Annotated in this window: 54 protein-coding genes (1 of these 54 running past the window's edge); 37 read left to right on the top strand and 17 right to left on the bottom strand. The window is 43.5% G+C overall.

What is annotated here, in order from left to right; all coding sequences use genetic code 11:
* The 8 genes from ACHZBG_RS16675 to ACHZBG_RS16640 form a co-directional block, all read left to right on the top strand.
* Positions 1 to 143, top strand: the final stretch of a protein-coding gene (locus tag ACHZBG_RS16675) for a zinc-binding alcohol dehydrogenase family protein (protein WP_320130594.1). The gene continues 877 nt to the left of window position 1, outside the view; 143 of the gene's 1,020 nt are visible here — the last part of the coding sequence; its start codon lies beyond the left edge, outside the window; the stop codon is at positions 141 to 143.
* Between the two features lie 367 nt (positions 144 to 510).
* Positions 511 to 1,656, top strand: a complete 1,146-nt coding sequence (locus ACHZBG_RS16670) for a DUF3798 domain-containing protein (RefSeq protein ID WP_320130593.1) — start codon at positions 511 to 513, stop codon at positions 1,654 to 1,656.
* Positions 1,657 to 1,747: 91 nt separating this feature from the next.
* Positions 1,748 to 3,337: a sugar ABC transporter ATP-binding protein gene (locus ACHZBG_RS16665; RefSeq protein ID WP_320130592.1), complete on the top strand. Its 1,590-nt coding sequence runs from the start codon at positions 1,748 to 1,750 to the stop codon at positions 3,335 to 3,337.
* Positions 3,330 to 4,385, top strand: coding sequence for an ABC transporter permease (locus ACHZBG_RS16660; protein ID WP_320130591.1), 1,056 nt, complete (start codon positions 3,330 to 3,332; stop codon positions 4,383 to 4,385). Before ACHZBG_RS16665 ends, ACHZBG_RS16660 begins: the two co-directional genes overlap by 8 nt.
* A 2-nt stretch (positions 4,386 to 4,387) precedes the next feature.
* Positions 4,388 to 5,638 (top strand): ABC transporter permease, encoded by a 1,251-nt coding sequence (locus ACHZBG_RS16655; protein ID WP_320130590.1) that lies wholly within the window; start codon positions 4,388 to 4,390, stop codon positions 5,636 to 5,638.
* A gap of 21 nt (positions 5,639 to 5,659) precedes the next feature.
* Positions 5,660 to 7,123, top strand: a complete 1,464-nt coding sequence (gene pepD / locus ACHZBG_RS16650; protein WP_320130589.1) for a beta-Ala-His dipeptidase — start codon at positions 5,660 to 5,662, stop codon at positions 7,121 to 7,123.
* Between the two features lie 129 nt (positions 7,124 to 7,252).
* The gene (locus ACHZBG_RS16645) at positions 7,253 to 8,443 is read left to right on the top strand and encodes an IS256 family transposase (protein WP_320130588.1); all 1,191 of its coding nucleotides are present in this window, start codon (positions 7,253 to 7,255) and stop codon (positions 8,441 to 8,443) included.
* Positions 8,444 to 8,748: 305 nt separating this feature from the next.
* Positions 8,749 to 10,212 (top strand): tagaturonate reductase, encoded by a 1,464-nt coding sequence (locus ACHZBG_RS16640; protein ID WP_320130587.1) that lies wholly within the window; start codon positions 8,749 to 8,751, stop codon positions 10,210 to 10,212.
* On the opposite strand, the gene ACHZBG_RS16635 is transcribed toward ACHZBG_RS16640, so the two are convergent.
* Positions 10,157 to 10,621 (bottom strand): DUF4190 domain-containing protein, encoded by a 465-nt coding sequence (locus ACHZBG_RS16635; RefSeq protein ID WP_320130586.1) that lies wholly within the window; start codon positions 10,619 to 10,621, stop codon positions 10,157 to 10,159. The genes ACHZBG_RS16640 and ACHZBG_RS16635 overlap by 56 nt on opposite strands.
* A gap of 107 nt (positions 10,622 to 10,728) precedes the next feature.
* Entirely contained in the window at positions 10,729 to 12,015 is a 1,287-nt protein-coding gene (locus tag ACHZBG_RS16630) for an NCS2 family permease (RefSeq protein ID WP_320130585.1), read from the bottom strand.
* 315 nt (positions 12,016 to 12,330) lie between these two features.
* Between ACHZBG_RS16630 and ade the strand changes: the two genes are divergently transcribed.
* On the top strand, positions 12,331 to 14,070 hold the full coding sequence (gene ade, locus ACHZBG_RS16625; protein ID WP_320130584.1) for an adenine deaminase: 1,740 nt from the start codon (positions 12,331 to 12,333) through the stop codon (positions 14,068 to 14,070).
* Between the two features lie 8 nt (positions 14,071 to 14,078).
* On the opposite strand, the gene ACHZBG_RS16620 is transcribed toward ade, so the two are convergent.
* The 3 genes from ACHZBG_RS16620 to ACHZBG_RS16610 are packed head-to-tail and all read right to left on the bottom strand — an operon-like array spanning position 14,079 to position 16,954.
* Positions 14,079 to 14,834, bottom strand: a complete 756-nt coding sequence (locus tag ACHZBG_RS16620) for an ABC transporter ATP-binding protein (RefSeq protein WP_320130583.1) — start codon at positions 14,832 to 14,834, stop codon at positions 14,079 to 14,081.
* Positions 14,831 to 15,850, bottom strand: a complete 1,020-nt coding sequence (locus ACHZBG_RS16615) for an iron ABC transporter permease (RefSeq protein ID WP_320130582.1) — start codon at positions 15,848 to 15,850, stop codon at positions 14,831 to 14,833. The genes ACHZBG_RS16620 and ACHZBG_RS16615 overlap by 4 nt, the downstream gene beginning before the upstream one ends.
* Positions 15,851 to 15,856: 6 nt before the next feature.
* Positions 15,857 to 16,954 carry an ABC transporter substrate-binding protein gene (locus tag ACHZBG_RS16610; protein ID WP_320130581.1) on the bottom strand — a complete coding sequence of 366 codons (1,098 nt, stop codon included), beginning with the start codon at positions 16,952 to 16,954 and terminating at the stop codon, positions 15,857 to 15,859.
* 159 nt (positions 16,955 to 17,113) lie between these two features.
* Between ACHZBG_RS16610 and ACHZBG_RS16605 the strand changes: the two genes are divergently transcribed.
* The 5 genes from ACHZBG_RS16605 to ACHZBG_RS16585 are packed head-to-tail and all read left to right on the top strand — an operon-like array spanning position 17,114 to position 21,822.
* Complete coding sequence (locus ACHZBG_RS16605; protein WP_320130580.1) at positions 17,114 to 18,424, top strand: glutamate-5-semialdehyde dehydrogenase; 1,311 nt, start codon at positions 17,114 to 17,116, stop codon at positions 18,422 to 18,424.
* Positions 18,421 to 19,545 carry a glutamate 5-kinase gene (proB, locus tag ACHZBG_RS16600; protein WP_320130579.1) on the top strand — a complete coding sequence of 375 codons (1,125 nt, stop codon included), beginning with the start codon at positions 18,421 to 18,423 and terminating at the stop codon, positions 19,543 to 19,545. Before ACHZBG_RS16605 ends, proB begins: the two co-directional genes overlap by 4 nt.
* Positions 19,535 to 20,464: a hypothetical protein gene (locus tag ACHZBG_RS16595; RefSeq protein ID WP_320130578.1), complete on the top strand. Its 930-nt coding sequence runs from the start codon at positions 19,535 to 19,537 to the stop codon at positions 20,462 to 20,464. The genes proB and ACHZBG_RS16595 overlap by 11 nt, the downstream gene beginning before the upstream one ends.
* A complete protein-coding gene (locus tag ACHZBG_RS16590) occupies positions 20,434 to 21,213 on the top strand; it encodes an N-acetylmuramoyl-L-alanine amidase (RefSeq protein WP_320130577.1) in 780 nt (259 codons plus the stop codon). Before ACHZBG_RS16595 ends, ACHZBG_RS16590 begins: the two co-directional genes overlap by 31 nt.
* A gap of 9 nt (positions 21,214 to 21,222) precedes the next feature.
* Complete coding sequence (locus ACHZBG_RS16585; RefSeq protein ID WP_320130576.1) at positions 21,223 to 21,822, top strand: GyrI-like domain-containing protein; 600 nt, start codon at positions 21,223 to 21,225, stop codon at positions 21,820 to 21,822.
* Positions 21,823 to 21,893: 71 nt separating this feature from the next.
* Here the strand turns inward: ACHZBG_RS16585 and ACHZBG_RS16580 are convergent, their stop codons facing one another.
* Genes ACHZBG_RS16580 through ACHZBG_RS16565 form a run of 4 tightly spaced genes read right to left on the bottom strand, consistent with a single transcriptional unit; the run spans position 21,894 to position 26,006 of the window.
* The gene (locus tag ACHZBG_RS16580) at positions 21,894 to 23,363 is read right to left on the bottom strand and encodes a nicotinate phosphoribosyltransferase (RefSeq protein ID WP_320130575.1); all 1,470 of its coding nucleotides are present in this window, start codon (positions 23,361 to 23,363) and stop codon (positions 21,894 to 21,896) included.
* Positions 23,364 to 23,373: 10 nt separating this feature from the next.
* Positions 23,374 to 24,654 carry a serine--tRNA ligase gene (serS, locus tag ACHZBG_RS16575; RefSeq protein ID WP_320130574.1) on the bottom strand — a complete coding sequence of 427 codons (1,281 nt, stop codon included), beginning with the start codon at positions 24,652 to 24,654 and terminating at the stop codon, positions 23,374 to 23,376.
* A gap of 45 nt (positions 24,655 to 24,699) precedes the next feature.
* Entirely contained in the window at positions 24,700 to 25,503 is an 804-nt protein-coding gene (gene proC / locus ACHZBG_RS16570) for a pyrroline-5-carboxylate reductase (protein ID WP_320130573.1), read from the bottom strand.
* A complete protein-coding gene (locus ACHZBG_RS16565) occupies positions 25,500 to 26,006 on the bottom strand; it encodes a tRNA (cytidine(34)-2'-O)-methyltransferase (protein ID WP_320130572.1) in 507 nt (168 codons plus the stop codon). Before ACHZBG_RS16565 ends, proC begins: the two co-directional genes overlap by 4 nt.
* Positions 26,007 to 26,147: 141 nt before the next feature.
* On the opposite strand from ACHZBG_RS16565, the gene ACHZBG_RS16560 reads away from it, so the two are divergent.
* The 4 genes from ACHZBG_RS16560 (at position 26,148) to ACHZBG_RS16545 (ending at position 30,946) form a co-directional block, all read left to right on the top strand.
* Positions 26,148 to 26,972, top strand: a complete 825-nt coding sequence (locus ACHZBG_RS16560) for an undecaprenyl-diphosphate phosphatase (protein ID WP_320130571.1) — start codon at positions 26,148 to 26,150, stop codon at positions 26,970 to 26,972.
* Between the two features lies 1 nt (position 26,973).
* The gene (locus tag ACHZBG_RS16555; protein ID WP_320130570.1) at positions 26,974 to 28,119 is read left to right on the top strand and encodes an MFS transporter; all 1,146 of its coding nucleotides are present in this window, start codon (positions 26,974 to 26,976) and stop codon (positions 28,117 to 28,119) included.
* Positions 28,120 to 28,406: 287 nt separating this feature from the next.
* A complete protein-coding gene (locus ACHZBG_RS16550; RefSeq protein ID WP_320130569.1) occupies positions 28,407 to 30,092 on the top strand; it encodes a 2-oxoacid:acceptor oxidoreductase subunit alpha in 1,686 nt (561 codons plus the stop codon).
* The gene (locus ACHZBG_RS16545) at positions 30,089 to 30,946 is read left to right on the top strand and encodes a thiamine pyrophosphate-dependent enzyme (protein ID WP_320130568.1); all 858 of its coding nucleotides are present in this window, start codon (positions 30,089 to 30,091) and stop codon (positions 30,944 to 30,946) included. The genes ACHZBG_RS16550 and ACHZBG_RS16545 overlap by 4 nt, the downstream gene beginning before the upstream one ends.
* A gap of 82 nt (positions 30,947 to 31,028) precedes the next feature.
* Here ACHZBG_RS16545 and ACHZBG_RS16540 read toward each other — a convergent pair whose 3' ends face one another.
* Positions 31,029 to 31,700: a GntR family transcriptional regulator gene (locus tag ACHZBG_RS16540; RefSeq protein WP_320130567.1), complete on the bottom strand. Its 672-nt coding sequence runs from the start codon at positions 31,698 to 31,700 to the stop codon at positions 31,029 to 31,031.
* 240 nt (positions 31,701 to 31,940) lie between these two features.
* On the opposite strand from ACHZBG_RS16540, the gene ACHZBG_RS16535 reads away from it, so the two are divergent.
* The 6 genes from ACHZBG_RS16535 (at position 31,941) to ACHZBG_RS16510 (ending at position 37,686) form a co-directional block, all read left to right on the top strand.
* A complete protein-coding gene (locus ACHZBG_RS16535; RefSeq protein WP_320130566.1) occupies positions 31,941 to 32,972 on the top strand; it encodes a zinc-binding alcohol dehydrogenase family protein in 1,032 nt (343 codons plus the stop codon).
* Positions 32,973 to 32,983: 11 nt separating this feature from the next.
* Positions 32,984 to 34,000 carry a C4-dicarboxylate TRAP transporter substrate-binding protein gene (locus ACHZBG_RS16530; RefSeq protein ID WP_320130565.1) on the top strand — a complete coding sequence of 339 codons (1,017 nt, stop codon included), beginning with the start codon at positions 32,984 to 32,986 and terminating at the stop codon, positions 33,998 to 34,000.
* A gap of 67 nt (positions 34,001 to 34,067) precedes the next feature.
* Positions 34,068 to 34,565, top strand: coding sequence for a TRAP transporter small permease (locus ACHZBG_RS16525; RefSeq protein ID WP_320130564.1), 498 nt, complete (start codon positions 34,068 to 34,070; stop codon positions 34,563 to 34,565).
* Positions 34,562 to 35,845 (top strand): TRAP transporter large permease, encoded by a 1,284-nt coding sequence (locus ACHZBG_RS16520; protein WP_320130563.1) that lies wholly within the window; start codon positions 34,562 to 34,564, stop codon positions 35,843 to 35,845. The genes ACHZBG_RS16525 and ACHZBG_RS16520 overlap by 4 nt, the downstream gene beginning before the upstream one ends.
* Before the next feature lie 21 nt (positions 35,846 to 35,866).
* Positions 35,867 to 36,955, top strand: coding sequence for a mandelate racemase/muconate lactonizing enzyme family protein (locus ACHZBG_RS16515; RefSeq protein ID WP_320130562.1), 1,089 nt, complete (start codon positions 35,867 to 35,869; stop codon positions 36,953 to 36,955).
* Between the two features lie 5 nt (positions 36,956 to 36,960).
* Positions 36,961 to 37,686, top strand: coding sequence for an SDR family oxidoreductase (locus tag ACHZBG_RS16510; RefSeq protein ID WP_320130561.1), 726 nt, complete (start codon positions 36,961 to 36,963; stop codon positions 37,684 to 37,686).
* Between the two features lie 292 nt (positions 37,687 to 37,978).
* On the opposite strand, the gene dinB is transcribed toward ACHZBG_RS16510, so the two are convergent.
* The 3 genes from dinB to ACHZBG_RS16495 are packed head-to-tail and all read right to left on the bottom strand — an operon-like array spanning position 37,979 to position 41,810.
* Positions 37,979 to 39,157: a DNA polymerase IV gene (dinB, locus tag ACHZBG_RS16505; RefSeq protein ID WP_320130560.1), complete on the bottom strand. Its 1,179-nt coding sequence runs from the start codon at positions 39,155 to 39,157 to the stop codon at positions 37,979 to 37,981.
* Positions 39,158 to 39,162: 5 nt separating this feature from the next.
* Positions 39,163 to 40,317 (bottom strand): D-alanine--D-alanine ligase, encoded by a 1,155-nt coding sequence (locus ACHZBG_RS16500; protein WP_320130559.1) that lies wholly within the window; start codon positions 40,315 to 40,317, stop codon positions 39,163 to 39,165.
* On the bottom strand, positions 40,308 to 41,810 hold the full coding sequence (locus ACHZBG_RS16495) for a UDP-N-acetylmuramyl-tripeptide synthetase (RefSeq protein WP_320130558.1): 1,503 nt from the start codon (positions 41,808 to 41,810) through the stop codon (positions 40,308 to 40,310). The genes ACHZBG_RS16500 and ACHZBG_RS16495 overlap by 10 nt, the downstream gene beginning before the upstream one ends.
* An 83-nt stretch (positions 41,811 to 41,893) precedes the next feature.
* Between ACHZBG_RS16495 and ACHZBG_RS16490 the strand changes: the two genes are divergently transcribed.
* The 13 genes from ACHZBG_RS16490 to miaA all read left to right on the top strand — a co-directional run bounded on the left by ACHZBG_RS16490 (position 41,894) and on the right by miaA (position 54,554).
* Positions 41,894 to 42,142, top strand: coding sequence for a TIGR03905 family TSCPD domain-containing protein (locus ACHZBG_RS16490; RefSeq protein WP_320130557.1), 249 nt, complete (start codon positions 41,894 to 41,896; stop codon positions 42,140 to 42,142).
* Positions 42,139 to 43,212, top strand: a complete 1,074-nt coding sequence (locus ACHZBG_RS16485) for a hypothetical protein (RefSeq protein ID WP_320130556.1) — start codon at positions 42,139 to 42,141, stop codon at positions 43,210 to 43,212. Before ACHZBG_RS16490 ends, ACHZBG_RS16485 begins: the two co-directional genes overlap by 4 nt.
* 147 nt (positions 43,213 to 43,359) lie before the next feature.
* On the top strand, positions 43,360 to 44,535 hold the full coding sequence (locus ACHZBG_RS16480; RefSeq protein ID WP_320130555.1) for an iron-containing alcohol dehydrogenase: 1,176 nt from the start codon (positions 43,360 to 43,362) through the stop codon (positions 44,533 to 44,535).
* A 1,125-nt stretch (positions 44,536 to 45,660) separates the two neighbouring features.
* Positions 45,661 to 46,365 carry a type I-C CRISPR-associated protein Cas5c gene (gene cas5c / locus ACHZBG_RS16475; protein WP_320130554.1) on the top strand — a complete coding sequence of 235 codons (705 nt, stop codon included), beginning with the start codon at positions 45,661 to 45,663 and terminating at the stop codon, positions 46,363 to 46,365.
* The gene (cas8c, locus tag ACHZBG_RS16470; RefSeq protein ID WP_320130553.1) at positions 46,362 to 48,152 is read left to right on the top strand and encodes a type I-C CRISPR-associated protein Cas8c/Csd1; all 1,791 of its coding nucleotides are present in this window, start codon (positions 46,362 to 46,364) and stop codon (positions 48,150 to 48,152) included. The genes cas5c and cas8c overlap by 4 nt, the downstream gene beginning before the upstream one ends.
* The gene (gene cas7c, locus ACHZBG_RS16465) at positions 48,130 to 49,005 is read left to right on the top strand and encodes a type I-C CRISPR-associated protein Cas7/Csd2 (protein WP_320130552.1); all 876 of its coding nucleotides are present in this window, start codon (positions 48,130 to 48,132) and stop codon (positions 49,003 to 49,005) included. Before cas8c ends, cas7c begins: the two co-directional genes overlap by 23 nt.
* Positions 49,006 to 49,617: 612 nt before the next feature.
* A complete protein-coding gene (locus tag ACHZBG_RS16460; RefSeq protein WP_320130551.1) occupies positions 49,618 to 49,791 on the top strand; it encodes a hypothetical protein in 174 nt (57 codons plus the stop codon).
* Between the two features lie 96 nt (positions 49,792 to 49,887).
* The gene (murC, locus tag ACHZBG_RS16455) at positions 49,888 to 51,345 is read left to right on the top strand and encodes a glutamate ligase domain-containing protein (RefSeq protein ID WP_320130550.1); all 1,458 of its coding nucleotides are present in this window, start codon (positions 49,888 to 49,890) and stop codon (positions 51,343 to 51,345) included.
* Positions 51,345 to 52,214 carry a YicC/YloC family endoribonuclease gene (locus ACHZBG_RS16450; RefSeq protein WP_320130549.1) on the top strand — a complete coding sequence of 290 codons (870 nt, stop codon included), beginning with the start codon at positions 51,345 to 51,347 and terminating at the stop codon, positions 52,212 to 52,214. The genes murC and ACHZBG_RS16450 overlap by 1 nt, the downstream gene beginning before the upstream one ends.
* Before the next feature lie 9 nt (positions 52,215 to 52,223).
* Positions 52,224 to 52,745, top strand: coding sequence for a (d)CMP kinase (gene cmk, locus ACHZBG_RS16445; protein ID WP_320130548.1), 522 nt, complete (start codon positions 52,224 to 52,226; stop codon positions 52,743 to 52,745).
* A gap of 106 nt (positions 52,746 to 52,851) precedes the next feature.
* Positions 52,852 to 53,340 (top strand): hypothetical protein, encoded by a 489-nt coding sequence (locus ACHZBG_RS16440; RefSeq protein WP_320130547.1) that lies wholly within the window; start codon positions 52,852 to 52,854, stop codon positions 53,338 to 53,340.
* 79 nt (positions 53,341 to 53,419) lie between these two features.
* A complete protein-coding gene (locus tag ACHZBG_RS16435; protein WP_320130546.1) occupies positions 53,420 to 53,623 on the top strand; it encodes a hypothetical protein in 204 nt (67 codons plus the stop codon).
* The gene (miaA, locus tag ACHZBG_RS16430) at positions 53,586 to 54,554 is read left to right on the top strand and encodes a tRNA (adenosine(37)-N6)-dimethylallyltransferase MiaA (RefSeq protein ID WP_320130545.1); all 969 of its coding nucleotides are present in this window, start codon (positions 53,586 to 53,588) and stop codon (positions 54,552 to 54,554) included. The genes ACHZBG_RS16435 and miaA overlap by 38 nt, the downstream gene beginning before the upstream one ends.
* Here miaA and ACHZBG_RS16425 read toward each other — a convergent pair.
* The 4 genes from ACHZBG_RS16425 to ACHZBG_RS16410 form a co-directional block, all read right to left on the bottom strand.
* Positions 54,502 to 56,016, bottom strand: coding sequence for a hypothetical protein (locus tag ACHZBG_RS16425; RefSeq protein ID WP_320130544.1), 1,515 nt, complete (start codon positions 56,014 to 56,016; stop codon positions 54,502 to 54,504). The two genes, miaA and ACHZBG_RS16425, sit on opposite strands and share 53 nt — an antisense overlap.
* Before the next feature lie 2 nt (positions 56,017 to 56,018).
* On the bottom strand, positions 56,019 to 56,855 hold the full coding sequence (gene amrB, locus ACHZBG_RS16420) for an AmmeMemoRadiSam system protein B (RefSeq protein ID WP_394699421.1): 837 nt from the start codon (positions 56,853 to 56,855) through the stop codon (positions 56,019 to 56,021).
* Positions 56,856 to 56,864: 9 nt separating this feature from the next.
* The gene (locus ACHZBG_RS16415; protein ID WP_394699420.1) at positions 56,865 to 57,167 is read right to left on the bottom strand and encodes a hypothetical protein; all 303 of its coding nucleotides are present in this window, start codon (positions 57,165 to 57,167) and stop codon (positions 56,865 to 56,867) included.
* A partial coding sequence (locus ACHZBG_RS16410) for an NFACT family protein (protein WP_394699419.1) occupies positions 57,083 to 57,671 on the bottom strand: 589 nt, incomplete at its 5' end. The genes ACHZBG_RS16415 and ACHZBG_RS16410, both read right to left, overlap by 85 nt.

Below are 57,671 nucleotides of genomic sequence, written 5' to 3'. Positions count from 1 at the left end.
TGATTGATTTGGTAAAAAATTCTGAAGTGTCATTGGAAAAAATCATTACAAACATATATAAATCAGAAGACGCCGACCAAGCATTTAATGATTTTGATAAAAATAAAGGTGACATGTTAAAAGTAATCCTTGATTTTACATAAGATTTTGGGTTTTTTCGATTGAGAAAGATAGGGGTTCCTGAAAATTACTTGTATTTGTTACATGAAAAAGTGATTCTATCATGATTTGTATGGCAACATCAGCAATGATAGAGATAGCTGATATAATGGGAAAATCTTTGCAATATGAAAATATTATTTTAATTTTGTTATCCTTTAGTAGTTTTTTTATAAAGTCGATCTGGAGAAATTCGGCATTGAGCGAACAAAATAATAATATTGCAAATGAAAAAAAGTTCTTGACAAATGGAAATATTCAAATAATCATTATGTTGTATACAACAAGGCATTTATTTTATGATAGTCGCTGTAAACTACTTTGTTTTAGAAATCTTTGAAGGAGAGAAAAATGAAAAAAATTCTGAGTGTGATTGTTGTCAGTCTTTTGGTCTTGTGCTCTGGTTTTGCACAAGGCTCCAAGGCTTCATCTGGAACGAACGGTAAGGCAATGCCTTATAAAATCGGAATTATGACTGCAACTGTTTCTCAAGCTGAGGAAGAGTTTCGTGTTGCTCAGGCTATGAAAGTAAAATATGGTGATATGATTATTCATCAAACTTTTCCTGACAAGGCAGCCAGTGAACAAGAGACTACAATTTCCATTGCATTATCAATGGCTTCCGATCCTATGGTAAAGGCAATTATTTTCAATACTGCAAATGAAGGTACTGCCGCAGCGATGGACAAGGTCAGGCAAAAAAGACCTGATATCCTCCTGTTGGCAGGTGTTCCCAATGAAGCACCTGATGTAATTTGTGCTTCTGCTGATTTGGTTTTTCATCCAGATGTAGCGAATATGGGCTTGCAGGTAGCTGAAGCCGCTTATAAAATGGGTGCGAAGACCCTGGTTCATTATTCTTTCCCTCGTCACATGGCCCAACCTTTGAATATTGCTCGAAGGGGAAACATGAAGGCTGCCTGTGAGAAGTACGGGATTGCTTTTATAGACGGAACTTCTCCTGATCCGATGAGCGATGCAGGAATTGCAGGAACCCAGCAGTTCATTCTTGAGGACGTACCCAGAAAAGTTGAACAATACGGTGAAGATACTGCTTTCTTCGGTACGAACGCCGGACAGCAAGAACCTATGTGTAAGGCAGTCTATGAATCGCATGCCCTGTATCCAATGCCGGACAATCCGAGTGTTTTCTATGCCTTTCCCGGAGCTCTTGGCATTGAAGTTCCCGAGAATGAAAAAGGTAATGTTGCATTCATGAAGGATGCTATCAGTGCAAAACTTGCATTGAAAAATATGAATGGACGAATGGGCGCCTGGAGTGCTCCTATGCATACCATGTTTATCAACTGTGCTGTTCAATATGCTATGGAATACTGTGACGGTGTTTTTACTAATAGGGCAGATTATGATGAATTCACCAAGATTTTCTCTGCTTTTGCTGGTGGTGATGTAAGTGTAAGAAAATATGTAGACATCAATACCAATAAGCAATATGACAATTTCTTTGTGGTTCTCGGAAAATTCATAACGTTCTAATAAAACCATTGAATCGGGGGGTGTTTGAAAACCTAGCTTTGAACAACCCCCACCTTATTTTTTTGCTAGTTTGTATTGCCGAAGAAGGAAAATGATGCCAAAAAATCCATTGCTCCAGTTTAAAAATATAAAAAAAACATTTTCAGGAAATGAAGTTCTTTCTGGAATTAACTTTTCTATTTCCTCAGGAGAAATAGTTGCTCTTGCAGGAGAAAATGGAGCAGGGAAATCTACCTTGATGAACATCCTTTTCGGGATGGATGTCATCCGTTCTACCGGAGGTTATGAGGGAACGATTACCTTGGATGGAAATGTGATTGATATTAAATCACCGAAAGACGCAATGGCTTATGGTATTGGCATGGTTCATCAGGAATTTATGTTGATTCCCGGATTTTCAATCGGGAAAAATATAAAATTGAACCGTGAAGAGATAAAAACCACTCCGATTAGTAAAGTTTTTGGCAAGGATTATGAACTGATCGATAAAGAGAAAATCAATCGGAGTTCTCTCCAATCATTGGAAAAATTGGGGATGGATGTCGATCCAGAAACTTTGGTACGCAATGTTTCTGTCGGATATAAGCAATTTATTGAAATAGCCCGAGAAATAAATAAGACAAATTTAAAATTACTGGTACTGGACGAGCCTACGGCAGTACTGACGGAAACGGAAGCTGTCCGATTCATCGAATGCATCAAAAAAATCGCCAAAGAGGATATTGCAATTATTTTTATCAGCCATAGGTTGGAAGAGATAATGAATTTATCTGATAGGACGGTCATCTTGCGCGATGGCTCTTTGGTTTTTGATAAGCCTACGGCAAAAACAACAAAGAAGGAAATTGCGGAGACCATGGTAGGCAGGAACCTCAATGCTGAGGGAATACTAAATAAAAACCGTTCTTTCAATGAAAAGGATACGATTCTGGAATTCGTTGATTTTGGGGTAATGATGCCCGGTGAGATGACCAAGAAGGTAAACCTGAATGTGCGTAGGGGAGAAATACTCGGTATAGGGGGCTTGGCAGGACAAGGAAAAGCCAGCATTTCCAACGGAGTCTTCGGAATGTATCCAACAAGTGGAGTGGTCAATTTCAACGGGAAAGAATTGTCGAACCAGACGATTGGAGGAGCCCTGACAAAAAAAATTGCCTTTGTCTCTGAGGATAGGAAAGGCGTCGGTCTCTTATTGGATCAAAGTATTGCAATGAATATAGTATTTACCCAGATGCAGCTCAACCATGTATGTTTGAGAAAAATTGGTTTTTTCTCCATTTATGACGGGAAGGAAGCAAATAGAATTGCGAATGAAATGATAAAAAAACTGGATATCCGATGCACAGGTCCCACACAATTGGTTGGAGCCCTCTCTGGGGGCAATCAACAAAAGGTCTGTATTGCACGGGCCCTTTTGACCGATCCAGAGGTATTGTTTGTATCAGAACCCACAAGGGGTATAGATATTGGTGCAAAGCAAATTTTGTTGGATTATCTGGTAGAAATAAATAAAGAGAAAGGTATTACCATTGTAATGACTTCTTCTGAATTGAATGAACTCCGTTCTGTATGTGATCGAGTTGCAATTATAACTGATGGTGCTGTTCAAGGTATATTGCCTCCTGATGCATTGGATGTCGATTTTGCATTGCTTATGTCAGGGGAAAAAATAGATGCATAATAAAAATATAGAAAAAATGACAGGGGTAATCAAAAACTTCGGACTTCCCCGGATCATCATCCTTTGTTTCTTGTTGTTGCTGAATATTCTGATGGCTATAAAGGATATTCCAGTAGGACTTACAATTTCTCAATGCTTGGTCCGTATTGGCATAAATCTGATTTTATCTTTGGCCATGATGCCCGGAATCATGGCTGGTACAGGTATGAATTTTGCGTTGCCTATTGGTATTGAATGTGGTTTGCTCGCAGGTATGATTAGCTTGCAATATAATATTGTGGGATTTTCAGGATTGTTTTTCGCAATTATCTGTTCAATTCCCATGAGTATAATCGCTGGTTATTGTTATAGTTTGCTGCTGAATAGAGTGCGGGGAAATGAGATGATGGTATCTACCTATACCGGATTCTCAATTGTTGCCCTCATGTGCTTGGTTTGGCTTGTCTTGCCTTTTGATAATCCAGGAATTGTCTGGCCCATGGGCAAGGGAATCAGGACAACCATTACTCTTGACGCTTGGTATGATAGGATCTTGAATAATCTATGGTCCTTTTCGATATTTGGAATTGAAATTCCTACTGGTCTGTTATTGTTTGCCGCCTTCTTTTGTGTGCTGATGTGGGTGTTCAAAAAAAGCAGGCTTGGATTGATGATGATTGGTGCAGGTTCAAATCCTAAATATGCGATCGCAAATGGTGTGGATGTAAATAGGATGCGTACTCTCAGCGTAATTCTATCAACCGTTCTTGGTGGCATTGGTATAATAATATATGCACAGGGCTTTAGTTTCTATCAGCTGTATAATGCCCCTTTGATGATGGCTTTCCCCGCAGTTGCAGCTGTATTGATAGGTGGAGCCACTACGAATAAGATTTCAATCTTTAATGTAGTGCTCGGTACTATAATGTTCCAAAGTCTTCTGGCAATAGCAGTTCCTGTAGCAAACAGTTTGATACCTGAAGGGAATATATCGGAAGTAGTCCGTACTATAGTTAGCAACGGTATTATTTTATATGCTCTTTCTCAAATGAAGAATAAGGATCGATAGAAATGAATACCAATAAAACAAAAATAATGAGCCTGATTTCTAATAATTTGGTATTAATACTGTTCAGTGTTATTTGTATTGCGGAAGTAATCTTGGCAAAACAAACCGCTGCCTATTTGGTCGGAGAGATTGTAACCCGGTTGTTTCGTAATTCGATTTTGATATTGTCCCTGTTAATACCTGTCTGGGCAGGAATGGGTTTGAATTTCAGTATCGTTCTTGGGGCCATGGCAGCCGAGATTGGCTTGATATTCGCAAAAAACTTTTTTATAACCGGAGTTTTGGGAATTTTCGTAAGCTTTGGAATCAGTATTCCCTTGGCTATCCTATTTGGTTATTTAACCGGACGTTTGTTTAATTTGACAAAAGGTCAGGAAATGATAACTGGTATGATCCTTGGTTTTTTTGCCAAAGGTCTCTTTGATCTGGTTTTCATGTTCTTATGTGGTCCTGTGATACCTATCAAGAATAAAACTTTGCTTCTAACCAATGGCATTGGATTGACTACTCCCATTTCCCTGGATGTCTCCAGTAAAAGTGCAATAAATAACATTTGGTTGATGCCCTTGAATGAATTCATTTTGATTGCAATAATTTTAGTTGATATCTACCTGCTTGTAAGGATTATCCTGGCAAAGAAAAAGGTTCTAGGAAAATTTGAATGGCAGAAACAGGGATTATTCTTCTTCAGTTTGGCTGTCACAGTTTTATATTTCTTGTTTCTTGCTTTTTCAAGAAAGTTTTTCATGGTATTGAATTTTACGGATATTCCAGTGGTTACAGGATTGATAATATTGGCCGTATGTCTCTACATTACGTATTTCTCGAAAACTAAAATTGGTAGTGATATCAATGCTGTTGGACAAAATAGATATGTCGCTGCGTCAATGGGAATAAATGTAGATAAGATAAGGATCAAGGCCGTCGTAATCAGTACTGTGCTGGCAGCCTTGGGCCAAATAATATTCATTCAGGAGATTGGCAATTTTGCGACATATAATGCACATGAAAATGTTGGGACCTTTGCTATAGCTGCTTTGTTGGTTGGAGGTGCTTCAATCAATAAGGCGACCATACGACAAGCTTTTTTGGGTGCATTATTGTTTCATACTATGTTTATCATCTCTCCGATTGCCGGAATGAAACTTTTTGGAAATGCACAGATGGGTGAATATTTCAGGGTTTTTGCATGTTACGCTGTTATCACCATAGCTCTGGTAATGCATTCGGTCAGTAATAAGAAAGCATCATAATAAATAATGAGGATGGGATATATGTATTCAAAATATTTAGAAGGGTTGCAGCCAAGACGTGTTTTTGAGATTTTTGACCAACTCTGCTATATTCCGCACGGTTCATGGAATGAAAAGGCCATCAGTGACTATGCAAAAGAATTTTGCCTAAACCTTGGATTGGAAACATATCAAGATGAGTTTCATAACTTGATAATTAAAAAGCCTGCTACAAAGGGCTATGAAAATGTTCCCATTGTTGTATTGCAAGCACATTTGGATATGGTTTGCCAGAGAAAACCAGATAGTACTCATGATTTTGAAAGGGATCCCATTGAAGTCTTGCGCAAGGGCGATTCTATCTATGCGAAGGATACGACCTTGGGTGCTGATGATGGAACGGGAGTTGCTTTTGCCTTGAGCGTCTTGGAGTCTACAAACTTGAAACATCCTCAACTGGAGGTTGTCTTGACGTCCAATGAAGAAGCAGGGATGACGGGGATCAAGAATCTTGACTTTGATAGGATCAAGGGTAGGGTGATATTGAATCTTGATTGCAGTGATGAAGGGATTGTGGTCGGTTGTGCCGGAACCCTTGTTTCTTGTACTTCCTTTTCTTTTGAACGAATCCCCCTTGTGTTGGACCGCGGAGTTTGTTCCATTACGGTATCTGGATTGCAAGGAGGTCATGCAGGTCTTATGGCAATACAGGAAGGTGGAAATGCCAATGCCCTCCTTGCAAGAGTGCTTTCCAGGATCTTTGAAGTTATTCCCTTTGGTTTGGTTTCTTTCGATGGAGGGTTGTTGGATAATGCCATCACCAGGGCAAGTACTTGTGTGGTTTCCCTGCCAAACCAAAAAATTCCTGAATGCATTCAGCTTATTTCAGAATATGAAAAGCTTTTACAAAAGGAATATGCAATGAAGGACGATGGAATAACTCTTTCTACCGAGGAATTGGTTTCTTGTGAAGAATCTCCGATGAGTGATGAGGATACCGAGAAATTCCTTAGTCTGATAAATGTTTTTCCGAATGGATTGTTATCCACGAGTAAGGATGTGAAGAATCTTGCAGAGCTTAGTGCCAATATGGGTGTGGTTCATACAAAATCTGGTACTATTGAAATTCATACAATGTGTCGGGCACGTTATGATAGCGGAAAACAACATTACCTTATCAAAGTGAAGCAATTGGCAAAACTTGCAAATGCAACGGTGACCGTTCTGTCAGAGGCGCCTGAGTGGGAATATAAACCGGCAAGTCGATTGAGCAATTTGATCAATGAAATTTATAACCAGGAATATGGAAAGGACATTTTAGTAGAGATTTCTCATGGTGGAAATGAATGCGGAAATTTCTTTAGGCATTTTCCTGATGCTGATATAGTTTGTTCAGGTACGAAAATCACTGGAGCCCATACAACGGAAGAGACTGTTGCCGTAAGTGTTATCCAGAAAGAATGGAAAATGCTTTGCCGAACTCTGGAAGGTATGTTGAATTATTAATTCTCTCCATTTGTATGATTCTGGGCATGTAGTTGGTAGTGTAAAATCAAGTTTGCAATTTGGAGTTGAAAAAGGTCACTGGGAGTTCCATACTGTTTGATAACGACACCAACAGGAGGGACTTACCCAATGACCGAGACCAATGATAGCACGTTTTTTGCAATGAAACTACTGGAATTCGAGGATGCAGAGGATCCTTTGCTGGCAATGATCCAGTGGATGACCAATCAGATGATGGAACTTGAGGTGGAGCAGAAGTGCAACGCATCCAAGGGTACCCACGAGAAGGAACGGCAGGCCTATCGCAGCGGATACCGCCCCCGTCGTTTCGATACCAGGCTTGGGACACTGTACATGCTGGTCCCGAAGCTCCGCAACGGGGGGTATGTCCCCTTTTTCGTGACCGAGAAGAAACGGAGTGAACAGGCACTGATCAATGTCATCCAGGAAGCCTGGACCAACGGGGTCTCCACCAGGAAGATAGATCGCCTTGCCAAGGCCATCGGGATCGAGGGCATCAGTGCCACTCAGGTAAGCAACATCACCGGTGAGCTGGACAGCCAGGTGACGGAGTTCCGCAACAGGCCACGGGAAGAGGAATACCCGGTGCTCTGGGTGGATGCGCTCTATGAGAAAATCAGGGACGACGGCAAGGTGATCAATGCCGCAGTATTGGTGGTCAGGGCAGTCGATTTGCACGGTGTGGTGCATATGATCGCCGTGGAGCCCATGTATGGGGAATCAGAGGCCTCTTATTCACAGCTGTTCGACAAGCTCAGGGAACGTGGCCTGCAAAAGGTATGGCTGGTTGTCTCCGACGCCCATCCCGGGTTGCAGGCGGCAATCCGCAAGTGTTTCCTCGGGGCCTCCTGGCAACGGTGCAAGGTGCATTTCATGCGCAACATCCTCGCCCACGTCGGACAGAAGGCGAAGGAGGACTTCGCCAGGCAGCTGAAGCAGATATGGCAGCAGCCGGACAAGCAGCATGCCATTTCCTATGCCAGGGCGATCGAGGCCGAATACGGGGACACGTTCCCCCAGGCCATCGAATGCCTGATGGGAGGGCTTGAGGATTCGCTGCAGTTCTACGACTACCCGTTGCTGGATTCCCGGAAGATCGCATCCAACAATGGCACGGAGAGGGCCAATGCCGAGATCCGCAGGAGAAGCCGTGTGGTGGGGGTCTTCCCCAGTGCCGGGTCCTACCTGAGGTTGTTGGTCTGCTATCTGATGGAATATGAGGACGACAACCAGAGCAACAGGTGTTACCTGAAAGCAGAGGCAATAGAGGAACAGCGGCGGCTGAGACACGCGGCATGATCATCAGATGGAGGAACTTTCAAGCCCCTTCGATTTTGAAATTGCAAACTAAACTTGACGCGACCCATGTAGTTTGTCAGAAGAATGATTTTTAAGCGAGTGAATTACTGTAATCATTGTCTATTGCCGATCATTGTGATATAGGAAAAAATCCATGGATATACCTCCAGAAAGAAAGGACCCTATTGAAAAGGATATGATCAAAGTCTATTCTATTCCAATCGGTAATGTTTGTCTTATGATCTTAGGCAACAATGTTACGCATGGATTTTATGATATTGATTAAGTTTTAGAAAGGAAAATACATGAAAAAGATTAATGAAGTAGTGGAAAAGAAAAACGGAAAGTATCCTGAAAAGGTGCTTCAGTTTGGAGAAGGGAATTTTCTTAGGGCCTTTGTTGATTGGATGATCGATGAGGCAAATGACGAAGGTCTCTTTGGTGGTAGTATCGTACTTTGCCAGCCTATTGCCCAGGGAATGGTTGCAAGGCTCAATGCTCAGGACAACGTGTATACCTTGGTCATGAGGGGCTTGGAGAAGGGAAAGAAGACTGAGAACGTAAAGGTCATTACTTCTGTCTCCAGGGGTGTCAATCCGTATGAGGAGTATGATTCCTATATTGCCCTTGCCAAGAGCAAGGACTTGAAAGTTATCGTTTCCAATACCACGGAGGCAGGCATTTCCTATGGTGAAGGCGATAAGCTTGATGATAGGCCTCCTACGTCCTACCCTGCAAAGATTTGTTCCTTCTTGTATACCCGTTACAAGCATTTCAACGGGGATCCTGCCCTGGGTATCCTTCTGCTTCCTGTCGAACTTATCGAAGACAACGGTCCTGTATTGAAAAGGATCGTATACCAATATGCAAAGGAATGGAATCTTGGTGATGGCTTTACCAAATGGCTCGATTCTTCCTGTACCTTTGCCAATACCTTGGTTGACCGCATTGTTACCGGGTATCCCAGAAATGAAGCCGCGGAATATGAAGAGAAATTTGGTTACAAGGATGACATGATCGACACCAGTGAGGTTTTCAATCTTTGGGTCATCGAGGCAAACAAGAAATATAGTGATATGTTCCCGATTGCCAAGACCCAGGCCAATGTCATCTGGACCGATGACGTGAAACCCTACAAGATGCGTAAGGTCAGGATCCTTAATGGTGCCCATACCTCTACTGTTCTTGCCGCCTATCTCAGTGGCTATGAATATGTAGGTCAATTTGTAAAGGATGAGGACTTTGAGGCTTATCTCAAGGATCTGATTTTCAGCGAGGTAATTCCTACAATCAAATTGCCGAAGGATGAGCTTGCCCAGTTTGCCAGTGCCGTGTTCGAGCGTTTCGGAAACCCGTTTATCAACCATCGGTTGCTTGATATTTCCCTTAACTCGGTTTCAAAGTTCGTGGCAAGATGTCTGCCTAGTCTGGAAGACTATTTATCTATCGAGAAAAAGCTTCCTTCCCACCTTACATTCTCCCTTGCTGCTCTCATCAAGTTCTATGATGTGAAGCACAATGAAGAAGGGTATTATGGAATAAGGGAAAATGGCGACACCTATTCTGTCAAGGACAATGCGGAGAACCTTGCATTCTTTGAGGAAGCCTGGAAAGAAAAGGATTTGGCCAAACTTGTTCGCAATGTGCTGTCAAGCAAGACCTTGTGGCAGAGAGATCTTACCGAAATTGAAGGATTATATAAAGAAGTTCTTGTCAACTTGGAATCCATCCAGAAAAATGGCGTAAGGGTAACGATAAAGAACCTATAAGAATCATTCTGGAAACAATGAAGGGAACTGTCGCAGGAGAGAAACTTGCGAGGGTTCCCTTTTTTCTACTACAAATACATGAAAAACGCGGGCCAGAACATTGCATGCGCCATACTTGCGAAGAGTCCGAAGAAAGCAATGAAAATGCAATGAATGCAATGAATATGAGAGAACTCAGTACCAGTCCTATGATGCTCATGGTAAACCCCGCCTTGGCTTGGGGATCATATCTTCGATTCTTGTTTCCTTGGACAATTCCTATGATACCCATGACAGTCCCTGCCAATGAAGCAATCCCTGAAAGACCACATACAAGAGAAAGGATTCCCATTATAAGGGCGATGAGGCTACTATTATCTTGTCTTTGCCCATATTGTGGTTGTTCTGAATACGGTTGATCATTATCCATGATAGTTCCTCCACGGCACAAATATACTAAGGAATAAGGAAGAATTCAAACTGAAAAAAATAAGGACCCACCGCAGTGAATCCTTAATGAACAGAATCAAAAATTAGTTATAGAGCACCAAAAATAATCTTTATAACGAAAAGGCCAAAGACAACCCAGGTCATTGGGGTGATTTCTTTGTTCTTCTTGCTAAAGAGTTTCATGAGTACATAGGAAATGATACCAAACATGATACCATCGGCAATGCTATAGGCAACTACCATGAAGATGATACACAGGAAACTCGGAAGAGCTTCGGTGATATCTCCCCATTCAATATCCTTGACAGGAGTCATCATCAAGACACCGACGATGATCAAGGCAGGAGCAGTTGCTGCACTTGGAATTGATTCAAACAAGGGTGCAAAGAACAACGATACCAAAAAGAGAATGGCAACGGTCAAGGAAGTCAAACCAGTACGGCCGCCTTCAACGACACCAGCGGATGATTCAACGAAGGTGGTGACCGTAGAAGTTCCGAGAACAGCACCAACGGTGGTTCCGATTGCATCAGCGAACAAAGCTTCCTTACAGTTTGGAATTGATCCATCAGGTTGAATCATATCAGCTTTGGTAGCACAACCGATGAGGGTTCCTACGGTGTCGAACATATCGACAAACAGGAAGGTGAATACGACGACTACGAAATCGAGGGATGCAATCTGGGAGAAATCAAACGGGAAGAAATAAGGTGTAGGAGGAACATAGGACCCACCGGCATATTGTGTAATTCCAAAGGGAATACCAATGATCGTGGTGGCGATGATACCAATCAAGAGAGCTCCATTTACCTTGAATGCCATAAGAACACCAGTGATTATCAGTCCGAGCATTGCCAAGCCTGCAGGACCGGTAAACCAAGTGGGACTCAGTCCGACCAAGGTGGATCCTCCAATGATGATACCGGCATTCTGCATACCGATAAAAGCAATGAAAAGTCCTATCCCAACCCCTATGGCCTTCTTTAGGTTTGCCGGAATGCTGTTTACGATAGCTTCCCTGATGTTGACGGCGGTCAAGATAAGGAAGATGATACCTTCAACAAATACGGCTGTCAAAGCGAATTGCCAGCTGTATCCCATTCCCATTACTACGGTGTAGGTCAAAAAAGCGTTCAGGCCCATTCCCGGAGCAAGGGCAAACGGAAGGTTTGCCAAAAGGGACATGACCAAAGTAGCGATCGCCGATGCAATTGCCGTAGCGGCGAATACCTTTGAGAAGTCCATTCCAGCTTGGGAAAGGATTCCTGGGTTGACAGCAAGAATGTAGGCCATTGTCAGGAAGGTTGTGACGCCCGCCATGATTTCCGTCTTGACATTTGTGTGTCTTTCTTTGAGCTTAAAAAATTTTTCCATCTATGCACTCCTTGCAGATGATGATTTATATGCATTATTCTAATACAACAGTTGGCTCAAGTACAGAAAAATTTTTGTATTTATCATTAACCAAATATGTGTTAAAAAAATATATAATAAATGAAAAAAAAATGTTTATTTCTGCTATATATATCAGAATATTAAAAAGTAATTCCTTTGAATTATCTGAAATTGTTGCAAGTCATTCATTTTTGAATGATAGGAACCAGATTTATTTGTTTTTTGCTTGAACTATTTCTTCCTGATGATACACTACACTAAAGTGTTGCGGTTTGTTGCCGTTGTGGAGGTCTTATGCGTGATAAAGCTAGTTTGAAAAATGTAATAGATGTAGCTTCAGGACGAGTCGAAGCTGATTTCTGTATTTCCGGATCTTTGGTCCTTGACGTATATAATAAGGAATGGTTTGAAACTGATGTACTGATAAGCCAAGGAGTGATCTGCGGATTCTGCGAAAAAGGAGAGGGGACGGCCAAGCAAATAGTCGTGGCAAAGGGAAAATATTTGGTGCCGGGTTTTATTGACAGTCATGTCCACATAGAATCCTCCCACTGCAGTCCTGCAGAATTTTCAAATCTGGTGGTTCCCTGCGGCACTACGACCGTAATTGCCGATCCTCATGAAATATGCAATGTCTGTGGTCTTGCTGGCCTGGACTATATGCTTGAAGATTCCAAGAATACTGCCCTACAGGCTTTTTTCATGGTTCCTTCCTGTGTTCCTGCGACACCTTTTGAACATAGCGGAGCCATCCTGCTTGCTCCTGAACTGGCAAAAGGGTTGCGTAATGAACGGGTTCTTGGGTTGGGGGAAATGATGGATTATCCAGGAGTAATCGCAGCTTCTCCGATGATTTTGGATAAAATATGGGAAGCCAAGTTGGCTGGAAAACTGATAGACGGCCATAGCCCGGCTATCGAAGGAAAGGATCTTGATGCCTATAGCGCTGCATCGATTCATACTGATCATGAATGTGAGACCCCTGAAGAGTTGAAACAACGTGTAAGAAGGGGTATGTATGTCATGCTTCGCCAAGGTTCTGCCTGTTGCAATGTATTGGGATTGCTAAAAGGGGTAACTTCGGATAACAGTCGACGTTGCCTTTTCTGCACTGATGATCGGCAACCCAAAAGTATCCTCAAGGAAGGTCATATCAATAATAACGTACGTCTTGCCGTGGAAGGTGGGCTTGATCCCATCGAGGCACTTTGCATGGCAACCATCAACAGTGCAGAGTGCTACCACTTGTATGACCGTGGAGCCATTGCCCCTGGTTTGCGTGCTGATTTTTTGCTTTATGATGACCTCAAGGACTTCTCGATGCCTCAGGTATATGTCGGAGGTGTGTTGGTTGCAGAAAGAGGAAAGATTATCACGGAGCAAAGACCAAGCGATGCCAGTATGGTCTCTGGCAAGATGCAGGTGAAGAATTTTTCAGTTGATCGCCTTGTGTTGCCCTTGAAGGCGGATTGGGTAAGAGTAATAGATATAATCAGTGGCGGGGTAGTAACCGGAGCCGGTGAAGCCTATGTGACGGTCAAAGACGGAAAATGGCGGCACGATGCCAAACAGGATATTCTTAAACTTGCTGTCATTGAAAGGCATCATGGAACAGGAAATGTTGCAGTGGCACTCCTTAGGGGATATGGACTGAAAGGTGGTGCAATTGCCACTTCAGTGGCTCATGACTCCCACAATATCATCGTTTGTGGAGATAATGATGAGGATATGGTTCTGGCTGTCAATCATTTGGTTGCCCTTGGTGGCGGCATGGTTCTCGTAAAAAAAGGGAAGATCCTTTCTGATCTCCCTCTTCCTATAGCGGGGCTCATGACAGGACTCAAGGGAAAGGCCGTCGCTGCCAGGCTGGAAGAATTGCACTCGCTTGCCCATGAAGAATTATCGGTAAATGATACGGTTGATCCTTTCATGACTCTTTGTTTCATGTCTCTTCCTGTCATTCCTACCTATAAGCTTACTGATATGGGATTGTTCGATGTCAGGAAATTTGACTTTGTGCCATTGGAATTATAAAAGATTCATCAGTAAACAAAAGTTTTCCCTTCGATTGAATAGACTGTAAGGGGAGTATCATAAAGGGTGGTCAACAGTTCCGAGGTGGCCACCCTTTCCTTTTGACCGAAGGTAAGCAGACTTCCCTTGCGAAGCATGGCTACATGGGTGGCCAGCTCAAGGGCAAGATTTGCATCATGGGTGGAGAAGACCAAGGTTTTTCCTTTTTCGTGCAAATTCCATAGGATTGCCATTACCTTCCGTCGATTCGCAGGATCCAGGGCGCTGGTTGGTTCATCCAACAACAATATCCTGCTTTGCTGGGCTATGGAACGCGCCAGTAGCAGTAGCTGATGTTCTCCTCCTGAAAGAGCAGTAATCGAACGTTTTGCAAAGTCCTGCAATCCTACTGTTTCAAGGGCATTGAAAGCAATTTCTATATCTTCGAATCCTGGGGAACCCAGTTCTGAAAGGTAAGGTGCCCGTCCGAACAGGGTATAATCAAGTACCGTAAACGAGAAATTATAATTCTCGCTCTGGGGGACCAATGCAAGGGTTCTTCCTAATTCTTTTCTACCATAGTCGCAAATATCCTTGCCAAAGATTGTTATTCCCTGGGCTTTTTTCCAGGATAGCATCATATCCATGAGGGTGCTTTTCCCTGCACCATTGGAACCAAGCAGGGCTACGGTACTTCCTTCTTCGATTTCGAGGGAAAAATCCTTGATTGCCTCGGTGCCTGAGGAATAGGTATATGAAACATGGTCCAAAGAGATTGCTGTCATGCCTTACCCTCCTGGTTTTTCAACGAGAGGATGATAATAAAGGTGATTGCACCTATGAAACTGGTCAAAAGGCCGATAGGAATCTCTGTTGCAAGGAGACTGCGTCCTACCGTATCACAAAGCAGCAGGAATATTGCGCCCATGAGGGTAGCTCCGGGCAAGGCCACCTTGCTATCGGAACCAAAGAGTTTTCTGGCAAGATGGGGCATTATAAGTCCCACCCAACCGATGAGACCGGTAATGGATATGGTAAGGGTTGTCCCGATGGTAGCCACCAAGAGTAGAATAATCCTGTCCCTATTGGGATTCAGCCCAACTGAATAAGCGGTTTTTTCCTGAAGTGAAAGTAAATTGAGCTTCCATCGGAATCGAAGGATGACCAAGATGCAGACAAGTACAATAGGCATTATGGTAATAATCTGTTTCCAGTTGCAATTCCAAAGGCCGCCCATCATCCAAAAAGTGATATCCTGAAGATCCTTGGTTGGTTCAGCAACCAATTTGACAACTCCCAAAGCCGAGGAGAAAATGGCCGAGACTGCAATGCCTGAAAGAACCAATCGAAGCAACCATCCCCCGAAACGAAACTTCTTTGCAAGAAAATAGGAAAGTAGAAGAGCCGTCAAACCAAATACTGTGGCACTGACTTGTACCAAGGCTGAACTGCCATTTCCAATTACCATGATCAGCGCAGCACCAAAGGCAGAACCTTGGCTGACGCCTAAAAACCCGGGTTCAACGAGAGGATTTGAAAAGAGCATCTGGAAGGTAAATCCTGCGGCACTGAGAATTGCACCAGCAAGAAGTGCCAGTATTATTCTGGGAAGTCTGACATTGAGAATGATGTTTTGCATCAAAAGATCAGTAGACAGATTCTTGGGAAATGAGATGCCTCCCTTAGGATAACGTCCTGCAAAAAGAAACAACACTGACAAGAGAACAAGGAGAATGCAAAGGCACGACAAGATGAACCTGTTGTGCCTTTGTTCCTTTTTATAGGTTGCAGTGGAATTCATATAACCTTAATTGAGAGCAATGGAATTGCGATAGGCTGTGAGCAAGGAATCAAGAATTCCTTGATTGGCAATTCCGTAGAAATCCTTGTAAAAGGAAACGAGTTCCTGCTCCATTTTCATGTTTTTGAAAAGCTGGGGATGGAGATCCTTTGCCATCCATTGCATTCCCAGTATCCAGGTGGAGACTGGTTGCATGTAGCTCATTAAATCAGCAGGAGTCTCTTTCACCTCATGGTTTTTTACTGCCTTGAGATTCTTCCAGATAGGAGAATCATATATTGTCTTGATATATTCTTCTGTTGGGGTCTTGTAACTGGCAATATAAATCTTATCTGGATTCCAGGCGGCAATTTGTTCAAAGGAAACTGTGCTCCAACCATTGGCGGCCGTATTGGCTCCCTTCCAGACCGGGGTTCCCCCAACATTTTCGACCATCCAGGTTTGCATCCAGTCATCAGGTGCAATCTTGAAGGAAGTAACGTTATCGGAAGTAGCTCCTTGCAAAAGTAAAACCCTGGGTTTCTGCTCAGAAGAAAGGTTCTCCAAGGGTTTTGCCAAGGCATCGAGACGTTGCTGGTACATGCTGAGAATCTGATCTGCCCTGGCTGTATTTTTCAAGAGTTTCCCTAGCTGGGGAATCTCAGTTTTCCAGTCATCATAGGTTTCCAGATTCATTGTGAAGTTTGGAATGCCGAGTTGATCCAGTTGTTTGCAAATCTTATTGTAGTTGGAGGCTTTGGTCAGTACCAATTGGGGTTTCTGTGCTGCAATTTCCTCAGCACTTGCATTGGGGCTTAATCTTGGTTTTCCGTCAAGAGAGGGTCTGATAAGGGAGAAAAAATCTCCCAATCCCTGATCGGTGCTGGGAAGGGAAAGGTCCATTTGGTCAATTTCAGGGAACAGGAAAAGAGCATTTGCCGGCATGATGACAGCTTTGCCGGCAAGCATGACCTTGGTTGGTTTTTCTGATAGGGAAATGGTTCTTCCGTTGGCATCGGTTGCCGTGTAATACCCACTTGTATTCATCTGCTGCTCAGCCTTTCCTTGGGCAAACAGTAGAGTTGGTAAAAGGACGAGCAAGAGAACGCATATTTTTTTCTTCATGGTACTAAGAAGCTCCTTGTAGTTTGTTGCGAATGGTTGCAGTTTACCATTGTATATTGATTAATGCAATCGAATTTCCTGATGAAGGGTGAGCATTTTCACCTTGATACCTTCCCTTATTCAGGGTACTGTATATACAAAACGTGAAGGGGCCACACAATGGAAGACCATATCGTTCAGGATTCTATATATATATTAAAACAAAGTTCTACACGCCTTTGTAAAAGTTCAAGGGAACAACGTGATAGCTTATTGCTTGCTATTGCCCAAGGATTGCTCAATGATTGGTCTGATATTTCCCAAGCCAATCTGCTCGATCTTGAGATTGCCAGAAAAGAAGGCCAGCAAGAAGCCTTGGTGAAGCGTCTGGTGTTTGACGAGGAGAAGCGAAATGGCGTCATTGAGGGCCTCAAACAGGTAGCTGCGTTGGAGGATCCCATCGGAAAAATCCTGGAACGTCGTTTGCTTGATACCTCCCTGCTTCTGGAAAAAGTGAGTTTTCCTATAGGGGTCATCGGAATGATTTTTGAGGCTCGACCCGATGCCTTGGTGCAGATTGTGAGTCTTTGTCTCAAGAGTGGTAATGGAATCATCCTTAAAGGTGGAAAGGAGGCGGTGCATACAAATGTTGCTCTTGCTGCCTCAATACAGAAGAGTGCGCTTTCATCCCCTTTGGGCAAGGATTGGTTGTTGTTGCTTACCAGCCATAGCGAAGTGGATACCATGCTTGGAATGAACGGACAGATTGATCTTCTTATTCCCAGGGGTTCCAATGCTTTTGTCCGATACGTCATGGAACATACTTCCATACCGGTATTGGGACACGCAGCCGGAATTTGCCATATGTATGTTGACAAGGATGCTGATCTTGCAATGGCCGTAGATTGTGCCTTTGATGCCAAGACCCAATATCCGGCAGCTTGCAATTCCATTGAGACACTTCTTGTCCATAAGCAAGTGGCAGCTACTTTCATTCCTTTGGTTGCAAAAAAAATGGAAGAAAAGAAGGTAATCCTGCATGGAGATTCTTTTACCCAGTCCCTCATAGATTGCATTGCGTATGCCCAAGGAGATTACGACAAGGAATATTTGGCATTGGAAATGAATATAAAGGTGGTCGAGAGCTTTCGTGAAGCCTTGGACCACATTGCTGAACATGGTTCTCATCACACCGATGCAATCATCACGGAAAACAAGACCGTGGCGAAGGAATTCCAGCTTGAGGTCGATTCTGCAGATGTGTTTGTCAATTGTTCCACCAGATTTTCCGATGGTTTTCGGTTCGGTCTTGGTGCGGAAGTGGGTATAAGTACTGCCAAGATTCATGCCAGGGGCCCCGTTGGACTTTCTGGGTTGATGAGCAGTAAATGGCTTTTACAGGGTAACGGACAAGTCGTCTCCTCGTATAGCGGCCCTCATGCAAAACCTTTCCTCCATATTGACTTGGATAAAGGAGAGAATGCAAAATGACCAGGGATTTTTCTCATGTCCAACGAGTTGTCGTGAAGGTTGGCACCAACTTACTTTCAACCTCTGAGGGCATAGACGAACAATGTATTGAAGATATCGTAAAACAGATTGCTGCCTTGATGAAAAATAAGTTTCAAGTACTATTGGTTTCTTCCGGGGCAATAGGGATGGGGGCCAAGGAGCTGCATCTCAAGGATGCCGTCAAACAGGTGGCGATGCGCCAAGCTTGTGCTTCCATCGGGCAACCCATATTGATGAGCAGTTATCGAAAGGCCTTCAAGAAACATGGTCTTGTCTGTTCCCAGATATTGCTTACCCGAAAGGATCTGAACAACCGCCATACCTATGTAAATCTGAGAAACAGTATCTCAACATTGCTGGAATTGGGAGTCGTTCCGATTTTCAATGAAAACGATGTTGTCAGTACCGCTGAAATCGGTTCTGCTTTTGGTGACAATGACAGGATGAGTGCCATGGTGGCTAGCAAGGTGGATGCAGACCTTTTGGTTATTCTCACGGATATTTCCGGAGTATATACCGCTGATCCAAAGAAAAATCCTGATGCAAAACTGCTCAGTGAAATAGAATTACTCGATGAAGAGATCTTTTCATATGCAGGGGGAGCCGGGAGTACTTTTTCCACGGGAGGTATGAAGACCAAGTTGTTGGCAGCAAAAATTGCCTCCGTAGGCGGTTGTGGATCCATAATTGCCAGTGGGTATGAAAAGGATAGCTTGGTTCGTCTTTTGGAAGGCGAGAATTTCGGGAGTTATATTCATCCCCTTAAGCGGCTTGGACAACGGGAACGTTGGATTCTGAATAATTCACATCTTGGTTCGATCTTGGTGGATGATGGGGCCAAGAAAGCTTTATATGCGCATAAGAGCTTGTTACCTAAGGGAATTGTAAAAGTCAGCGGAGTTTTTGGGGAAGGTGATGTTGTCCAGGTTTGCACTCAGGATGGAGCTCCCTTTGCAAAGGCTGTACCCTACTACAATAGTACTGATATTGCACTTCTGGCTGGGCATAACAGCACTGATATCGAGGCAATACTTGGTTCAGGGCATAAGGACGTAATTTTCCGTCCGGAGGATTTGGTGTTTTTGGATAATGCTGAATAACTATAGGATTTATCGAAGGCGAAGGGATCTTGGATCAAGGATTACCCAATTGCATTGCACTGAACAGCTTGCAGTCGGCATTCTTGATACTGGTAGCCCCCAACAGTTGAATGAGGCCTTGGATTGGTATCTTGCAGAAATGAATTGCAGCGTTCATGTGGTTACCCAGGAAGATCGCATCGACGTGAACGCGATGCAGGAAGCCTATAGTGAAGTGACCTTTTTGGTCTTTACCTCGATGACCTTTTCGGGTGAACGCATCAATGCCGTGGCAAATGAATGCCATACGAATTTTTTCCTGATTGTTCGTAGTGATCAGCTTCTTGTTCGCTTTGATGGCAATGCGTTATTATCCTTGATGGTAAAACCGGAACATCCTGCAACTTTGGCAGCTGTAATTGCAAATGCGAATAAAGAGGTAGTTCCTTGTGTCAGGGCCCCTCATATGAATGGGAGGAAAATTGAACCAATTTCCTATTTCCCACTGTTTGACGGGACAGGGAGTCTCGATACCCTCTATCCTGTAATGTCCATTGGTTTTTATGACAGGGCTTTATTTCAACGAATGCGTGGATTTGATGAACAAATTCATAGTGAATATTGGCAGGCCCTGGACTGGGGTATCCGCTGTTATCTCTATGGGTATTCAATTCAGATTTCCTCCGCCTTGATGGTCCAGTTTTCCGAGCGTGAATCGGTTATTGAAGATAGGACTGAAACCGAAGGCTTTTTACGTTGTTATACTAAGGCTTTATCCGTGAGCCAAATTAAGGGAAAGAACATTGCCCATAGGTATAAAGGCTTTTTTGATAAGAGTGTATATAGGGAAGATGTCAAGAAACGTATGATTTGGTTGCAGAAAACTGATTTTCCTACGCTTTGTGAGCAATGGGTCTATCCTCAGGGAGAGAAGCCGTGAGGGGGGGAGTCAAGCTGCTCATTATCATGACCCTCTTCGTTTTTGGTTCTTTGCTGTATGCCTCGGATAACCCCTATAGTTACCCGGTCTCGCTTGTAATCCTTGATGCAGGACATGGAGGTCATGACCCAGGAACCTCTGCTGCCTGGGTATTTGCAGGAGGCACCATCTATGAGCGGGATATAAACTTGGATATCGCCAAACGAGTGTACTCACTTCTTTCAGTAGTGCGGCCTGACCTCCAAGTTGTCATGACAAGGGATGATGATACATTTGTAAGTCTTGCGCAACGATGCAAGGTTGCCTATAGCTTTCCCTTGGTTTCAAAAACCAGTGCCTTATTCGTATCAATCCATACTAATAGTTCTTCAAGCGACGCTGCCTGTGGTTTCGAAGTCCTGACAAAGAAGCAAGACAAGACAGTCTCGTTGCTCAATAGTGAAACTCCCAAGGAAAACATCAGTTTGTTGTCTCCGTTTTCCTCCATTCAACTCAATCGTCTCTTGAATAATAGGAATCTTGTCGTAGCCAAGACTTTTGAAGAGGTGTTGAGCCAGAAACTCATTACTTCCAAGGACAGAGGTGTCAAGGAACAGGATGTGTATGTGCTCAACGATTCCCGGGTTCCCGCAGTTCTCGTCGAGGTAGGTTTTCTCTCCAATGAAAAAGAAGCACGAAATATTGTTTCCCCGCAGTGGAGGCATTCTGTAGCGGAAGCGATTGTCCAGTCAATTATCCAATGCCTTTAGGAGCAGGTGATGAAAGGATCCTTTGATATCAAGAAAGCTTTTCCTAAACTCTATCGGCCTGGGACGGAACCTGCCTTGGTTACTGTTCCTCCTCAACCATATTTTATTATGGATGGACAGGGAGAACCGGGAGGGGAGGAATATGTGCAATCAGTGGAAATCCTTTATAGCCTCAGCTATACCCTAAAAATGGTTTATAAAGAGGAGCGTTGGTATCGACCATTTGTCGTTGGTCCTTTGGAAGGGGTCTGGACCTCCTGGCAGGAAGAAAATCGCTCCCTTTGGAAATGGTCCAGTATGATTAGCCAACCCGAGTTTGCAAACAATGAAATTTTTTCCATGGTACAGGAACAATGTTGCTTCAAGAAAAAACTTCCTGCTGGACTTGCCCGCTTTGCAATTCTTGAGGAGGGGCTCTGTGTTACAATGTTACATATTGGCCCCTACAGTGAAGAAATTCGTTCCTTCGATGAAATGGAACAATTTTGCCAGCAAAACCAGATAGTTCGTAGAAACAATGAACATAGGGAAATATACCTTTCCGATCCCAAAAAAACCGAACCGGCAAAATTAAAGACAGTTCTCAGGTTCATGGTTTCCCGTCTCTGACAAAGAGTTGCCAGTTACTGATAATAGAACTAAAAAAAACGGAGAACTGATCACAGTCCTCCGTTTTTTACTTAAAGGGAAGAGCTTTCCTCTTCTTCCTTTGCCTTTCGTCTTTGGGCTACCAAAAGGGACATCTTTAGTTTCTTTAGCTTTGCAGAAAGACTTACCTTGTAAATATGAGGATTGATTTGCCTCAGGTAACTTTTATGGAAGGAATTGAGTCCCTGTTCTGCGTTTTTCCTTACATCCTTGAGGGCGGGCTTTTCCCCAACCCGTTTTCCTTTTTCCATTTTCAAGGTAAGCAGGGGAACCACCGTCGCAAAATCTTCCTTATGCATTTCAAAGAAATCGGCCTCAGCAAAAGGATGGTAGAAGGTATAGTTTTTCCCGACTATCACATTTTCACTATCCAGGGTAACCAGGTCGGATAAAGCTCCCCCCTCCTTGTCAAAGAAACGCCAAACTTGTTTGATTCCGGGGTTTGTGGTTTTTTCGAAGCTGTTGGATATTTTCATGGTTGGAATTATGATTCCATCTTTTCCAGCCTTGGCGGCCAGTTTATAAACACCGTTGAGGGAAGATTGCTTACCTCCGGTTACCAGATGCGTTCCGATTCCCCAGCTATCGATAGGTACTTCGTCATGAACCAGCGTCTGTACAATTTCTTCTGTCAGGTCATTGGATACGCAGATGGATGCATCTTGCAAGCCTGCATCGTCAAGTTTCTTTCGAATGACTCGAGGAAGATAGGAAAGGTCGCCACTATCTATCCTGACACCGATTTTCTTGCCAATTTTTTTCTGTTCAAGTCCAATAATGATGGCATTGTCTATTCCAGAGCCAAGAGTATCAAAGGTATCGATGAGCAGGACAGCATTATCCGGATACATTTTTGCAAATGCCCTGAATGAATCCAGTTCACTGTTATAAGCCATAATCCAGGAATGAGCCATGGTACCGGCGACAGGAATTCCATAGATCTTGCCTGCCAAGGTATTGCTGGTTACCTGGGATCCTCCAATATAGGATGCCCTGGAAGCACTGAGGGCCCCGTCCTCTCCCTGTGCCCGGCGAAGGCCGAATTCCATAAGGAGCCCTCTGTTTGAAGCGAGGGCCATACGAGAGGCTTTCGTGGCTATGAGGCTTTGGAAGTTAAGATTGTTCAAGAGAAATCCTTCAATCAATTGAGCTTCCATAAGCGTACTGTGCACTCGTACCAAGGGTTCTCCAGGAAATACAACCGAACCTTCGTCCATGGCATAAATTTCACCACTGAAATGAAAACCGGATAGATAATCGAGAAATCCGTCAGTAAATTGATTGAGACCTTTTAGATAGGCAATATCGTCGGAACTGAATGAAAAAGTTTCCAATTTATCAATGAACTCATTGAGGCCCGCAAAAATGGCATATCCACCTTCAAACGGATTCGTCCTGTAAAACATATCAAAGACCACCTGCGGGTTCAGGCTGTTCGAGAAATACCCTTGCATCATGGTCAGCTCATAAAAATCCGTTGTCAGAGCACTAGTGGTTTGCATTAAAATCTCCTTAGTGTTTTGCAGGTATCACAGTGAAACCTGTAAGGGGGATCAATGCTTCAGGAATCTTGATTGATCCATCTGCATTTTGATAATTTTCCAATACAGCGACCATTGCACGGCTAAGGGCAACGGCAGTTCCGTTCAGCATATGAACGAACTGGAGTTTTCCTTCATCGTCACGGTATTTGATACCAAGACTTCTGGCTTGGTAATCGGTGCAGTTGCTTGTCGAGGTCACTTCTCCATATTCCCCTGCATCCCCACGACCGGGCATCCAGGCTTCGATGTCAAATTTGCGGTACGCAGGAGCCCCTAGGTCTCCGGTGCAGGTGTCGACGATGCGGTAGGCAAGGCCAAGACCGCTGAAGATTTCTTCCTCGATGGCCAGTAATTGTTCATGGTAGGAATCAGAATCTTCAGGCAGACAATAGATGAACATCTCGAGTTTCGAGAATTGGTGTACACGGTACAATCCTTTTGAGTACTGTCCGGCTCCACCTGCTTCACGGCGGAAACAATGGGAGAGGCCTGTCATCTTGATGGGAAGTTGGTTTTTTTCAAGAATTTGGTTAGCGTAATAACCTCCGAGAGTAATTTCGGCAGTTCCGACTAGACATGTACCGGTTCCTTCGACAGTGTAGATATTGCTCTCTGCACCACGCGGATTGAATCCGATTCCGTTCAAAATTTCTTCCTTTGCGATATCTGGAGTAATGAAAGGTGTAAAACCATGCTTCATTACTATATCCATGGCATATCGCTCAAGGGCCATCTGCAGAATCACTGCCTGATTCTTGAGATAATAGAATTTTGGTCCTGAGACTCTCGTTGCCGAATCAAAATCTATAAGATCAAGACTTTCTCCAAGTTGTACATGGTCAAGGGCCTTGAAATCGAATTTCGGGGGAGTGCCTACAAACTTGATGGCAGTACTGTCTTTGTCTTCCTTACCGATTGGAGCCTTGGGATTATAATAATTGGGGATGCCTTTGGCTTTATCCTGAAAATCCTTGTCAATCTCCGTGAGCTGGGTTTCAAGGGTAGCTATTGCTTCCTTGACTTGCTTTCCTTCAGAGATCAAAGCCTGACGAGTTTCGTTGTCAAGCTTGGCTTTCATTTTTTGTGCATTTTCATTTCGTTTGGCACGCAAAGCTTCACTTTCTTGCATCAGGTTTGAGCGTTTGTCCTGAAGTTCGATGATTTCATCGATATTGACATTCATGTTACGATCGCTGATATTTTTTGCGATTTCGTCACGTCTTGTTTTCAGTTCTTTCAAATCTATCATTCTGATTCCTCGTAGGTGTAAATATTTTTTACTTCATCAAGTCTTTCAATTCTTTTTTGCCAGTTCCTCAAGTTCACGAGATTTTGAGGCTGCCGCACTGACCGCCGACATGACCGTAGCGTCAAAACCACCGGTTGCCAGGGCTTTCATACCCTTGATTGTGGTTCCACCGGCTGAACAGACCATTGTGGCAAGTTCTACAGCTCCCTTACCTGTCTCTTGTTGCAGGGTAGCAGCACTGATGCAGGTATCCCGGGCTATCGCAAGGGCTGTTGGATAGGGGATGCCTTCCTCGACTCCCCCCATTGCCAAGGCATGGAAGAATTGGAAGGCATAGGCGATGGCTGATCCACTGATGCCGATAAAGGCAGCAAATTGACTTTCAGGGAGCGCAAACGCAGACCCAAAGGAAGTAGCTATTTCCATTGCAGAATCACTAAGTTCCTTGTCTGCCTTCACACAGGTAGCAATCGCAGTTACCGCTTTCTTGGTCTTGGCCGCAATATTGGGCATAAACCGAACGATGTTTTGGGTTCCAAGCTTTTCGCTGAGTACAGAAAGAGGAATGCCAGCTGCTATGCTGATCCAGTATTTGGAGGAAGCATTTTTTGAAAGGATAGGGTACAGGGAAGGTAATACCTGTGGTTTTACTGCCAAGAGAATATACTGATTTGTTTTGAGCAGTTCCTCCAGGGAAGACGTTGACAGGCAATCCAATTCAATGGCGAGGCCTGTGGCCCTGTCAGCATCACTGTCATATAGGGATACTTCCCAGTCCTTTTTAGTACTGAGAGCGGTTGCTATTGCTCCCCCCATGTTTCCACATCCGATAATACCAATTTTGTTCATGTTGCTTCCCCCCAGGAAAGTGTATGGAGTTTTCCCGTGCGTTGCAACGTAGGGAACTGCTTCTGTCTCATAAATTCATAGGCGGCAATTGCTGCACTATTGGAAAGATTCAGGCTTCTTGCCTCTGCTATCATGGGTATTCTGACACACGTATCAGGGTGAGCGACCAGGATAGATTCCTCTATTCCTGCACTTTCTTTCCCGAATATCAGATAGGTGTCGTCAGGATACTCCACGTCAGTGTAATAGTGACGGGCTTTGGTGGTGAAGAAATAGAGATTATCCTGTCCATGAAGTTCCATGAAAGAGGCTACGTTTTCATATTCTGTTATGGTAACCAAATGCCAATAATCAAGGCCTGCCCGCTTGAGGTGTTTCTCGTCAAGGCTGTACCCCAACGGATGAACCAGATGCAGGTTTGCGTGAATAGCCGCACAGGTACGTGCAATATTGCCTGTATTCTGAGGTATTTCCGGTTCAAACAATACAATATTCAGTGCCATCCATCACTCCTTGGGTCTGAAGCAAATCTACCACTTGTAGGAAATCAACACAAGGCTTGGAAAAGCTTGCATCCATGCTTTTTTCAGCCTTGTATTACCTTCCTTTTTACTTTAGACTGACTTGGATATTGGGGGATTGCCATGATTGAGTTATTGAAAGCTCTTATGTTGGGTATTGTTCAGGGAATTACCGAATGGCTTCCTGTAAGTTCTACGGGTCATCTACTCCTTATTGATGAGCTGGTTCAATTACAAATTTCCCCGGCTTGCAAAGAACTGTTCATGGTAATCATCCAGCTAGCTTCAATACTTGCGGTAATCCTGCTCTATTTTTCAACCCTCAATCCTTTTTCGGGACTCAAGGATACCATTGAGAAACGCAAGACTTGGATTCTTTGGGCAAAGGTTCTGGTAGCAACGATTCCCGCTGGAATCGCAGGAGTTTTGCTGAATGACTATATGGATACCTACCTATATAAATGGCAAGTAATTGTTGTGGCGCTGGCCTCTTATGGACTTGTCTATATCCTTTTGGAAAAGAAAGGAAGGGGGAGGAGGCCCCCTCGGGTAAAATCCCTGGATGCCATTTCTTATGTCGATGCGGCAAAAATGGGAGCTTTCCAAATGCTTGCCATTGTTCCTGGTACCAGCCGGTCGGGATCTACTATCCTGGGTGGAATAATTTGTGGTATTGACAGACCGATCGCAGCACAATTTTCGTTCTTCATGGCTATTCCGATTATGGTTGGAGCTTCGCTTTTGAAGTTACTCAAGATCGGGTTTGCCTTCACTGCAGCCGAATATGCAATACTGGCGGTTGGCTTTGTCACCTCATTTATTGTTTCACTGTTTTGTATCAAGGCGATGGTTTCGTATGTAAGGAACCATGATTTTTCGATCTTTGGGTTCTATAGAATTGCCTTGGCACTGGTCGTGACCGTATTTTTCTTGACTACGAGGTCCTGATATGGCTCTTTTGATAATCATCTATATTTCCTTCATTTCCCTTGGTCTTCCCGACGGGGTGCTTGGCAGTGCCTGGCCAGTGATGCATGTTCAGCTTAACCTTCCTCTTTGGGCCGCAGGGTTTATCGCTGCTGTCGTATCGCTAGGGACGGTATTTTCGGCTTTGGCCAGTGCAAAGGTTACGAAAAAATTCGGAACAGGCAAAGTAACGGCAGTGAGTGTCTTGATGACGGCCATTTCCTTGGTCGGATTTTCTTTTGCTTCCAATCTTGTCTCACTTGTAGCCTTGGCAATTCCTTTGGGACTTGGTGCTGGTTCAGTGGATTCTGCCTTGAATAATTATGTTGCGTTGCACTATAAAGCACGGCACATGAGCTGGTTGCATAGTTTTTGGGGATTGGGTGCCAGCGGTGGCCCTGCAATCATATCCTTGGCTTTTTCTCTTGGGTATGGCTATAAAACAGGGTACAGGGCAATCGGAATCGCTCAATTCGTGCTTGTTGCAATCTTGTTTCTAGCTCTTCCACTTTGGAAGGAAAAGGCAGTTTCAAAAGAATTCATTGATGAGGGAAAAACTCAGAAACCTCTTTTTATCAAAGGGGTTCCCTTCGCCCTGCTTACTTTTTTCTTTTATTGTTCCTTGGAGACCTCAACAGGGTTGTGGGCAAGTACCTATCTAGTACAGGTAAAAGGCGTTGCAGTGGAACAAGCAGCTCTTTGGAGTTCCTTGTTTTACCTGGGAATTACCGTAGGGAGAATGATAAGTGGCTTTGTTACCTTCAGGCTTTCCAATGACATAATGATCATCGGTGGACTTGCAATTGCCTTTATTGCCATCCTGTTGTTTTTTATCCCTGGCTCGAATAGCAGTGGTTATGCCCTCTTGCTTTTGGGCTTTGGATGTGCCCCGATCTATCCCTGTATGATTCATGAAACCCCGAGAAGGTTTGGGGCCAACTCATCTCAGGCTATAATCGGATTGCAGATGGCCTCTGCCTATGTCGGAAGCACCGCCATGCCAGCGCTTCTTGGTTTTGTTGCTTCTTCAATCGGACTTGTTTGGATGACTCCCATTCAGCTTTTCTTGGTTTTGGGAATGCTTTTTTGTGTTATCAGACTAGCCTCCCTTACAAAGAAAAGTATCTGAGCATTCTCTTTCTGTATTGACAGGAAGCACAGTATCAGCCCAAGGAGAAAAGGGCTCTTTCTCAATAGCCTCAACAATATTTTTCAGTGTCTAAATTTCCATCGCATGTACTATTGCCTTGAGGCTGATGTTGGATGCTTCTATTCTGTATCTGGGGTGGTGCAACGACTGTTTGGGAAAGATTTCTGATAGAATATCCTACCGATAAGCTTATCTAATTTGACGTTTGTGTTATACTTTCGGTAACTTATTCTTTATCTTAAAGAAAAAGTGAAGGAGCTATAATTATGAGCAAGGAGTCATACAGCGTTGTCCTCTCTGGCGAGGCAGGACAAGGATTGAAGACGATTGAGTCGCTTTTTATGACATTATTGCAAAAAAGTGGCTATCATGCATTCCTTTCGAAAGAATTCATGTCCAGGGTGCGCGGCGGTAACAATACCACCGAAATTCGCATAAGTGCGAAACCTGTTCAGGCCTATGTCGAAAAGATTGACCTGCTTCTTGTGTTCAGCAAGGATGGCCTTGATAGGTTATTGGATAGAATCGATGAACATACCCTCCTTATCGGGGAGGAATCAAATATTACCTCACGTGATACCAAGGCAAAATTACATCCTCTTCCCATAGCAGAGCAGATGGCAAAGCTGGGAAGTCAGATTTATGCCAATAACATGGTAAACGGCTTGCTTTGTGCCTTGTTTTCTTGCGATGAGTCTTTTGCCTTGCAAGCCATTACTGATCAATTTTCCTCCAAAGGTGAAGATGTAGTGGAGAAAAACCATCAGGCTTTTGCCATGGGACTTGAAGCTGGAAAAACATTTGGGGAAACTTTTGCACTTAAGGCAGATGAATCGGTCAAGGCTCTCTATTCGCTTGGAGGCTCTGAATCTGTCGGAATCGGGGCATTGGCCGGGGGGTGTGATTTTATTGCCTCCTATCCCATGTCTCCTTCGACTGCAGTTCTTGCCTATCTTTCCCGTCATGCTCGATCACAGGAGCTGGTTGTTGAACAGGCAGAGGATGAGATAGCTGCCATCAACATGGGATTGGGTGCCTGGTACGCGGGAGCCAGAGCAATGGTAACTACTTCTGGTGGCGGTTTTGCACTCATGGGTGAAGGTGTAAGCCTGACAGGGATCATTGAGTCCCCCATGGTAATTCATCTTGCCCAACGCCCCGGTCCTGCCACGGGACTTCCTACCCGAACGGAGCAGGGGGATTTGAATCTTGCCCTTTATTCAGGACAAGGGGATTTTCCCAGGGTTATTTACGCCCCTGGTACCTTTGAGGATGGAATACGCTTGACTCATCAGGCTTTTGAAGTTGCCGATGCGTTCCAGGTTCCTGTTTTTATTCTTACCGATCAATACTTCCTGGATAGTGAAGGCCAAACTGAAAAGATTGATTTTTCTACCTTGCCGATAACCAAGCATTTTGAGAAAACCTCTTCGGATTATCAACGGTATGCACTGACTCCCTCAGGAATTTCGCCACGAGGAGTACCCTCCTTCGGAGAAGGCCTTGTATGTGTCGATAGTGATGAGCATACCGAGGAAGGGAGAATTACCGAGGATGCCAAGGTTCGAGTTGAGATGGTGGACAAGCGGATGCGCAAGCTTGATGGCTATGACGATATACAGCCAGAAATTATTGGTGAAAAGGAATACCGAACCCTTGTTGTTGGCTGGGGCTCTACGCATGGAGCAATCTGTGAGGCTTTGGAAAGCCTTGGGGATGATTCGATCGCCTTTGCCTATTTCAGGCAAGTCTATCCTCTTCCTTCCAGAACCAAGAAGATTTTAGCCAAGGCAAATCGTTTGATTTTGGTTGAAAACAATGCGACTGGACAATTTGGTGAATTGATTGCAAGGGATTTGCTTATTGATTTCGATGCAAGGATTTTGCAATACAACGGATTTGCTTTCTCTGTCGAGCAATTGGCAGAACAGATCAAAGGAGCGTTGAAATGAAACAGACACGATTCGATTATACGAAAAACAAAGATATAGCATGGTGTCCCGGATGTGGTAACTATGGTCTTCTTCAATTGCTCAAGCAGTCGCTTGAGGAGCTTGATATCTCTCCGACAAACTTAGTGATCTCCTCAGGAATAGGGCAGGCTGCAAAAATGCCCCAGTATGTCAATTCCAATTTCTTCAACGGACTGCATGGTCGTGGGTTGTCAGTAGCGGCGGCTATTAAACTTGCCAACCCCAAACTGACGGTAATTGCCGAAGGAGGCGATGGAGATATGTACGGGGAGGGTGGTAACCACTTTATCCATACTATCAGGCGCAATCCAAATCTGGTCCATCTGGTCCATAATAACATGGTGTACGGTTTGACGCAGGGGCAAGCTTCCCCGACTAGTCCCAGAGGGTTCAAGACCCCGGTCCAGCCTGAGGGTGTAATCCTGGAACCTTTCAATCCTTTGGCTGTTGCGATTTCTCTTGGAGCTCCCTTCGTGGCTCGTACTTTTGTGGGCAATGCTGAATTGACCAAGAAAGTTATCAAGGAAGCCCTTATGTATGATGGGTATGCTTTGGTTGATATTTTTGATCCTTGTGTGTCCTTCAACAAAATCAATACCTATGCCTGGTATCGTGATAACAGTTATGTCTTGGAAGATGAATATGATGCAAGCAACCGTATGGGAGCTTTGGAGAAAGCCTTCGAACAAGGGCCCTTCCCTTTGGGGGTGCTGTACAAGAACCCCGAGCATAAGCTGACGATTGAGGAACAGCTTCCCGTCTACGCCGAGGATAAGGAACCGCTGTACAAGCGAACTCGTTCGGTTGCTTCCCTCTCGACCCTGATGGCCTAGGCTTTTACGTTATATACCGCCGGGGAGAGCCGGCGGTATATATTTTACTGAAAACCAAGTGAGTGATTCAGATGGCATTAGGTCAATCTTGCCGGGTGGCAGTTAGTTTTATTGTATCCAGGGCAGAGATCATGGAATTATTCAGATGATATAAATAGGCCTTACATATATCAGCATCACTTTCAGAGAGAATAGAACGAATGATCCTGTGATGATCAACATAGGTTTCGTTTCTGCTATGTTCAGTATTGGTAAAGGTATTATTTATTCCAATGCGATAAGCTTCTTGCATAACAGGAAGAAACATCTTGATAATCCTTTCGTTCTTGCTTGAATTGATTACGAATGAATGGAAGGCAATATCTGTCCTATAAAAATCTTGAATAGTCGTAGTGTCGGGGTTGTCGCAAATATATTTCAATTCTGTATCAAGTTTTATCATCTGCGTAAAGTCCATGTTGCTTCTGAATTTTACAGCAAGAGCTGGCTCTATCAGTTTTCTTAATTCAAATAATTCCATTACTCCATTTATATCGATACGCTTTGCATAAGTTCCCTTTCTTGGGATTACTTCAACAAGGTTCTCTGACTGTAATAATATGAGAGCCTCTCTTATTGGGGTCCTGCTGAATCCAGATTTTTCAACGATCTGTTTCTCATTGATATCCTCGCCCGGCTTTATCTCGCAATCGAGCAATAAAGCTCGCAGATATTCGTAAGCATCATTTTTGAGGTTTACGGAATTATTATCCATAATTAATTTCTCCAGTTAATATATTATACCTATAAAAAGCATAGAAACCAATAAAATATTGGTAAAAATACCTTAAAAAATATTAATTAAAATAAAACTTGCGCTGGTTATTGTTATCTGATATATTAGGTAAGGTAATAAGTGATTGAAATATGATAATCACTATAATAAAAATATATAATTAATTGTAATATATAAAATAATAAATATATAAATAGATATATTAATAAAGGAGTGCATATGAAAGCCCTTGTTTTGGAAAAAATGTATTCATTGTCGATGAAAGATGTTCCAATTCCAGACTGTCCAGAAGGTTGGGCCTTGGTCAAGGTGATTTCTGTTAGTGTATGTGGTTCTGATTTTCATTCATTTAAAGGTGGAAATGCCCTTCTGACTTATCCAAGAATCATGGGGCATGAGGTTTGTGGCATCATTGAATCAATTAATGGAAATTCCGAAAGTTTTTCGATAGGTGACAAAGTGATTCTTATGCCTTATCTCAGTTGTGGCCATTGCAAAGCTTGCAAGAAGGGTAAAACTAATTGTTGTTCTTCTTTGTCAGTCTATGGCGTGCATAGGGAAGGGGCAATGGCTGAGTTCTATGCTGCACCCCTGGATCATCTTATCAAAGTGGCTCCTGATATGTCTTCTCACGTCGCAGCCCTTATCGAGCCTCTTGCCATCAGTACTCATGCTGTAAGCAGGGGTGAGATTAAGATTGGTGATGTAGTGCTTGTGGTCGGGGCAGGACCCATCGGAATAGGAGCCGCACTTATGGCCCGAATCGATGGAGCAACAGTCCTTGTATCAGATACCAACGAGGCTCGACGCCGATATGCCATGGATGCTTTTGGTTTTGAGCATGTCCTTGATCCGCTGGATCCTGCATATGCTAGCCAGATACTGTTGCTTACCTCAGAGGAAGGCCCAGACGTTATTATTGACTCTACGGGGAACAATAGGTCCATGGAAAACGACGTGAACTTTCTTTCTAATGGGGGAAGGATGGTTTTTGTAGGAATAAGCAATAAGCCTATAGCCTTGGATGGTACCCAATTCCACAAGAGAGAGACAGAGCTCTTTGATAGCAGGGCAGCCAAATTACAAGATTTTGAAAAGGTTATTCGCTGCATTGAGAGTGGCAAGCTGGATCCCTTGAAAATGGTGACCCATCGTGCCGTTTTTAGTGAGAGCAAGGAAGCCTTTGTCCAATGGAATGAGCTTGGTGGTGATGTGTTTAAGGCAGTCATAGATATGACTGAAAAAAAATAAGGGAGAAGAGTATGAAAAAAACAATTGTTTTGCTGCTCATTGTTGTCGTATCGGTTTCCATGGTCTTTGGAAACGGAGAAAAGGAAGAGGCCGTTGCAAAGCCCATAGTTATCCAGGTTGGTTATGAGAATAACCCTGGTGAACCAGTAGATCTTGCTTGTATTGAATGGCAGAAGATCATTGATGAAAAAAGCAATGGAACGATGAAGATTGAGCTTTTTCCTTCATCACAACTAGGAAAAAAGACAGATCTTATTGACCAAATGATTGCCGGATCTGCAGTCTGTACCCTTGCTGATGGAGCATTTTATGCTGAACGTGGAGTTCCTGACTTTGGTATTGTTTTCGGGCCTTACCTGTTCAATTCCTGGGAAGATTGTTGGAAACTTACTGAAAGTGACTGGTATGCGGATCAGAGCAAGAAGCTAGAAACAAAGGGACTCAAGATCATCTCCTCCAATTGGATCTATGGTGACCGTCATACTTTGACTAAGAAACCGGTTCATACCCCTGAAGATTTGAAAGGAATGAAAATCAGGGTTGCAAACAGTATGGTTTTTATCAAAGGATTCGCCAGTCTGGGAGCTACGCCAACCCCGCTTGCCCTTGGAGAAGTCTACACTGCTCTCCAACAGGGTGTCGTTGATGGGCTTGAAAATCCTTTGACCACGCTTGATGGCGGTAAATTCCAGGAAGTTGCAAAATACCTTATCTTGGATGGCCATATCAAGAATTTCACGACATTTGTTGTTGGTTCCAAATTCTTCAACGGTTTGACCAAAGAACAGCAGACCATCTTGGTTGACAGCGCAAATGAGGCAGGCTTGTATAACAATTCAATTCAAACAGAAAAAGAGCAGATTGCAATGAAAAATCTCGTTGCCGGGGGAGTGACCGTATATACCCCGACTGCCGCAGAAAAGAAACTTTTCCAGGATTCATCGGAAAAATTCTATTCCTATCCGGAAATTGCAGATAAATGGACTCCCGGTTTGTATGATAAGGTCAAGGCCATAATCAACAACTAAAGCTGTCTTGTTACGTAATGGTTGGTCCCGATAATTTTCGGGACTAGCCTGGTTAAAGGTGAACAAAATGAATTATAGAGTACGCGTTGTGCTAAAAAACCTAGATGTGATTATTGCAGGTATTGCTTTGGGAATTCTTGTAGCAATTACTTTTTTAGGTGTGGTGATGAGATATATCTTCAGCAATCCCTTTGTCTGGCAGGAGGAATTACAGATTTCCCTATTCCTTTGGGTTGCTTTTTTCGGGAGCAGCGCTGCTTTCAGAACAAAAGGGCATGTAGAGATCAGTATGGTGTTTGATAGGTTTCCCAAAAGAGTTCAACGAGTGTTGTCCGTATTGATCTATTGTGTTGTGGCTATTTCCCTGATTTTTCTGATGCTGAAGAGTAGCGATATGGTCAAGATGTTCTTTGAAACAACCAAATCAACACCTGTCCTTTCTATTCCCAGTGTTTTGATTTATTCCGTTGTTCCAGTTTGTTCTATGCTCATGCTTGTAAATTATTCCATTGTGACCTGGAAAGATTTTTTTGGTAATGCAACGGTGAGTGGAGGCGGAAAATGATTTCAGTTCTTTTTGCTTCTTTATTGATGTTGGTTTGTCTGTTCATGAAAGTTCCTGTATTCATTTCTGTGTTGTTTGGGAGCATGACCTATTTTATGGCTACGCCTAATGTTCCCTCCTTGATTTTTGCCCAGCGTATCGTATCAGGAATTGAGAGCACGACCTTATTGGCAATTCCTTTTTTTGTTGCTGCAGGGGTTTTTATGAATTGCAGCGGAGTCACTAGCCGCGTCATGAAGTTCTGTACCGTAGTTACAGGAAAAATGGCCGGAGGCCTGGCTCAGGTAAATGTCCTGCTTTCGACCTTGATGGGTGGATTATCCGGTTCTTCCTTGGCTGACGCCGCGATGGAAGCAAAGATGCTTTGCCCCGAGATGGAACGCCAGGGATATTCCAAGGAATTTGCCACTGTAGTCACCGCCACAAGTGCAATGATTACTCCCTTGATTCCCCCAGGGATTGCGATGATTCTCTATGGCTCGATTGCCAATGTTTCGATCGGAAAACTGTTCATTGCGGGGATTGGGCCCGGGCTTCTGCTTTGTTTGTCAATGATGCTTTTGGTTAGCAGTATTTCAAAGAAAAGAGGCTATGTCCCAATCAGAACTGAAAAGTTACCGAAGGGAGAGGTTTTATCAGCTTTCAAGGAAGCTTTTTTCCCCTTATGTTTGCCAATTATCATCATCGGCGGTATCAGGTTGGGAATTTTTACCCCGACTGAGGCTGGTTCCGTTGCTATTGTATATGCCATCGTGTTGGGATTGTCTTACAAGGAATTGAATTGGAAAGGTGTCCTTAATGCCTTCAAGGATACTGTCATTACCACCGCAGGAATCATGATGATTGTCGGGGCAGCTTCTTGCTTTGCTTGGATACTGACCAGGGAAAGGGCTCCCCAAGCCTTGACTGCACTCATTGTAGCGTATGTGCATAATAAGTATCTATTTCTTTTGATTGTAAATATCTTCTTGTTGTTTGTAGGTATGTTCATTGAAGGTAATGCTGCCATGATAGTGCTGGTACCTTTATTGGCCCCTATAGCAGCCGCTTTTGGAATAAATGAGATCCAGTTTGCAATGATATTCATTTTCAACATGTCCATCGGTGCTATGTCACCTCCGATGGGAACACTTATGTTTGTTACATGCAGTGTCACAGAATGCAAGATTGATGGATTTATCAAGGAAGCCATACCTTTCTTTATCTTGCTGTGTGCTTGTCTATTGCTTCTTACCTTTGTTCCTATCTGTTCAACCTTGTTCGTAAATCTACTTTACTAAGTAGTTGGGAGATAATTTAGTATGAATTTAAAAATTAAAGATGTACAGCTTTATAATGCCGTATCAAAAATGAGCCGTCCGATCGCTGATTCAACACATGATATTTCAACGATTAAATTTTATATTGTAGAAATCACTACGCAGGATGGGGTCACTGGTCAAGGTTACCTGTTGAGCTTCCACTATTCCAGCCAAGCTATAGAGGGGGCGTTGAAAGATGTGAGGCAACATATTCTTTCCAGAAATTACGCCATAAACGAAACTATAAAGTTGAAGCAGGATTATGAGATTGAAAGTGAATACTTTGGTAATGTTGGTTTGCTTAGATGGGCCCAGGCTGCAGTGAATGTTGCCATGTGGGATGCCTGGGGCAAAATAATGAAACAACCTATCCATAAGTTGCTGGGTTCGAACGGGAAGAAGATTCCTGTATATGGAAGTGGCGGTTGGCTAAATTATACAGACGATGAACTGGTTGAGGAAGTGACAGGCTATAAGGCACGTGGATTCAAAGCCGTGAAAGTCAAGGTTGGAAGCCCTGAGATGGAACGTGACATTATGAGGCTTCATAAAGTAAGGGAAGTCCTGGGCTCTGGTGTAAAAATAATGATGGATGCCAATCAGGGGATGAATGTAGGAGATGCAATCAAACTTTCGGATACCGTACGCCCCCTTGGTATCCATTGGTTTGAGGAACCCGTCAGCAATACCGATTTCGCAGGATATGAAATTATCCGAAATAAGACAGGAATCAGTTTGGCCATGGGTGAAAGGGAATACGACTGTCAAGCGTTAAAGGAGCTTATCAGGAGAAATGCCCTTGACTTGTGGCAACCTGATTTGCTGCGCCTTGGAGGAGTGGAAGAATGGCGCAATTCGGCAATTCTTGCAAATGCCTATCAGATCCCCTGTCTTCCACATTATTATAAAGATTATGATGTGCCTCTGCTTGCAACAATTTCCAATCCCTATGGTGCAGAGAGTTTTGACTGGATCGATGAAATCATTGATAATAAGATGGTTATTGATAATGGCTATGCAATCCAACGTGAAGGAGCTGGCTGGGGTTTTGCCTTCAAGGAAGAATGTATGGAAAGGATAACAAGGTAACAAAGATGATTGGAATAATTACTGGTGCGTCAAGTGGTATTGGCTTGGCAGTTGCAAACTTCCTGGCTGAAGAAGGGCATACCGTTTATGCAATAAGCAGGAGCGGAAAACCAAAGGATGACTCTGAGAATGTTTCGCAGAATATTATCCATATCAAGGGTGATGTTTGCGACAAGGCTGAGATGTCAAGGATCATTTCTGAGATTGGTGATAAGGATGGAATTGATTTTTTGGTCAACAATGCAGGGATTACGGTGAAACGTAGAGCGGAGCTGATTACTGACGAAGAGCTCGAAAGAGTCCATCAAGTGAATGTCTTTGCACCCTACCGATTGAGTGTGCTTTGTTTTCCATATCTCAAACAGTCAAAAGCAAAGGGTAGGATAATAAATATTTCTAGCATGGCTGCCCACCTTGGTTTTGAACAGGTTGTTCCTTATTGTTCAAGCAAAGGGGCTGTGGTTTCAATGACCAGGGGGTTTGCCATTGAGTGGGCAAACGATAATATTACGGTGAACAGCATTGCCCCTGGATGGTTTCCAACGGAAATTACAAAACAGGTAATGGATGATCAGCGGAAAGAGAAAATTCTATCACGTATGCCCGTCCATAGTTTTGGTAATGCCAGGCACATCGGAGGGCTTGTCAGTTTCTTGCTTTCCGATAATGCCTCATATATTACGGGCTGCGATTATCCCATAGATGGTGGAGCCTTGGCTTTTGGTTTTTAAAAAGTTCTAGACATGGATGGTCGTTTTATCAACTGTTTCCTTATTGTGTGGAATTTTGCAGGCTTGTTTTAGATATATCAGATTCGTATCCTGTCAAGATTGATAGATACCATCATCTATGATTGGTTGAAAAATTCCATACAAAACAGTGGAGTATCAAAAAGATAGTATAGCACCTCTATTAGGGAAAGACAGACTCCGGGAGGTGTTTTCCTTATGTCATGGTCTGACAATTCAAAAAAAGTACTTCTCCGTGAAGAATATCCCAAGTTTTTGGGATATTTCTGTCTTCTTACTCTTTGTTTTGGAGATCGTGTTGCTCGAGGTTCGTTGCCTTGAATACTTCCTGGCCTTTCTTATGCATTTCGAGGATGATTTTCTCCAATTCACGTTTCTTGCTGAAAGGATCGTCGAATAATTCTTCTTGCAGAGGCTTTTCCCCATTATATAACTGATAGAGCCCTATGCCGAGCAATCGTACAGGCACACCCTCATGCCATTTCTGAGACAGAAGTTGTTTGCCTGTTGCATATACCTGTTCAGCACTGTAGATATTTGCCTTTGGGGTTACCTGGCAAGTAAAGGTTGAAAAATCTGGGAAACGTATCTTTATGCCTATTGTTCGTCCCATTTGTTTTTCATCAAGGGAACGAAACATTATTTCATGACTCATTTGCAAGAGATATTGTTCAAGGATCAAGGCCTCCGTTACATCTTCATCGAACGTCATCTCGCTGGAAATGGAATGGCTCTTTGTTATTGAGGAAAAGAGCCCGGGATCTACTCCCCTGGAGGCATTGTAGAGAAACTGGCCCATGGATTGGCCAAATAGCGATTGCAGGGTGTTTTGCGAAAATTGCCTGAGCTGCTCTGTTGTCCCTATATGGTGTTTGTCCAGCTGAGCCTGGGTTACTTTCCCGATTCCCCACAATTTTTTCAAACCAACAGCATCGACAAAAGCAAGTTCCTTTCCTTGGGAAACTCTGCACAGTCCATCGGGTTTATCATAATCACTTGCCATTTTTGCTATGAATTTGGAGGGCCCGATTCCCACGGAGATGGTCAATCCTGTTTCTTCAAGGACTTTTGCTTTCAAGGTTTGGGCGGCTTGGCGGGGGAGCCCGAAGAGTCTGCGAGTTCCTGTCATATCCAAAAAAGCTTCGTCAATGGAAAGTTGTTGTACCTCAGGGGAGAATGACCTGCATATTTGCATGATTTTCTTGCTGACTTGACTGTATCGTTTCATGTTTGGTGGGATGACAATTGCCTGGGGGCAGAGGCGCAAGGCCTGTCCCATGGGCATCGCCGAATGCACACCAAATTTTCTTGCGGCATAAGATGCTGTGGAAGCAACGCTACGAGGTCCCAATCCCCCGATTACCAGACATTTTCCTTTGTATTCAGGATTGTCATGTTCTTCGATTGCCGCAAAGAAGGCATCCATGTCTACATGAAAGAATGTCTGTTCCATATTTCCTATATTCCCGGCGGAACGTAGGTACGTTCCTTGTCTTCTTTTGCCCGTTCAAGGGCATCCTCGATCAAGATTTGCACGGTTTTCTCGAGATCGTATCCCTTCTCTTTCATCAGGACCGGAAAATGACTGCTTGCAGTCATCCCTGGCAAGGTGTTGATCTCATTGATATAGATTAACCCCCTGGAATGGAAAAAGTCCACCCTGGCATAACCCTCGCATCTCAGAAGAAAAAAAACTTGCTTTGCATAGTTTTTGATCTGATTTTCCAAATCCTTGGGCAAATCAGAGGGAATCTGTATATGGGCAGTGTCAATCTGTCCGTATTTATGGCCATAGGTCAAAAAACCTGAGGCGTCCTTTGCGGGATCGAGTACCAATCCAGGCCCTCCTACCACAATTCCCTCATTCTGGGTCGAGAGTACTGCACATTCAATTTCTTGTAAGGGTTCAATCAACGTTTGTATAAGGACTCGTTCACTATAATGGGAAGCCAGATTGATTGCCTCTATGAGAAGTCCCCCGTTGGGCTTTTTCAAGGCTGTGACACCTACTGAAGATCCACTATCTTCAGGTTTGACCAACAAGGCAGCTCCCAATTTTTCCTGAATGACCGGTAGTGCAACCTCTATACGGCTCATACAGGTGCAGAAGGCAGCCAACTGTTGCAAAAAGATAGGTCTGTTTACTCCTTCTTCTTCCCTTAGCCAAGCAATATCTGTTTTATCCAGGGTAAGGGAGGGAATGACAGGAAGGCCTGCGCTTGCATATATTCTTTGGGCAAGTTCCTTATGCATACCCAGGCCGCTGGAGACAGTATCACATCCACACAAGGGAACCTGGGCCAGGGCGCAAAGTCCTTGCAGATTGCCGTCTTCACCTCCCTTGCCATGTGTAACAGGGAAGGCCACATCAAAAGAGAGTCTTCGATCATTGCACCAGAAGCCCAATCCTGGTCTTACCATGACCTCATTCTCTTCTCTTATTGTATCTTCTATCGGTTTATCCTTTTGCAGAAAGAATCTCCCATTGAGGGTAATGGCGATAGGAAATACGTCATGTCCAAGATGTTTTAATACCTCATAAATATTCTGGGCGCTCTTGATGGATACGATATGTTCTGCCGAACGTCCTCCATAGATCAGTGCTATATGCATGTATGTCCGTCTCCTTGCTTGTTCTGGATGGTTGTCAGGACCTTCTTTATTTCTTCTTCTTCATTCCAAGGTCTTTTTCCTTTAGGACCTTCAATGGTATGTTCATGGCCCTTTCCCAGAAAGAGCAAGGTGTCTTTTGGTTGTGCCAGGGCAAAGGCACGCTCAATGGCCTGTGTTCTGTCGGGGATTTGCTCAATGAGTAGATCTTTCGATTTTTCGGCGGGAATTTGCTCCAAAAGATCGGCAAAGATTTTTTCATTGCCTTCCTGTCGGGGATCTTCCTCGGTAAGGATAAGAATCTGCGCATAAGTAGCGGCGATTTTACCCATAGGTCCTCGTTTGGATGTATCGCGTTCACCTGCACAGCCAAATACTGCGATGATTCTTCCAGTGGCTTGTATGCGGGGCAGGCCTGAAAAAAGCTTTTCATAGCCATCTGCCGTATGGGCAAAGTCCATGATTATTTGTAGTTTCAAGCTATTGGGAATGGAAATCATTCTTCCTTGAACCGGTTGAAGATTTTGAAGGGAAGGAATGAGGGATTCTAAACTTGTCTTCAAAATTGCACAGGCACCAAGAGCCGCCAACAGGGCATTGCTGGCCAGGCAGGGCAACAGCACAGGAAGGGAGAGTTGTCGTCCATCGAGAGTGCACTCTATCCGTCCGTCCCTGGGAAGTCCTATTGAACAGGAATGATCTCGATGGAGAATGGTTGCCTTGCTCTTTGCTCCAAGGCATGACAGAAAGGTCTCCAGACAGGGATTGTCTGTAGTTGATATGAATAGTCCCCCTGGTTTGAGATTTCGTATAAGATTGCATTTTGCATCGAGATAGGCTTCAAGGGTTTTATGAAATTCTAGGTGTTCACTCGTTACCGTCGTTACGATGGCGAGGTCATAGGCCAGGGTAGCTAAACGATCATATTCTTTGCTCAGGGCATGGCTGGTACATTCCAAAATGACATACGACAACCCGTTGTCGACGCACCGTCTGAGAAATTGTTGCAGGGAATCAGCTTCCGGGGTGCTTTGTCTGTATGGTGAGGGTTGCTTGGATGACCCGTCATCCATCGAAATGGTGCCGAGCAGTCCTGTCCTGAGTCCTTGGCTTTGCAACAGTTGATACAGGTAATCACACGTAGTACTTTTTCCATCGGTTCCCGTAACGCCTATAAGACAGAGTCCTTTTGCAGGATACTCATAAAAAGCAGCACACATACGGGAAAAAAGGGATCTGGGATGGGGTGTCGTTATGTAGAGGATTCCTTTTTGTTTGATTTCCTGTTCCTTCGTACTGAAGATACAGATAGCTCCATTATCGATGGCCTGGGCAATGTATTGCTGCCCGTCTGTATGAATGCCTTCAAAGGCGAAAAAGGCACAGGCTTTCTTGCATTGTCGTGAATCATAGCAGAGTTCAGATAGAAAGATATCTGCACTTTGGGCGGGAAGGGGTAAGCCAACTGCATCAAGCAAACCGAAAAGCTGTTTCATGAGCGTATGGTAGCAGTCTTGGTTTGCCAATGCAACCGATAGTAGCTTGTTTGCTGATTTTTTGGTATGCTGTGCCCAAAAGTATGAAAACTTATAAATTTAAACCCACCGGGGTTTGTGCCCATGCTATAACTGTAACTGTTGATGACGATGCAGTCATCACTGATGTGGTGATCGAAGGTGGTTGCGAAGGCAACCATAGTGGCATAGTTGCCCTTTGTATTGGGCAAAAAGCCTCTGAAGTGATGTCCAAATTGGAAGGAATAACATGCGGGCACAGAAAAACCAGTTGCCCCGACCAGCTTGCAAAAGCCCTTAAGGCAGTTTCATGAAAAAAGGTTTTATAGTAGGATGTTTGCTTTTTCTTGTTCTCAATGTCTTGGGAGCGTACTCCCTCGATAATACCGATATCAGTTCCATAGGGTCAGGTTCGGCTGGCTTGGCTTTGATTTCGGCAGCATCCTCGTTGGCAAATCCTGCAGCTTTGTATTATCGTGGCATTGATAATTCCTCTTTATATGTCTCTGGAAGCTATAACGATACCATTGTACCTTCGAATTTTTCCAATAACGAGGCAAATCCCTTGTTGGAAGCTCCTATCTCCAATTTTTGTGTTTCTTTCAGTGGAAGTAACCTTGCCTTGACCTTTGAGACTAAATCCTCCCTTACCGATCGAATCGTTGACATTGATGGAACCAGTTATGTTGCAAACTCGAGCACTTTATTCCAACTGGATTGGGCCGTAGGGACTTCTACTCTTGCTTTTGGATTGAGTCTACGGGCAGTTTCCTATTCTGAACGATCCCCTGTGGAGATTCGTTCAGATCATTTGTTGGGTGATTATTTTGTTGAGACGATTCTGGGGAAGTATGAAACTCTTGAAGATGAATCCACCATCTCTGCCGGTCTGGGGCTTCTGTTGAACTACGATTGGTTCAAAATGGGGGTTACCAGTGATTCCTTTGCCTATTCCAAGGGTGGTAATGCACTTGCAATAAGTTCTGAATCATTATTCAAGACACTTGATTGGGGTTTTGCCCTCAGTTCTCCGGTTTATGACCGAACCAATCAACTTAATTTGTTCAAGTTTGAGGCTGCAATGGATTTATGCAATATCGGTGATGCCGATACCCGGGAGGTTCGCTTTGGAGCGGATTTGAAACTTCAACTCCTGCCTTACTGGTCCGTCAGTCTAAAAACTGGGTATCGTGAAACCAAACCGACTTTAACTGATTTCTTTGCAGTTGTTCCTTCAAATGGAGTCCATACCTTAGGTCTCTCAGTCTTGCTTAACAGATTCTCGTTGGATCTTGCCTGTGCCATTCCCCTTGAATGGTATATAGGGACCAGAAACGAAGATTCCTCAGTTGCTGTTACTCTTGCCATGAGTCTTTCTGTTTAGCTTTTCTTTCTGATGGACCTTCAGTGCCTTGCTCTTCATGCTTGATGATACCTCAGATCATCGATGGATCGTTTATACTATCCTTGTTTTCTTTGTTTGCTCCGTTTATACTTTCATACTGTAATTCAAGCACAAAGGATGGTACTTATGGATAATTTTACCTTTTATGCCCCTACTTATTTTGCATTCGGGATGGATACAGAGAATCAGACAGGGGAATATATCAAACGATTCGGTGGCAGAAAAGTTCTGATTCATTATGGTGGAGGTTCTGTTATCCGCTCAGGGCTTTTGGAAAGGGTGAAAAAATCCTTGGATGCAGTAAGCCTTCCGTATGTTGAGCTTGGTGGAGTAAAACCGAATCCCCGTAGCGGTCTGGTCTATACCGGCATTGATCTTTGCCGCAAAGAATCAATTGATTTTATTCTGGCAGTTGGCGGCGGAAGCGCAATTGATTCAGCGAAGGCTATTGCCGCAGGTGCAGTATATAACGGGGATTTTTTGGATTTTTATGAAGGAAAACCGGTAACACAAGCCTTGCCGATCGGCACTATCCTTACCATAGCGGCAGCCGGAAGTGAAGGTTCCCCGGATTCTGTTATCACCAATGAAAAGGGAATGATCAAGAGGGGTGCCACCGGTGAAGCCTTCCGGCCTCGATTCTCCATCCTGAATCCAGCTCTTACGCAAACATTACCTAAGTATCAGACTGCATGTGGCGTTACTGATATAATTGCACATCTGTATGAACGATACCTAACCAATACTGTTGAAGTCGAAGTGACAGACAGAATGATTGAGGCCCTGATGTTGACCATGATTCATGAGGGGCCTCGTGTTATTGAGGATCCTGATAATTATCAGGCGCGTGCGAATATTATGTGGGCGGGTATGATGGCCCATAATAATTCTTGTGGTGTTGGACGGTCCCAGGATTGGACAAGCCATAATGTGGAACATGAATTGTCAGCCCTGTATGACTGTACTCATGGAGCAGGTCTTGCAGTCGTTATGCCGGCAGTATTTACGTATACCATGACTCATGATGTAGCACGTTTTGCCCAGATTGCCGTACGGGTATGGGGATGTTCTATGGATTTTTACCATCCTGAAAAGACTGCAAAAGCGGGTATTGAGGCGCTCCGTCATTTCCTGTTTTCCCTCGGCATGCCAAGGAACTTTGAAGAACTTGGTGCAAAGGAATCTGATATTGAAAAGCTAGCCCACACTGCCTGTTATGGAAACGGTGAAAATGGTACGCTCATAGGTTTTATGGCATTGAAACAGAAAGACCTCGAGCATATATATCGTTTGATGCTGTAGGAGTGCCTGCATAATTGGTTTTCCTTGATTCCAAGTTTCTGTTCAATCTTTTTGATACTGAAGAAACACCTGCAGAATGACAATTGAACCTGCGTTTTTATACGCAGGTGATTTAAGAATGATTAAATTACGATATTGTTTGACAAGCTTACGGCATGACACAATAATTTAATTAAGGGCCATGAAAGATTCTGCCTCTCAAGATACTTCTTATGATCCATATGCAAATGGATAAGGGGAGGTTTCTCAACTACTTAATGATCACGTAAGAAATATCTACTGTAATATTATCTCGTTTTGGGGCAGCTTTTTTGTCGACATTCTGGAAAGAAATTGCAGGAGGTAAGGAAGTTTTTTCTAGTTCCTCGGAATTCCTGTAACAACAAGAAAATACGAAAAAATTAAATTACTACACAAAAATAGGGTTTATAATTAAGTAGACTTGGATTGTCGACAAGAAATTTGCTTTTTAAAAGGTTTGATGTTTCTTTTGGAATTTGACCATTATTTTCTTGTCCTGGTTGTATCGATTCTATAGATATTGAAGTCGCTATTGGTTCCTGTGCCTCTGGAGTATGGTTTCAATAGGAAACTGGTTTTTACTATTCATATTGTTAATCGGATTGAAAATAAAGGATTTAATTCTAGATAGGTATAAATAGTCATGAATGATTGTATACATACCATCGGCTTAGAGTTCGTTTTTCCTTTAATAGTTTTTTTTGGGGATGGTAAAATACTAGCCAGATTTGATTTTGCCTTGCATTAGGCAATGCAGTATGAAAAGAAGTAAATAATATATGCTATGCTCGCATATTAAAAATGTTGTATAAACAGCAAAAATGATCATTGCTATAATTTTAGAAGAGAGAAAAGGTATGGTTTTCTTTAGTAAATATATGACATATGACTTCCATATATGGAAAGCATATTTTATTCTAGAGAATTAGGAGGTTTTTGTTATTGATATGGTTTTATATGATTTTTGAATTCCTTTTTTACATTTTTCCCTAAAATGTAGGCTTTGAGCAGCTTGTTTGAATATGGTTCGCATACAGAAATTATGGTAGAGCCTAGCTAGGATTCTGCGTTCGCTATGACTTAGGGTGAGAAGGGGAGGTCTTGATGGATGATTGGATATTGGATGTATGGGGTGATTTTGCTTGCTTTACCCGGCCTGAGATGAAAGTTGAACGAGTCAGCTATGATGTAATGACGCCCTCTTCCGCTCGCGCAATTTTTGAAGCGATCTTTTGGAAGCCTGCAATAGTATGGCATATAACAAAGATTGAGGTTCTGCATCCTATAAATTGGTACTCCTTGCGAAGAAATGAACTTGGAAAAATTTCGAGTCTACCTACGAAACCCCAGATCGAGGGAATCGCCGAAAATAGACCTGCCATTTTTATCGAAGATGCAAGACAGCAAAGAGCAGGGCTATTGCTTCGTGATGTACATTATAGAATTCACGGATATTTTAGTTTTATTCCAGTTCCGAAAAGACGTAACTACAGTTCAGGCCAAGAAAGCGGCGGTCAGGACGAGTCTCCATCAAAGTATGCTGCCATGTTTGAGAGACGTGCCCGAAAAGGGCAATGTTTTCACCGGCCCTATTTGGGTTGTAGGGAATTTGCCTGTTATTTTCGTCTTGTAGATGCTTCCTTATTGGATGCTGAACTTGCTCCCATCGAGGACTCCCGGGATCTGGGATGGATGCTCTATGATATGAACTATTCGCTTGGAGAGTTACCTGTTCCTGAATTCTTCGAGGCAAAAATGATTCATGGAATCATCGATACCGATAGGCGATCGGTGGAGGTGCGCTCATGATCCTGCCTGCATTGGCTAATTATTATAATCGTATTGCCGAGAACGAAAGTTGTGATATTGCACCGCTTGGGTGGGAAAATAAGGAAATACCTTTTTTGTTTGTTTTGGATGAAACCGGCAAATTGCTAGATATCGAGGATACCAGAGAGATGGGCGTTGATAAAAAACAGGCTAAATCATTTCTCGTTCCCCAAGGCGAAAAAAAGACATGTGGAATCATTGCAAATCTGTTATGGGATTCGGTCGGGTATGTCATAGGAATACTCAATACCTCAGGAATGACTTCCAACGCGGCTACCAAAAAGAATAGCCGATTGCCAAAGGAACATCAGGCATTTATAGAGCGGATTGAAATGACCTTGTTCGAGACTCCTAGAAAGAAGGCCTTGCTTGCCTTCTTGTATTCGGTAGAAAAGGAAATGCTTTGTTGCTTTCCAAATTGGGAAGAACTGGGGTTGGCAAATTCCAACGTCAGTTTCCGCTTTGTCAGTGATTCTCACTTATTTTGCCAAAGTGAAGAAGTTAAACAAGCAATGATGCAAAATAGTGCATCTCCATCTGATAAGGCAAAACAGTTTTGCTTGGTTACGGGAGAAAAAGATACGGTAAGTAATGTTCATACAGCTATCAAAGGTGTATTTGGAGCTCAATCCGTAGGTGCCAATATTGTCTCTTTCAATCTACCCTCGTTTACTTCCTATGGTAAACAGCAAGGAGATAATGCTCCTATTGGTAAAAAGGCCATGTTTGCCTATACGACAGCACTTAATTCTCTTTTAGGTAAAAATTCCAAACAAAGAATGCAAATCGGAGATGTCTCGATAGTTTTTTGGGCTGCAAAGAAAAATCAATTTGAAGATGATTTTTTGAGATTTTTTTCTGAACCCCCAAAGGATAATCCAAATGCAAACGTCCAATGCATAAGAAATCTTTTGGATCCTGTGAAAACGGATGCCTGCAAGGCTTCCTCGGATGATGATATTTTTTATATTTTGGGGCTATCTCCCAATGTTGCGAGGATTTCCATTCGGTTTTGGTTTTCAACAGCAGTATCGGAACTTTCAGATAGAATTCATGAATATTTTGTTGACATGGAAATGGATAAACCTTCTTATTGTCCTGAGTTCTATTCTATCTGGCGTCTTTTGGTCAATGTTGCAATTCAGGGAAAAAGCGAAAATATTCCATCCAATATTGTATCAGACTTTATACGATCAATCATGACTGGAGAAGCCTATCCTCAAAGTCTCTTGCAAATGACTCTACGAAGAATACGAAGTGATGCAGAATATAGAGTTACTCCTGCTAGAGCTTCTTTATTGAAGATAATTATAAATAGAAGAATACGAATATATCCAGAACAAGGGGAAAAGGAGTTATCCATGGCACTTGATATAAATCAACCTTCGATAGGGTATCAGTTAGGTCGCTTGTTTGCATTGTTGTCAAAAATTAATGAGGAAGCAAATTCCGGAATCAACTCAAGTTTTGTTGGCCGGTATTATGAAATAGCCTGTAGTACTCCCATTTCTTTGTTTGGAACACAGATACGTTTGATGTGGCATCAATTGGCTAAGATTGATAGCAAGGAAAGAAGAGTGCAATTAGAATGGCAGGTGAGTGAGATTATAGATCATCTTGACGGATTTCCCGCGCATCTCAATCTTGATGAACAAGGAAAATTTGCTATTGGGTATTATCATCAGTGGCAGACCTTCTTTAAGAAAAAAGAAGCTGAAGTGTCAAATCAAAAGGAGGTTGAAGATGAATTTAAAAGGACGGTATGACTTCGTTTTATTATTTGATGTGTGTGATGGAAACCCCAATGGCGATCCCGATGCCGGGAATCTACCGAGAATTGACCCCGAAACAGGAAATGGTTTAGTAACAGATGTCTGTATCAAACGAAAAATTCGAAATTATGTAGGTATTGTTAAAGAAGACCAACCTCCCTATGAAATCTACGTCAAGGAAAAAGCCGTATTGAATAACCTGAATAAGCGTGCATTCTCAGCTCTTGGCGTAGATATAGAGAATGATTCTCTCAAACGAAAGGGAGGTGACAGAACTGAAGAGGCCAAACTTTGGATGTGCAAGAATTTTTACGACATCAGGACTTTTGGGGCCGTTATGGCGACCAAGATAAACTGTGGACAGGTACGCGGACCCGTTCAACTCACGTTTGCAAGATCCATAGATCCTGTAGTAATTTCAGAACATAGTATCACACGAATGGCAGTAACAACTGAAGAAGAAGCTATGAGACAGTCAGGTGAAAATAGAACGATGGGACGAAAGTATACTATTCCTTATGGGTTGTATCGATCTTTCGGTTTTGTTTCCCCTCACTTGGCTAATCAAACTGGTTTTTCTACGGAGGATTTGGATCTTTTATGGGAAGCCTTGTTGCATATGTTTGATTATGATCGATCGGCAGCCAGAGGATTCATGAGTACCCAACGTTTGATAATATTTGAGCATGAATCAATGCTTGGTGATAAACCGGCCCAGAACTTATTTTCCCAGGTGCTTGTAGAAAGGACTACGGCTTTGGATAATCCTCCCAGAAGATTTTCTGATTATCGTGTATCTCTTGGTGGAAAGGTGCTTGAGGAAGAAATGACCATTGTGAAGGCCTAGGAAAAAGGGTTGTCCAAGCAATGGGATTTTCCAACATTTCTTTTTTCCTAAAAGTGCTTTGCCCTTCAATGTAATTTGTCTTGATTCATAAGATGGTTTTGGTTGCAAGTGTAAAAGATATTGGAGAGGTCAGGATTGCTACCGGTCGGGTTTTCTTGGACCATAGGCGTCGAGATTATTTTTTGATGTACGCAAGCAGCTGGATGCCTTCTAGAGGGCATAGAGGAATATTCCCTTTTTTAGGAAATGGTTTCTATTAGTTGTGACATGATTCTGTCAAAGAAAGAAAATTACCGATATGCATAAAGAACTTCCTGGTTTTTTATTTTTATAAAATAGTTGAAATAATTATAGATATGATAATATAATATTGATGATATATTCGCACTTTTATAGGTGCGTGGATTGAAACTTAGATATGTCACTTGTTGAATTTATCAGTCGCACCCTTTTGGGGTGCGTGGATTGAACTTCCGGTATGTCATTTCTAGAATTTCCCAATTGCCCCAGTCTGCGGCGTATGGTTTGAAACTGGGTGGTTATACTTGACACTCCATTGTGCTCACTATATAGTCAAACGGTAGATTGTATGAACCTGTAAGGAGTGAAATTATGTCCAAAGCACATAGAGGAAGTGGCATTCGCACCGAAGTCAACCATGGCCGTGGTGATTGCCCTGTTTGCAAGCGTACTGCCGTCAAGCTTCTTTTTGAAACAACTGTAGAAGGCGAGAAGGTAAAAGTTTGCAAAGCTTGTAATGCCAAACTCAAGGCTGCCGCTAAATAAGTGGTTGTCCCCTTGGGAGTGAGACTGTCTTTTGGGGCAGTCTTTTTTTATTGTTAAAAAGAGGTCGGTATGGAGTTTTCTTCCAAAAGATTTTGGATGGTAGGTATAAAGGGAACAGGAATGGCCCCTCTTGCCGTATTGCTTACAAAAATGGGAGCCCGCGTCAGTGGCTGTGATACTGAAGAGGTTTTTTCTACCGATGCGATGTTACAAGTGAACGGTATCTCTGTGTTTTCTGGATTTCTCCCAGCCTTGTTGCCCCTAGATTCCGATATTGTCATTTATAGCAGTGCCTATGCACTCTCCTTGCCCATATTGGCTCTGGCTAATGAAAAAGGATTCCAACTCTATACCTATCCAGAATTTCTTGCTTTCTTATCCCGACAAAGTGATAGTTGTTATGTAGTGGCAGGTACTCATGGGAAAACGACCTCAACTGCCGTAGCTTCCTACTTACTCTCGACCTTGGGTGACAAGAGCTTCTCTTTTTATAGTATTTTTGGCTCAGTTTTGCAGGGAGAGTCTGCCTTGCCCTATCAGGGAAGGGATGTCGCTTTGTTTGAAGCCTGCGAATATCAGGACCATTTTCTCTCCTATTCAATTCGGGGAGCGTTGGTTACGACTGTTGAATTTGATCATCCTGACTACTTTGCAGACCTGGAACAAGTAGAGGAGAGTTTCAAAAAGTTTGTGTTCGGCATAGATCACCATGGATTCTTGATCTGTTGCAATGATGATCTGGGAGCAAGAAAACTCATTCAGTACTGTCGTGATTGTCGACCGGATATTGCGTTGATGACCTATGGGTTTAATGATAATGGGCCCTTCTGGATCAAAAAGAATAGTTGGGAAGGAACCTATACGCTTTCTTGCCTCGAAGGCAGGGCTTTTGAGCTTCCTTCCCTCAGCAAACCTTTGCTTGATGATTATCTGGGAGGAGCAATTCTTGCCATGGCAATTATGCTGGATAGGCCTAAGGTCAAACTGTATCTCGATGACAGTCAGATTGCCAGTGAGGAAGCCATCCCTGCGGTAGCAGGGATGCTTACTGAGCGTTTGATGACCTTTCCCGGTTGCGTGGGAAGAGGAGAGGTAATCCTTGAAGAACAATCCATTACCTATATTGATGATTATGCCCATCATCCCACGGAAATCAAGGCAACCTTGGATATGTTGCACGTAAAATACCCTCAACGTGCCATAACTGTGCTTTTCTGTCCCCATACGGCAAGTCGAACCAAGGCTTTCCTCAAGGATTTTTCCGTTGCCCTCAGCAGTGCCGACCGAGTGATCATCCAGCATTCCTATGCCTCTGCCCGCAATGATGTAGATGAACTGCAAGATCCTGCCCAGTTGCTCTCCGATGCATTGTCCACGCGAATAATGAGAACCTATAGATGCACCTTGCAAGCGGTATCTTATGCACCCGATGACAAGGCTGCGGTAGAGACTGCCGCACTCTGGTTGCAACCGGGCGATTTGTGTATTACCATGGGTGCTGGCAATAATCGCTATCTAAGCAGTCGTATTGCCCAGGCAAGAAGGAGTATTTAATGAAAAGTATGACAGGTTACGGGTCTGCTGAAGTCCTGAATGATACATTTCAGCTTTCCGTAGAAATAAAATCCTATAATAATCGCTTTTTGGATATCAACCATAATATACCGTTTTTTCTATCGCCCTATGAGATGGATATTGATAAAGCTGTTTCCTTGATTGCTTCTCGGGGGCATGTAGAGGTAAATGTTCGGGTAAAAACCTTTGTCTCGGATATGGAAATCGTTGTTGATTCCCAAGCCGTGGAACGCTATCGTGATGCCTTTGCGCAGGTTGCCGCATTATCTGGCAAGGCCTTGAAGCCTCAACTTTCCGATTTTCTTTCTGCCGAAGGCGTTATAACCAATGTCCGGCAATCGGATAGCGAGATTTACAAGGGGCCTTTGTTTACTGCCCTTGATACTGCTCTCGTGCAGTTTGGCCAAAGCAAGGAGCGTGAGGGGAATTCTACCAGGACCGACCTTCTTTCCATGGGAAAAATTGTCGAGGAAGGACTTGCGGTGGTTACTGCCCATGCAGGGGAACTTGAGGAGTTGGTAAAAACCAATCTCAAGAATCGCTTTGAGGAAATGCTCGGTGACCAACACTATGACGAGAACAGGATTTTGCAGGAAGTTGCGGTCATGTTGGTAAAATATTCCGTGAATGAAGAGATAAAACGCCTCGCAATTCATTTGAAGGAATATTTCAAGTTGTTGGACCTCAAGGAGCCTGTGGGGAAGCGTCTCGATTTCCTTTGTCAGGAAATGAACAGGGAGATAAATACCATTGGAAGCAAAAGTCAGATGGTGGAAATGAATTTGCAGGTTGTAAGAATGAAGGATGGATTGGAAAACGTCCGGGAACAAATCAGGAATATAGAGTAGGGGTTTTACATGCGCATTGCAATCAGTGGCAAGAGTGGCTGTGGGAATACAACGGTTTCGACGTTGGTGTCCCAGTCTTTGGAGTATCCTTTGATTAATTTTACGTTCCGTAATCTTGCAGCAGAAAAACATATGGATTTCTGGGATTTTTGTAAGTTGGCCGAAGAGTCTGACGAATATGACAAGGAACTTGATAGAAGACAAGTCGAAATGGCCATGGCCGAAACGGATTGTGTGTTGGGAAGTCGTTTGGCAATCTGGATGCTCAAAGAAGCCGATCTAAAGGTGTATTTGACAGCTTCCTCTGCAGTCAGGGCCAGCAGGGTGTTCAAAAGGGAAGGTGGTTCCTATGAACAAAGACTTGAACAAACACGGATGCGAGACAAGAACGATACGGCTCGTTACCAACGTATTTATGGTATTGACAACAGCGATACGGCTTTTGCAGACCTCGTCATAGATGTTTCAGAACTGAAACCTGAGGAAATTGCCAACCTTATCATTGATGAGGTTAAGCAAAGACTAGCCTGAGATAGATAAACCAAAAAAGAGAATCGTGGAAAAGTCCTCGCTTGCGTGGATTTTTGTTGCCTCTTTCCCGTTTACAATTACCCTATAACTATGGTAGGTTTGAGCAATGAAGAAAGTTCTCCTGACAGCTTTGTTTTTAGCTATGGGGTTTTGCGCGTTTGCCTCCCCTTATGTTGGTGTAAACCAAGGCCTGGGTGCAGCTTCTCTTGAATTGGGATATCTGACCAGTTCCTTTGAAGAGAATATTTCGGTAGGTGTCCCTTCCCTCATGGCCATGGATACCTATGATGCCAATTTTTATAAGACCATCGTAGTAGGAGCTGATATCTTTTTTCGCTTCAGGCCCCTGGGATTTCTTGTTTTAGGCATTGGACCTACTTTTAGGGCAGGTTTTGAGATCAAGGGCGCTTCAACGATCATGGTGGGACCAGCGGTTCAGCTATCCCTTGAGCTACCCAATCAGATGAATATTCTATATCTAGAAGTTTCCTATATCCCGGATGCAATGAAGCTGGATTTTGGCACCCCATCAAATGATTTGCTTGGCAAAGCCACTGATCAGATACTGCGTTTTGGGTGGCGACATGCTTTCTAGGTACTATACATTCATCTTGAAAACCAATATAGTGATATAGTTACGAATGACTGTACATATGACGCAAGGAGATTCGACGGTGAGCATCCCATTGAACAAACTTATCGATTATAAGGGAAATGTCTATCAGATTACCTGTGTTGCTATCAAGGAAGCCATTATTCTGAGCAATCCTGGTTGCGGTGGCAAGGAAATAGAAGAAAACAACGGAAAGATTGTCAGTGAAGTTCTCACAAGAGCCCTCAATGGCGAGATTCACTTCATACCTACAGACGAACAATAGGTCGTTCAACCCAATAATCTTTCTTTTCGGCCCCACCGGAGTCGGAAAGACTGAGCTGCTTTTGAATTTATTCAAAGACAGATTCTCGGTAGTCAATGCCGATTCTATCCAAGTATATCGACATTTGGACATAGGATCGGCAAAGGCATCCAAGCAAATACAAGAAAAAATTCCTCATTATCTGATTGATATATTTGACCCTTGGGAACAGTTTTCCGTGGGTGATTTTGTTGCCTATGCAGATGAAGCTTGTAGGCAGATTCATGCCCAAGGCAAAATTCCTGTTTTAAGTGGTGGCACAGCCTACTATTTCAAACATTTTCTCTATGGCCTAAGCGAGGCTCCTGCCAGTGATGAGACCATTCGGGCAAAAATTTCTGGACAAATGGAAGAAAAAGGTGGTGCTTGGGGGTATGGGAAACTCTGCTCCATCGATCCTGCCTATGCACATAAAATACATCCATCTGATCTTTATCGGATATCCAGGGCCCTGGAAGTATATGAAACCAGTGGAAGGGCCCTGAGTTCCTATGCTCTTCCTTCTTCCTATCGAAACAATCTTGATCCCTTGATCATTGGCCTTACCCGGGAAAAACAGGAATTGAAGACACGTATCAATGAACGGGTACAACAGATGTTTGAGGAAGGGCTTGTCGAGGAGGTTCGTACCATTCTGGAAATGGGAGGAAATGCCGACTGGCCAGGATTGCAGGGAATAGGGTATAGAGAATTCTTTCAGGCGATGGAGAGCGGTGAAGCTTCCCTTGCCATGATAGCTGACCAAATTGCAAGAAACAGCCGCCTCTATGCGAAGCGGCAGATGACATTTTTCAAGAGTTTTGCAGAGGTGCAATGGATGCACCCCCAGGACCAGACAGCTATTGCTGAGCTGGTGTCTGCGTACTTGGCTCGGCAATCAATGACTTGCTAGCAGGGACATACGTTTCTACCTCGAATCTTCCAAGATCCTTGACGCTGATGTTGGTAATGTTGGTAATAACCGTCCATCCATGTTTCGATACACCAAAGGTAAATTCCTGTACTTGCTGATAGCTATACATGAATGCATGGGCCGCACTAGGCTGTTCTTCATCATTTGTCGTGTCATCAGAATAAGAATAGGGAGTATAGATAGTACTCGTTGCGCGGTAGACATTGTCTCCTGTTTGCACGATTTTAACATCGGTAACCCCATAGAGGTAGGTTCCCTCGGGGATTGCAGGTTTGCCTTCCTTGATCCATTTGTTGGGATCTATCTGGGTAGAGATATTCTCGTAAGCCTGGCGAGTCTGTCGGGAAACAAACAAGTTGGTAACTTCCATGGAAGCAGGATTCTTGGCCTTTCCCGATAATGAAGCTTCCATTTTCTGGATATCAAGCTCAGTCTGCCCAGCATAAAATTCATCAATGATTTGCACATCGCTCATTCCCGCAGTGTAAGGGGGAGTCAGGGAAGCTTTTATTCGGCTACCGGTGAACCATACTACCAAGAATACCACGGCTACTACGCTTGCTACGATCCATCCTTTTTTTCTCCAGAAGATTTTTCTGTCCGCTCGTTTTTTTTGTTTTTCCAAAAATGGTCCGCAGGAAGGGTCCTGGTTATAGGAATCCCTTGTCCTTGGTTCGTCCCTATCCTCAAGATTCCATTGCAATCCTTCAGTCTGCTCGATAAACCAGGAAAGGGCTGCGTTGCTTTCCTGGTTACCACTCGCATCCCGTTGTTTTGTCAGGGAAAGTTTCAGCGTGTCGTCAATGAAATCAATGGTTTTTTCTGGAAGTTGCAGATTGGGAAGAATTGACACGGGAAGGGGCCGGAAAGCATCCTCACGCGTTTCGCCTGAAAGAAAAGGAGGAAATCCGAGGATGGCAAAATAGAGGAATTGTGTCATTTGATCACAAAGAGTAAAAGGTTTGTGAGTATCATAATGAACCCACCCAGTGCTCTGAAAAGCTCTTGTTGTCTCAATTGCACAGGACGAAAATAAATCGGCAAGGGTCTGTGGGAGAATCAGGACACCACCATCTGTCAAGAACCATATTCTCCAAAGGGGCAGTATTCCGCTTGAAAGATCAAGGAATTTGGGAGGCAGCACCGCAAGAGCCTTTGCCAATTCTCGGACCAAGGCCAAGGCTTGTGACCGCTTTTTTGTTGCAAGATCCGTTATGGAAAACAGCGGTAGCTTCTTGAAATAAATGCAACGCTTGTTCTTTGCTATGGTCAATCCGTCCCAGTACCAGCTTTCGCTTACACCATTACGTACGATATAGCCACAGGCTTTTATTCCCTGCATCAAGTAGGAAGGAAGTTCAATGCCTTTCTCTCCGATAGTAATGCAACTATATTCCGTACCTTCCAATAAGGTGTCGAAGGTTTCAATCCCTGTATCCATAATTAAGCTTCTCCTCTCAAGGCTGCACAATGCCAGACTATTTTGTCTTTGTCATCAAAGGTTTCGGGAATAGTGTCGAAGTGCTTGTCCTTGCACTGGAAAGAAACCAAATTCCAATGGCTGGACCCCCATTTTTGGGTTCTCAATGCTTCCAAGGCCGAAATTCCGCAAGAGGAAATCTTGCCTTGACGCTGGGCCTCCAAAAGGGGGGCTCCTTCGGATAATAAGGAAGAAAACACCTGTGCCTGGAGTGTGGCCAGCTTGTCTGGAAGTATTGCCGTTATATTCGCCGAAACCACGAAAAGGGTTTGGGGTATTTTTCTGACTATCTCAAAAAGCATTGAGGAAAGAGTCTTAACCTGTCTTGCCTCGAGATTCCCCATCAGTAGGGGAAGGACAGGAACGGATGGAAAATAACCTTGGATCATCGGCAGTGTCAATTCAATGCCTGGTTCTTCTATGAAATAACTATCTTGTATGGAAATGGCATTTGGATAATCCTTGACAAGATTGTCTCTCAACTCTGTAGGAAAGGTTATATCCCCAGTAGGAAGGCTGACACCATCTTCACTTGGTGCAAATAGATAGCAAGGTTGGTCGCTCGCAAGGCTTTCCTGGTGAAGCGAGCCCAGCAGCACAACCAGTTGTGGCTGCAGATCCTGGACAGGGGAGAATCCTTCATGGAGTAGATCAAGAGACCAGCGATAGGCTGCATGGGGTACCAGTATTGCCGCAGGCAGTTTTGTAAGGCTTCTCGATGCAATGCGTTTGGAACAAGCCTGTTCCAATTCAGTTTTGTCCTGTGGATAAAAAATAGCATGGTGCTGGCTCTTATGCATGTTCATCCTCTAAAAGTAATCGTGCAAGGCGTCCTTCGTCCCAGTACAACCGAAAGATTTTTTTCTTGGGTCGGCAAAACCAGGCCGGCCTTGGCTCCCTTGGGTTTTCTCAGATATTTTACCTGGGTGTAATACAAATCGGCTTTTCCTTCTTTTTTTTGCCTTGCTGAAGACCAAAGCGAGATTTGCGGCATCGATTAGAACTTCAAGGGGAACTGTTTTTTCCTTTAGGTACTTAATGAATACATATCCTCCCGGATAATCACGGGTATGCATCCAATAGTCATTGCCCTTTGCATAATGGCGGAGCAACTCTTCATTTTCCTTTGCATTCCTTCCACGAGTAACGTAAACTGCCCGCTGTGTATCGTAAGGCCGGGTGACGTGACTATTGTTTTCTTGTCAGCAGTCTCGGTGCCAAGCTCCCGTTTCAAGCGCTGGATATCCCTTGTTTCATTGTCGGAAGCGACCAAGAGCCCTTCATATTTATTTCTGGCAGTATCCAACTCTTGCATTGCCTTTTCGAATTCTACCTGGGCATTCTCATACGTTCCCTTTGCCTTTTGGTACCGATCATAAAACATGGTTATGTTTGCGTTGGGAGTAAGTTTACTTTCAAGCTCAATGGTAAGAGGTTTTCCAGTGTTCCAATTCTCCACGGTTATGGAAGTCTGTTGGGGTTTCAGTAAATGAACATTGGAGGAGAGCAAATCTCCGTATAGCTTGTAGGTCTCATATTTTCCGCTTTCCAGCATTTTGCGTTTCAGTGAATTGGTCGTTGCTTCCAGCTGCCTGAGCAAGCGGTCTCGCTTGAGC

Origin of the sequence: uncultured Sphaerochaeta sp. (assembly GCF_963676625.2) — a bacterium.
In the GTDB taxonomy this organism is placed as follows: Bacteria; Spirochaetota; Spirochaetia; order Sphaerochaetales; family Sphaerochaetaceae; genus Sphaerochaeta.
The sequence above is the reverse complement of the archived record's forward strand: the minus strand, read 5'-3'. Positions and strand labels throughout refer to the sequence as shown.

Bases quoted from the DNA above. Each gene is read 5' to 3' on its own strand.
- ACHZBG_RS16450 (WP_320130549.1), top strand. From the start codon at position 51,345: ATGAAAAGTATGACAGGTTACGGGTCTGCTGAAGTCCTGAATGATACA.
- proB (WP_320130579.1), top strand. From the start codon at position 18,421: ATGACCAGGGATTTTTCTCATGTCCAACGAGTTGTCGTGAAGGTTGGC.
- ACHZBG_RS16425 (WP_320130544.1), bottom strand. From the start codon at position 56,016: ATGGATACAGGGATTGAAACCTTCGACACCTTATTGGAAGGTACGGAA.
- pepD (WP_320130589.1), top strand. From the start codon at position 5,660: ATGTATTCAAAATATTTAGAAGGGTTGCAGCCAAGACGTGTTTTTGAG.
- ACHZBG_RS16540 (WP_320130567.1), bottom strand. From the start codon at position 31,700: ATGGATAATAATTCCGTAAACCTCAAAAATGATGCTTACGAATATCTG.
- serS (WP_320130574.1), bottom strand. From the start codon at position 24,654: ATGATAGATTTGAAAGAACTGAAAACAAGACGTGACGAAATCGCAAAA.
- ACHZBG_RS16530 (WP_320130565.1), top strand. From the start codon at position 32,984: ATGAAAAAAACAATTGTTTTGCTGCTCATTGTTGTCGTATCGGTTTCC.
- ACHZBG_RS16605 (WP_320130580.1), top strand. From the start codon at position 17,114: ATGGAAGACCATATCGTTCAGGATTCTATATATATATTAAAACAAAGT.
- ACHZBG_RS16645 (WP_320130588.1), top strand. From the start codon at position 7,253: ATGACCGAGACCAATGATAGCACGTTTTTTGCAATGAAACTACTGGAA.
- cas7c (WP_320130552.1), top strand. From the start codon at position 48,130: ATGAATTTAAAAGGACGGTATGACTTCGTTTTATTATTTGATGTGTGT.
- ACHZBG_RS16580 (WP_320130575.1), bottom strand. From the start codon at position 23,363: ATGCAAACCACTAGTGCTCTGACAACGGATTTTTATGAGCTGACCATG.
- ACHZBG_RS16635 (WP_320130586.1), bottom strand. From the start codon at position 10,621: ATGGATAATGATCAACCGTATTCAGAACAACCACAATATGGGCAAAGA.
- ACHZBG_RS16485 (WP_320130556.1), top strand. From the start codon at position 42,139: ATGAAAAAAGGTTTTATAGTAGGATGTTTGCTTTTTCTTGTTCTCAAT.
- ACHZBG_RS16590 (WP_320130577.1), top strand. From the start codon at position 20,434: ATGGGTCTATCCTCAGGGAGAGAAGCCGTGAGGGGGGGAGTCAAGCTG.
- proC (WP_320130573.1), bottom strand. From the start codon at position 25,503: ATGAACAAAATTGGTATTATCGGATGTGGAAACATGGGGGGAGCAATA.
- ACHZBG_RS16500 (WP_320130559.1), bottom strand. From the start codon at position 40,317: ATGCATATAGCACTGATCTATGGAGGACGTTCGGCAGAACATATCGTA.
- ACHZBG_RS16630 (WP_320130585.1), bottom strand. From the start codon at position 12,015: ATGGAAAAATTTTTTAAGCTCAAAGAAAGACACACAAATGTCAAGACG.
- ACHZBG_RS16440 (WP_320130547.1), top strand. From the start codon at position 52,852: ATGAAGAAAGTTCTCCTGACAGCTTTGTTTTTAGCTATGGGGTTTTGC.
- ACHZBG_RS16585 (WP_320130576.1), top strand. From the start codon at position 21,223: ATGAAAGGATCCTTTGATATCAAGAAAGCTTTTCCTAAACTCTATCGG.
- ACHZBG_RS16560 (WP_320130571.1), top strand. From the start codon at position 26,148: ATGATTGAGTTATTGAAAGCTCTTATGTTGGGTATTGTTCAGGGAATT.
- ACHZBG_RS16525 (WP_320130564.1), top strand. From the start codon at position 34,068: ATGAATTATAGAGTACGCGTTGTGCTAAAAAACCTAGATGTGATTATT.
- miaA (WP_320130545.1), top strand. From the start codon at position 53,586: ATGGCGAGATTCACTTCATACCTACAGACGAACAATAGGTCGTTCAAC.
- ACHZBG_RS16610 (WP_320130581.1), bottom strand. From the start codon at position 16,954: ATGAAGAAAAAAATATGCGTTCTCTTGCTCGTCCTTTTACCAACTCTA.
- ACHZBG_RS16555 (WP_320130570.1), top strand. From the start codon at position 26,974: ATGGCTCTTTTGATAATCATCTATATTTCCTTCATTTCCCTTGGTCTT.
- ACHZBG_RS16490 (WP_320130557.1), top strand. From the start codon at position 41,894: ATGAAAACTTATAAATTTAAACCCACCGGGGTTTGTGCCCATGCTATA.
- ACHZBG_RS16495 (WP_320130558.1), bottom strand. From the start codon at position 41,810: ATGAAACAGCTTTTCGGTTTGCTTGATGCAGTTGGCTTACCCCTTCCC.
- ACHZBG_RS16595 (WP_320130578.1), top strand. From the start codon at position 19,535: ATGCTGAATAACTATAGGATTTATCGAAGGCGAAGGGATCTTGGATCA.
- ACHZBG_RS16620 (WP_320130583.1), bottom strand. From the start codon at position 14,834: ATGACAGCAATCTCTTTGGACCATGTTTCATATACCTATTCCTCAGGC.
- cas5c (WP_320130554.1), top strand. From the start codon at position 45,661: ATGGATGATTGGATATTGGATGTATGGGGTGATTTTGCTTGCTTTACC.
- ACHZBG_RS16515 (WP_320130562.1), top strand. From the start codon at position 35,867: ATGAATTTAAAAATTAAAGATGTACAGCTTTATAATGCCGTATCAAAA.
- amrB (WP_394699421.1), bottom strand. From the start codon at position 56,855: ATGCATAAGAGCCAGCACCATGCTATTTTTTATCCACAGGACAAAACT.
- cas8c (WP_320130553.1), top strand. From the start codon at position 46,362: ATGATCCTGCCTGCATTGGCTAATTATTATAATCGTATTGCCGAGAAC.
- ACHZBG_RS16550 (WP_320130569.1), top strand. From the start codon at position 28,407: ATGAGCAAGGAGTCATACAGCGTTGTCCTCTCTGGCGAGGCAGGACAA.
- murC (WP_320130550.1), top strand. From the start codon at position 49,888: ATGGTAGGTATAAAGGGAACAGGAATGGCCCCTCTTGCCGTATTGCTT.
- ACHZBG_RS16460 (WP_320130551.1), top strand. From the start codon at position 49,618: ATGTCCAAAGCACATAGAGGAAGTGGCATTCGCACCGAAGTCAACCAT.
- cmk (WP_320130548.1), top strand. From the start codon at position 52,224: ATGCGCATTGCAATCAGTGGCAAGAGTGGCTGTGGGAATACAACGGTT.
- ACHZBG_RS16535 (WP_320130566.1), top strand. From the start codon at position 31,941: ATGAAAGCCCTTGTTTTGGAAAAAATGTATTCATTGTCGATGAAAGAT.
- ACHZBG_RS16510 (WP_320130561.1), top strand. From the start codon at position 36,961: ATGATTGGAATAATTACTGGTGCGTCAAGTGGTATTGGCTTGGCAGTT.
- ACHZBG_RS16520 (WP_320130563.1), top strand. From the start codon at position 34,562: ATGATTTCAGTTCTTTTTGCTTCTTTATTGATGTTGGTTTGTCTGTTC.
- ACHZBG_RS16545 (WP_320130568.1), top strand. From the start codon at position 30,089: ATGAAACAGACACGATTCGATTATACGAAAAACAAAGATATAGCATGG.
- ACHZBG_RS16655 (WP_320130590.1), top strand. From the start codon at position 4,388: ATGAATACCAATAAAACAAAAATAATGAGCCTGATTTCTAATAATTTG.
- ACHZBG_RS16670 (WP_320130593.1), top strand. From the start codon at position 511: ATGAAAAAAATTCTGAGTGTGATTGTTGTCAGTCTTTTGGTCTTGTGC.
- ade (WP_320130584.1), top strand. From the start codon at position 12,331: ATGCGTGATAAAGCTAGTTTGAAAAATGTAATAGATGTAGCTTCAGGA.
- ACHZBG_RS16615 (WP_320130582.1), bottom strand. From the start codon at position 15,850: ATGAATTCCACTGCAACCTATAAAAAGGAACAAAGGCACAACAGGTTC.
- dinB (WP_320130560.1), bottom strand. From the start codon at position 39,157: ATGGAACAGACATTCTTTCATGTAGACATGGATGCCTTCTTTGCGGCA.
- ACHZBG_RS16640 (WP_320130587.1), top strand. From the start codon at position 8,749: ATGAAAAAGATTAATGAAGTAGTGGAAAAGAAAAACGGAAAGTATCCT.
- ACHZBG_RS16665 (WP_320130592.1), top strand. From the start codon at position 1,748: ATGATGCCAAAAAATCCATTGCTCCAGTTTAAAAATATAAAAAAAACA.
- ACHZBG_RS16565 (WP_320130572.1), bottom strand. From the start codon at position 26,006: ATGGCACTGAATATTGTATTGTTTGAACCGGAAATACCTCAGAATACA.
- ACHZBG_RS16480 (WP_320130555.1), top strand. From the start codon at position 43,360: ATGGATAATTTTACCTTTTATGCCCCTACTTATTTTGCATTCGGGATG.
- ACHZBG_RS16660 (WP_320130591.1), top strand. From the start codon at position 3,330: ATGCATAATAAAAATATAGAAAAAATGACAGGGGTAATCAAAAACTTC.